The sequence below is a fragment of the Mesorhizobium maamorense genome, assembly GCF_044998965.1.
In the GTDB taxonomy this organism is placed as follows: domain Bacteria; phylum Pseudomonadota; class Alphaproteobacteria; order Rhizobiales; family Rhizobiaceae; genus Mesorhizobium.
In genome coordinates this window covers 5,894,174-5,949,400 of record NZ_CP173356.1, presented here as the reverse complement: position 1 = coordinate 5,949,400, position 55,227 = coordinate 5,894,174, and the positions used below count along the sequence as shown (strand labels likewise).

57 protein-coding genes and 1 pseudogene are annotated in these 55,227 nt (G+C 63.3%); 33 read left to right on the top strand and 25 right to left on the bottom strand.

Annotated features, from left to right (window positions below):
* Window positions 1-99 precede the first annotated feature (99 nt).
* From ahcY to ACIU1A_RS29765, 6 genes are all read right to left on the bottom strand, one after another.
* Window positions 100-1,500, bottom strand: coding sequence for an adenosylhomocysteinase (gene ahcY / locus ACIU1A_RS29790; RefSeq protein WP_140517752.1), 1,401 nt, complete (start codon window positions 1,498-1,500; stop codon window positions 100-102).
* Window positions 1,501-1,673: 173 nt separating this feature from the next.
* The gene (locus ACIU1A_RS29785; protein ID WP_140491179.1) at window positions 1,674-1,970 is read right to left on the bottom strand and encodes an HPr family phosphocarrier protein; all 297 of its coding nucleotides are present in this window, start codon (window positions 1,968-1,970) and stop codon (window positions 1,674-1,676) included.
* Window positions 1,967-2,368 (bottom strand): PTS sugar transporter subunit IIA, encoded by a 402-nt coding sequence (locus ACIU1A_RS29780; protein ID WP_027032585.1) that lies wholly within the window; start codon window positions 2,366-2,368, stop codon window positions 1,967-1,969. The genes ACIU1A_RS29785 and ACIU1A_RS29780 overlap by 4 nt, the downstream gene beginning before the upstream one ends.
* Window positions 2,369-2,532: 164 nt before the next feature.
* Window positions 2,533-2,979, bottom strand: coding sequence for an HPr kinase/phosphorylase (locus tag ACIU1A_RS29775; protein WP_140491183.1), 447 nt, complete (start codon window positions 2,977-2,979; stop codon window positions 2,533-2,535).
* 210 nt (window positions 2,980-3,189) lie between these two features.
* A complete protein-coding gene (locus ACIU1A_RS29770) occupies window positions 3,190-4,974 on the bottom strand; it encodes a sensor histidine kinase (RefSeq protein ID WP_140491185.1) in 1,785 nt (594 codons plus the stop codon).
* 143 nt (window positions 4,975-5,117) lie between these two features.
* Window positions 5,118-5,819 carry a response regulator transcription factor gene (locus ACIU1A_RS29765; protein WP_010912942.1) on the bottom strand — a complete coding sequence of 234 codons (702 nt, stop codon included), beginning with the start codon at window positions 5,817-5,819 and terminating at the stop codon, window positions 5,118-5,120.
* A gap of 343 nt (window positions 5,820-6,162) precedes the next feature.
* On the opposite strand from ACIU1A_RS29765, the gene ACIU1A_RS29760 reads away from it, so the two are divergent.
* The 4 genes from ACIU1A_RS29760 (at window position 6,163) to ACIU1A_RS29745 (ending at window position 9,579) form a co-directional block, all read left to right on the top strand.
* On the top strand, window positions 6,163-7,773 hold the full coding sequence (locus ACIU1A_RS29760) for a phosphoenolpyruvate carboxykinase (protein ID WP_404925956.1): 1,611 nt from the start codon (window positions 6,163-6,165) through the stop codon (window positions 7,771-7,773).
* Between the two features lie 84 nt (window positions 7,774-7,857).
* Entirely contained in the window at window positions 7,858-8,295 is a 438-nt protein-coding gene (gene arfB, locus ACIU1A_RS29755) for an alternative ribosome rescue aminoacyl-tRNA hydrolase ArfB (protein WP_140491189.1), read from the top strand.
* 89 nt (window positions 8,296-8,384) lie between these two features.
* The gene (gene lysM / locus ACIU1A_RS29750; protein WP_140491191.1) at window positions 8,385-8,858 is read left to right on the top strand and encodes a peptidoglycan-binding protein LysM; all 474 of its coding nucleotides are present in this window, start codon (window positions 8,385-8,387) and stop codon (window positions 8,856-8,858) included.
* A gap of 103 nt (window positions 8,859-8,961) precedes the next feature.
* Entirely contained in the window at window positions 8,962-9,579 is a 618-nt protein-coding gene (locus ACIU1A_RS29745; RefSeq protein ID WP_140524103.1) for an alpha-ketoglutarate-dependent dioxygenase AlkB, read from the top strand.
* Here ACIU1A_RS29745 and ACIU1A_RS29740 read toward each other — a convergent pair.
* The 10 genes from ACIU1A_RS29740 to hisB form a co-directional block, all read right to left on the bottom strand.
* A complete protein-coding gene (locus tag ACIU1A_RS29740; RefSeq protein ID WP_140582995.1) occupies window positions 9,573-11,165 on the bottom strand; it encodes a hypothetical protein in 1,593 nt (530 codons plus the stop codon). The two genes, ACIU1A_RS29745 and ACIU1A_RS29740, sit on opposite strands and share 7 nt — an antisense overlap.
* A 143-nt stretch (window positions 11,166-11,308) precedes the next feature.
* Window positions 11,309-12,268 carry a type I pantothenate kinase gene (coaA, locus tag ACIU1A_RS29735; protein ID WP_404925955.1) on the bottom strand — a complete coding sequence of 320 codons (960 nt, stop codon included), beginning with the start codon at window positions 12,266-12,268 and terminating at the stop codon, window positions 11,309-11,311.
* A 23-nt stretch (window positions 12,269-12,291) separates the two neighbouring features.
* Window positions 12,292-12,615 (bottom strand): phosphoribosyl-ATP diphosphatase, encoded by a 324-nt coding sequence (locus ACIU1A_RS29730; RefSeq protein ID WP_404925954.1) that lies wholly within the window; start codon window positions 12,613-12,615, stop codon window positions 12,292-12,294.
* Between the two features lie 32 nt (window positions 12,616-12,647).
* Window positions 12,648-13,442, bottom strand: a complete 795-nt coding sequence (gene hisF / locus ACIU1A_RS29725) for an imidazole glycerol phosphate synthase subunit HisF (RefSeq protein ID WP_181173428.1) — start codon at window positions 13,440-13,442, stop codon at window positions 12,648-12,650.
* Window positions 13,439-14,275, bottom strand: coding sequence for an arginase family protein (locus tag ACIU1A_RS29720; RefSeq protein WP_404925953.1), 837 nt, complete (start codon window positions 14,273-14,275; stop codon window positions 13,439-13,441). Before ACIU1A_RS29720 ends, hisF begins: the two co-directional genes overlap by 4 nt.
* Window positions 14,272-15,021 carry a 1-(5-phosphoribosyl)-5-[(5-phosphoribosylamino)methylideneamino]imidazole-4-carboxamide isomerase gene (gene hisA, locus ACIU1A_RS29715; protein WP_404928035.1) on the bottom strand — a complete coding sequence of 250 codons (750 nt, stop codon included), beginning with the start codon at window positions 15,019-15,021 and terminating at the stop codon, window positions 14,272-14,274. The genes ACIU1A_RS29720 and hisA overlap by 4 nt, the downstream gene beginning before the upstream one ends.
* A gap of 5 nt (window positions 15,022-15,026) precedes the next feature.
* Complete coding sequence (locus ACIU1A_RS29710; protein ID WP_140491206.1) at window positions 15,027-15,317, bottom strand: DUF1330 domain-containing protein; 291 nt, start codon at window positions 15,315-15,317, stop codon at window positions 15,027-15,029.
* Window positions 15,318-15,323: 6 nt separating this feature from the next.
* Complete coding sequence (hisH, locus tag ACIU1A_RS29705) at window positions 15,324-15,974, bottom strand: imidazole glycerol phosphate synthase subunit HisH (RefSeq protein ID WP_140517743.1); 651 nt, start codon at window positions 15,972-15,974, stop codon at window positions 15,324-15,326.
* A gap of 1 nt (window position 15,975) precedes the next feature.
* Complete coding sequence (locus ACIU1A_RS29700; RefSeq protein ID WP_404925952.1) at window positions 15,976-16,452, bottom strand: DUF2628 domain-containing protein; 477 nt, start codon at window positions 16,450-16,452, stop codon at window positions 15,976-15,978.
* Between the two features lie 3 nt (window positions 16,453-16,455).
* Window positions 16,456-17,055, bottom strand: a complete 600-nt coding sequence (hisB, locus tag ACIU1A_RS29695) for an imidazoleglycerol-phosphate dehydratase HisB (RefSeq protein ID WP_404925951.1) — start codon at window positions 17,053-17,055, stop codon at window positions 16,456-16,458.
* Window positions 17,056-17,268: 213 nt separating this feature from the next.
* Between hisB and hslV the strand changes: the two genes are divergently transcribed.
* From hslV to ACIU1A_RS29670, 5 genes are all read left to right on the top strand, one after another.
* Window positions 17,269-17,820: an ATP-dependent protease subunit HslV gene (gene hslV / locus ACIU1A_RS29690; RefSeq protein WP_140524119.1), complete on the top strand. Its 552-nt coding sequence runs from the start codon at window positions 17,269-17,271 to the stop codon at window positions 17,818-17,820.
* 74 nt (window positions 17,821-17,894) lie between these two features.
* Window positions 17,895-18,428: a GNAT family N-acetyltransferase gene (locus tag ACIU1A_RS29685; RefSeq protein WP_140685562.1), complete on the top strand. Its 534-nt coding sequence runs from the start codon at window positions 17,895-17,897 to the stop codon at window positions 18,426-18,428.
* 3 nt (window positions 18,429-18,431) lie between these two features.
* Window positions 18,432-19,031 (top strand): DUF2585 domain-containing protein, encoded by a 600-nt coding sequence (locus ACIU1A_RS29680; RefSeq protein ID WP_140517739.1) that lies wholly within the window; start codon window positions 18,432-18,434, stop codon window positions 19,029-19,031.
* A 4-nt stretch (window positions 19,032-19,035) separates the two neighbouring features.
* Window positions 19,036-20,346, top strand: coding sequence for an ATP-dependent protease ATPase subunit HslU (hslU, locus tag ACIU1A_RS29675; RefSeq protein WP_140550442.1), 1,311 nt, complete (start codon window positions 19,036-19,038; stop codon window positions 20,344-20,346).
* Window positions 20,347-20,509: 163 nt separating this feature from the next.
* Window positions 20,510-21,469 (top strand): DUF1402 family protein, encoded by a 960-nt coding sequence (locus tag ACIU1A_RS29670; RefSeq protein ID WP_404925950.1) that lies wholly within the window; start codon window positions 20,510-20,512, stop codon window positions 21,467-21,469.
* 69 nt (window positions 21,470-21,538) lie between these two features.
* On the opposite strand, the gene ACIU1A_RS29665 is transcribed toward ACIU1A_RS29670, so the two are convergent.
* From ACIU1A_RS29665 to ACIU1A_RS29655, 3 genes are read right to left on the bottom strand one after another with little or no spacing between them, the layout of a single operon-like run.
* Window positions 21,539-22,777 (bottom strand): NAD(P)/FAD-dependent oxidoreductase, encoded by a 1,239-nt coding sequence (locus ACIU1A_RS29665; RefSeq protein ID WP_404925949.1) that lies wholly within the window; start codon window positions 22,775-22,777, stop codon window positions 21,539-21,541.
* Window positions 22,774-23,088, bottom strand: a complete 315-nt coding sequence (locus tag ACIU1A_RS29660) for a MocE family 2Fe-2S type ferredoxin (RefSeq protein WP_140662341.1) — start codon at window positions 23,086-23,088, stop codon at window positions 22,774-22,776. Before ACIU1A_RS29660 ends, ACIU1A_RS29665 begins: the two co-directional genes overlap by 4 nt.
* Before the next feature lie 45 nt (window positions 23,089-23,133).
* Window positions 23,134-24,231: a fatty acid desaturase family protein gene (locus tag ACIU1A_RS29655; protein ID WP_404928034.1), complete on the bottom strand. Its 1,098-nt coding sequence runs from the start codon at window positions 24,229-24,231 to the stop codon at window positions 23,134-23,136.
* 165 nt (window positions 24,232-24,396) lie between these two features.
* Here ACIU1A_RS29655 and ACIU1A_RS29650 point away from each other — a divergent pair, with 165 nt between their 5' ends.
* The 10 genes from ACIU1A_RS29650 (at window position 24,397) to ACIU1A_RS29605 (ending at window position 33,160) form a co-directional block, all read left to right on the top strand.
* Entirely contained in the window at window positions 24,397-25,428 is a 1,032-nt protein-coding gene (locus ACIU1A_RS29650; RefSeq protein ID WP_404925948.1) for a LacI family DNA-binding transcriptional regulator, read from the top strand.
* 394 nt (window positions 25,429-25,822) lie between these two features.
* Entirely contained in the window at window positions 25,823-26,764 is a 942-nt protein-coding gene (locus tag ACIU1A_RS29645; RefSeq protein WP_140491233.1) for a sugar ABC transporter substrate-binding protein, read from the top strand.
* A gap of 108 nt (window positions 26,765-26,872) precedes the next feature.
* Window positions 26,873-27,949, top strand: coding sequence for an ABC transporter permease (locus tag ACIU1A_RS29640; protein WP_140491235.1), 1,077 nt, complete (start codon window positions 26,873-26,875; stop codon window positions 27,947-27,949).
* 2 nt (window positions 27,950-27,951) lie between these two features.
* Complete coding sequence (locus ACIU1A_RS29635; RefSeq protein ID WP_140554576.1) at window positions 27,952-28,719, top strand: ATP-binding cassette domain-containing protein; 768 nt, start codon at window positions 27,952-27,954, stop codon at window positions 28,717-28,719.
* Window positions 28,720-28,837: 118 nt separating this feature from the next.
* Complete coding sequence (gene iolG, locus ACIU1A_RS29630) at window positions 28,838-29,833, top strand: inositol 2-dehydrogenase (protein WP_404925947.1); 996 nt, start codon at window positions 28,838-28,840, stop codon at window positions 29,831-29,833.
* A gap of 25 nt (window positions 29,834-29,858) precedes the next feature.
* Entirely contained in the window at window positions 29,859-30,653 is a 795-nt protein-coding gene (locus ACIU1A_RS29625; RefSeq protein WP_140582962.1) for an SDR family oxidoreductase, read from the top strand.
* A 207-nt stretch (window positions 30,654-30,860) separates the two neighbouring features.
* Window positions 30,861-31,022 carry a hypothetical protein gene (locus ACIU1A_RS29620; protein ID WP_404925946.1) on the top strand — a complete coding sequence of 54 codons (162 nt, stop codon included), beginning with the start codon at window positions 30,861-30,863 and terminating at the stop codon, window positions 31,020-31,022.
* A gap of 87 nt (window positions 31,023-31,109) precedes the next feature.
* Window positions 31,110-32,201, top strand: coding sequence for a 3-deoxy-7-phosphoheptulonate synthase (locus ACIU1A_RS29615; protein WP_140676519.1), 1,092 nt, complete (start codon window positions 31,110-31,112; stop codon window positions 32,199-32,201).
* A gap of 118 nt (window positions 32,202-32,319) precedes the next feature.
* Complete coding sequence (locus ACIU1A_RS29610; protein WP_140563547.1) at window positions 32,320-32,685, top strand: helix-turn-helix transcriptional regulator; 366 nt, start codon at window positions 32,320-32,322, stop codon at window positions 32,683-32,685.
* Window positions 32,663-33,160: an SRPBCC family protein gene (locus tag ACIU1A_RS29605; RefSeq protein WP_140517729.1), complete on the top strand. Its 498-nt coding sequence runs from the start codon at window positions 32,663-32,665 to the stop codon at window positions 33,158-33,160. Before ACIU1A_RS29610 ends, ACIU1A_RS29605 begins: the two co-directional genes overlap by 23 nt.
* A gap of 43 nt (window positions 33,161-33,203) precedes the next feature.
* On the opposite strand, the gene ACIU1A_RS29600 is transcribed toward ACIU1A_RS29605, so the two are convergent.
* Window positions 33,204-33,839 carry a LysE family translocator gene (locus ACIU1A_RS29600; RefSeq protein ID WP_140561739.1) on the bottom strand — a complete coding sequence of 212 codons (636 nt, stop codon included), beginning with the start codon at window positions 33,837-33,839 and terminating at the stop codon, window positions 33,204-33,206.
* A gap of 130 nt (window positions 33,840-33,969) precedes the next feature.
* On the opposite strand from ACIU1A_RS29600, the gene ACIU1A_RS29595 reads away from it, so the two are divergent.
* A complete protein-coding gene (locus ACIU1A_RS29595) occupies window positions 33,970-34,668 on the top strand; it encodes a YafY family protein (RefSeq protein WP_140625516.1) in 699 nt (232 codons plus the stop codon).
* A 20-nt stretch (window positions 34,669-34,688) separates the two neighbouring features.
* Here the strand turns inward: ACIU1A_RS29595 and ACIU1A_RS29590 are convergent, their stop codons facing one another.
* On the bottom strand, window positions 34,689-35,798 hold the full coding sequence (locus ACIU1A_RS29590; protein WP_404925945.1) for a Gfo/Idh/MocA family protein: 1,110 nt from the start codon (window positions 35,796-35,798) through the stop codon (window positions 34,689-34,691).
* Between the two features lie 155 nt (window positions 35,799-35,953).
* Between ACIU1A_RS29590 and ACIU1A_RS29585 the strand changes: the two genes are divergently transcribed.
* The 9 genes and pseudogenes from ACIU1A_RS29585 to phnN all read left to right on the top strand — a co-directional run bounded on the left by ACIU1A_RS29585 (window position 35,954) and on the right by phnN (window position 45,904).
* Window positions 35,954-36,799, top strand: a complete 846-nt coding sequence (locus ACIU1A_RS29585) for a MurR/RpiR family transcriptional regulator (protein WP_181165350.1) — start codon at window positions 35,954-35,956, stop codon at window positions 36,797-36,799.
* A 141-nt stretch (window positions 36,800-36,940) separates the two neighbouring features.
* On the top strand, window positions 36,941-38,875 hold the full coding sequence (iolC, locus tag ACIU1A_RS29580) for a 5-dehydro-2-deoxygluconokinase (RefSeq protein ID WP_404925944.1): 1,935 nt from the start codon (window positions 36,941-36,943) through the stop codon (window positions 38,873-38,875).
* 34 nt (window positions 38,876-38,909) lie between these two features.
* Entirely contained in the window at window positions 38,910-40,760 is a 1,851-nt protein-coding gene (iolD, locus tag ACIU1A_RS29575) for a 3D-(3,5/4)-trihydroxycyclohexane-1,2-dione acylhydrolase (decyclizing) (RefSeq protein ID WP_404925943.1), read from the top strand.
* A gap of 142 nt (window positions 40,761-40,902) precedes the next feature.
* A pseudogene (iolE, locus tag ACIU1A_RS29570) lies at window positions 40,903-41,822 on the top strand (myo-inosose-2 dehydratase).
* 40 nt (window positions 41,823-41,862) lie between these two features.
* The gene (locus ACIU1A_RS29565) at window positions 41,863-42,075 is read left to right on the top strand and encodes a DUF3329 domain-containing protein (protein ID WP_140563559.1); all 213 of its coding nucleotides are present in this window, start codon (window positions 41,863-41,865) and stop codon (window positions 42,073-42,075) included.
* A 346-nt stretch (window positions 42,076-42,421) separates the two neighbouring features.
* The gene (iolB, locus tag ACIU1A_RS29560; RefSeq protein WP_140524146.1) at window positions 42,422-43,234 is read left to right on the top strand and encodes a 5-deoxy-glucuronate isomerase; all 813 of its coding nucleotides are present in this window, start codon (window positions 42,422-42,424) and stop codon (window positions 43,232-43,234) included.
* 151 nt (window positions 43,235-43,385) lie between these two features.
* Window positions 43,386-44,093, top strand: coding sequence for a DUF1045 domain-containing protein (locus ACIU1A_RS29555; protein ID WP_404925942.1), 708 nt, complete (start codon window positions 43,386-43,388; stop codon window positions 44,091-44,093).
* Between the two features lie 42 nt (window positions 44,094-44,135).
* Window positions 44,136-45,275 (top strand): alpha-D-ribose 1-methylphosphonate 5-triphosphate diphosphatase, encoded by a 1,140-nt coding sequence (locus ACIU1A_RS29550; protein ID WP_404925941.1) that lies wholly within the window; start codon window positions 44,136-44,138, stop codon window positions 45,273-45,275.
* Window positions 45,272-45,904: a phosphonate metabolism protein/1,5-bisphosphokinase (PRPP-forming) PhnN gene (phnN, locus tag ACIU1A_RS29545; protein WP_181167588.1), complete on the top strand. Its 633-nt coding sequence runs from the start codon at window positions 45,272-45,274 to the stop codon at window positions 45,902-45,904. The genes ACIU1A_RS29550 and phnN overlap by 4 nt, the downstream gene beginning before the upstream one ends.
* Before the next feature lie 56 nt (window positions 45,905-45,960).
* On the opposite strand, the gene ACIU1A_RS29540 is transcribed toward phnN, so the two are convergent.
* The 4 genes from ACIU1A_RS29540 to ACIU1A_RS29525 form a co-directional block, all read right to left on the bottom strand.
* Window positions 45,961-46,479: a DUF2231 domain-containing protein gene (locus ACIU1A_RS29540; RefSeq protein WP_404925940.1), complete on the bottom strand. Its 519-nt coding sequence runs from the start codon at window positions 46,477-46,479 to the stop codon at window positions 45,961-45,963.
* Window positions 46,480-46,708: 229 nt separating this feature from the next.
* The gene (locus ACIU1A_RS29535) at window positions 46,709-47,704 is read right to left on the bottom strand and encodes an ABC transporter permease (protein WP_404928033.1); all 996 of its coding nucleotides are present in this window, start codon (window positions 47,702-47,704) and stop codon (window positions 46,709-46,711) included.
* Window positions 47,705-47,754: 50 nt separating this feature from the next.
* Window positions 47,755-49,293, bottom strand: coding sequence for a sugar ABC transporter ATP-binding protein (locus ACIU1A_RS29530; RefSeq protein ID WP_140517789.1), 1,539 nt, complete (start codon window positions 49,291-49,293; stop codon window positions 47,755-47,757).
* Window positions 49,294-49,409: 116 nt separating this feature from the next.
* Entirely contained in the window at window positions 49,410-50,372 is a 963-nt protein-coding gene (locus tag ACIU1A_RS29525) for a sugar-binding protein (protein ID WP_140491278.1), read from the bottom strand.
* Window positions 50,373-50,921: 549 nt separating this feature from the next.
* Between ACIU1A_RS29525 and ACIU1A_RS29520 the strand changes: the two genes are divergently transcribed.
* The 4 genes from ACIU1A_RS29520 (at window position 50,922) to ACIU1A_RS29505 (ending at window position 55,030) form a co-directional block, all read left to right on the top strand.
* Window positions 50,922-52,016: a LacI family DNA-binding transcriptional regulator gene (locus ACIU1A_RS29520; RefSeq protein ID WP_404925939.1), complete on the top strand. Its 1,095-nt coding sequence runs from the start codon at window positions 50,922-50,924 to the stop codon at window positions 52,014-52,016.
* Between the two features lie 374 nt (window positions 52,017-52,390).
* Entirely contained in the window at window positions 52,391-53,965 is a 1,575-nt protein-coding gene (locus ACIU1A_RS29515) for a flavin monoamine oxidase family protein (protein WP_140517787.1), read from the top strand.
* 49 nt (window positions 53,966-54,014) lie between these two features.
* Window positions 54,015-54,428, top strand: a complete 414-nt coding sequence (locus tag ACIU1A_RS29510; RefSeq protein ID WP_140561729.1) for a cytochrome c — start codon at window positions 54,015-54,017, stop codon at window positions 54,426-54,428.
* A gap of 89 nt (window positions 54,429-54,517) precedes the next feature.
* A complete protein-coding gene (locus ACIU1A_RS29505) occupies window positions 54,518-55,030 on the top strand; it encodes a RidA family protein (protein WP_404925938.1) in 513 nt (170 codons plus the stop codon).
* The last annotated feature ends 197 nt before the right edge of the window (window positions 55,031-55,227 follow it).

The following is a 55,227-nucleotide window of genomic DNA, read 5'->3' as shown; positions in this document are numbered from 1 at the left end:
CCTGCTGGAATCGGCGTGAAGAATCATTCGGCGCAAAAATAAAGCCGGGCGAAAAGTCAATCGCCCGGCGTCAATATCTGGTAGTAAATTCAGCTTTGGTTAATAGCGGTAGTGTTCCGGCTTGAACGGACCCTGCGGGGTCACGCCGATATAGGCTGCCTGTTCGCCCGACAGTTCGGTCAGGCGAGCGCCGAGCTTGTCGAGATGCAGGCGCGCGACCTTCTCGTCGAGATGCTTGGGCAGCACGTAGACCTGGTTCTGGTACTGCTCGCCCTTGGTGAACAGCTCGATCTGCGCCAGCACCTGGTTGGTGAAGGACGCCGACATGACGAAGCTCGGATGGCCGGTGGCGTTGCCGAGGTTGAGCAGGCGGCCTTCCGACAGCAAGATCATGCGCTTGCCATCGGGGAAGGTGATCATGTCGACCTGAGGCTTGACGTTGGTCCATTTCAGGTTGCGCAGCGATGCCACCTGGATCTCGTTGTCGAAGTGACCGATGTTGCCGACGATCACCATGTCCTTCATCGAACGCATGTGGTCGAGGGTGACGACATCCTTGTTGCCGGTGGTGGTGATGACGATGTCGGCGGTGGGTGCGGCATCTTCGAGCGTGACGACCTCGAAGCCGTCCATCGCCGCCTGCAGGGCGCAGATCGGATCGACCTCGGTGACCTTGACGCGGGCGCCGGCGCCCTTCAGCGAGGCGGACGAGCCCTTGCCGACGTCGCCATAGCCGCAGACGACGGCGACCTTGCCGGCCATCATGGTGTCGGTGCCGCGGCGGATGCCGTCGACCAGCGATTCCTTGCAGCCATATTTATTGTCGAATTTCGACTTGGTGACGGAGTCGTTGACATTGATGGCCGGGAAAGGCAGCAAGCCCTTCTTCTGCAGCTGGTAGAGCCTGTTGACGCCGGTGGTCGTCTCTTCGGTGACGCCCCGGATCGCTTCCTTCTGCTTGGTGAAGAAGCCGGGCGAAGCCTTCATGCGCTTCTTGACCTGGGCATAGAAATATTCCTCCTCCTCGCTGTGCGGATTGGACAGTACGTCCTCGCCGGCCTCAGCGCGCGCGCCGATCAGGATGTACATGGTGGCGTCGCCGCCATCATCGAGGATCATGTTGGAGGTGCCGCCGTCGGCCCACTGGAAAATCCTGTCGGTATAATCCCAGTACTGCTCAAGCGTCTCGCCCTTGACGGCGAAGACCGGGATGCCGGCCTCGGCGATGGCCGCGGCCGCATGGTCCTGGGTCGAGAAGATGTTGCAGGAAGCCCAGCGTATATCGGCACCGAGCGCCTTCAGCGTCTCGATCAACACCGCGGTCTGGATGGTCATATGCAGCGAGCCGGTGATGCGCGCGCCCTTGAGCGGCTTCTTGGAGCCGAATTCCTCGCGGCAGGCCATCAGGCCCGGCATTTCGGTTTCGGCGATCTCGATTTCCTTGCGGCCCCAGCCGGCAAGCGAGATGTCGGCGACCACATAATCCTTGCTACCCGTCATGGCAGTGCTCCGATGCGAATTGTTACGCTATTGAATTGTTTGCGGATGCGCCCGCGCCGGCAGGCGCGTCGAAGGGCGCGAATTGCCCGCCTGACTAGCAGATCGGCGTCAAGACGACAATGGGATATAAGGAAATCTTTATCCCTGCATGTCTTTCGTATGGAGGTAAAGGATCAGCATTCCTCGCCGAAGCGGGACGCCACCAGCTGCTCCAGCGCATTCATGACCTCAAGCGCTTCGGGACCGCTGGCGGTGACGCGAATCGAATAGCCCGGACTTGCCGCCAGCATCATCAGGCCCATGATCGAGGTGCCGCCGACCTTGACGCCGTCCTTCTCGACGTGGACCGACGCGTTGTAGCCGCTGGCGAGCTGCACAAACTTGGCCGAGGCGCGCGCGTGCAGGCCGCGTTGATTGACGATCGGAAATTCGCGGACGATCTGGTCCTTTTCCGACGACATCGTGCTCATTTGCTGCTCAGGAGCTGGCTGGCGACATTGATGTATTTGCGCCCCGCCGCCTGCGCCTCGTCGAGGGCCGCCGCCATGTTGTCGCCCTTGCGGATCGAGGATAGCTTGATCAGCATCGGCAAATTCATGCCGGCGATGACTTCGGTGCGGCCGGACTCCATCACGGAAATGGCAAGGTTCGAAGGCGTGCCGCCGAACATGTCGGTCAACACGATCACGCCCGTCCCGGTGTCGACACGGGCAACGGCATCGACGATGTCGCGCCGGCGCTGCTCCATATCGTCGTCAGCCCCGATCGCCACGGTTTCGAAATTGTCTTGTGGCCCGACGACATGTTCCACGGCATGTCGGAACTCGGTGGCCAGTTGACCGTGCGTTACAAGCACGAGTCCGATCATTCTTTGGTGGCTCCCGTCATCGCCGCTTCACAGGCGCATTTTATGCTCGCCAGCCATTCCAGGCGGCGGGAGCGCTATCTTGTCGACGCGCGGCTCGTTGACAAGCCCAAAATTGCGCCGGCCCATGCCATTTTGACGCATTGCAGCAAAAAACCCCGGTCGCATCATAGAAAAGGCGCGATCGACAGATGCGCCATCACGGCGGGCAAGGCAGCGGCAATATTGCGTTCCGCCACGTCAATCCGCGGCACCAGGCAGCCGGCGATGTTGTCGTCGGCATCCTCCTGAAAGCGTGCCACTTCGCCGGCCGGCAAAAGCCTGACATGCAGATCGATGACGGCGCCCGCCTCAAACGGCACGGGTCGCGGACCACGCCCGGGCACCTCGACCAGGCCCTCGATCGCGGCGGGCGCGCGGCACACCAGCCGTCCCGCATGTGCCATGACGAAAAGCTGGTCGTCGCCGACGAGCCGTGAAAACAAGCCTCGCGGGTGGCAATGGTCAATGAGCGCCAGCGCCAGTGTCGTCTTGCCCGAACCGGATGCGCCGCTGACGAGAACGCCGCGCTCGCCGATCAGGATGGCCGTTGCGTGGATGTTTTCAGGCTGCATGAGCGTGCCCGCTTATGTATTTCGGAAATCCTGATCCAACCCCGTCATCCCGAGAATCTGCAGGCCTTTCAATAGTGTTCGCACCATAGTCCCGCTGTGCGGCGGATCCACGGGACAAGCCCGAGGATGACGGCCGTAAGGCCGCGATATCCGGGATCATTTTTGCATGAGGCATGATCTGATCCGAAAACCGGTTCCCACTTTTCGGGATCATGCTTCGGCCGGCAGCGTAACCACGAAGCGGGCGCCCTTGATCTCGCCTGGCTTGGTGCCGGGGATGTTCTCGGCGGTCAGCGTGCCGCCATGGGCCTCGACGATCTGCCTGGATATCGACAGGCCAAGGCCTGAATTCTGGCCGAACGCCTCGCCGGCGGGCCGGTCGGTGTAGAAACGTTCGAAGATGCGGTCGATGTTGTCGGCACGGATGCCGGGACCATTGTCATCGACGGTGAGGATGTTGAACTTGCCGGTGCGCGCCAGCGACAGGATGATGTGGCCGCGCTCCTCTGGCACGAAGGAGCGGGCGTTCTCGATCAGGTTGGTGATGACCTGGCCGATGCGCAGGTCGTGGCCGACGACGAAATAGCCTTTGACGCCCTGCGGCAGCTTGGCGACCCTGAGCTCGATCTCGACCGCCTTCTTGTTGCGCGTCGTTTCACGCGAGACGGCGACGAGGTCGGTGATGAATTTCTTCAGGTCCACGGTCCCCGCGTCATCCCGCGCCAGCTCGGCGTCGAGACGGGAGGCATCCGAAATGTCGGTGATGAGGCGGTCCAGCCGCCTGACGTCGTGCTGGATGATCTCCATCAGCCGGCTGCGCGAATTGTCGTTCTTGGCCAGCGGCAAGGTCTCCACCGCGCTGCGCAGCGAGGTCAGCGGGTTCTTCAATTCATGGGAAACATCGGCGGCGAAGCTCTCGATCGCCTCGATGCGCGCATAGAGCGCGTTCGTCATGTCGCGCACGGCAATCGACAGATTGCCGATCTCGTCCTGACGGTCGGAGAAATCAGGGATTTCCTCGCGGCTCTTGACGCCGCGCCGTACCCGCACGGCCGCCGCAGACAGCCGGCGCAGCGGATTGGCGATGGTGGAGGCCAGAAGCATCGACAGGATGGCGGTGACGAGCGCCGCGATGCCAAAGACGCGCAGGATCGCTTTGCGTTCGGCGGCGACGATCTTGTCGATGTCGCCGCCTTCGGTCGACAGCATCAACACGCCGAGAACGGCGCGGAAGCGCTGGATCGGCACCGCGACGGAAACGATCTGCTCGCCCTGTTCGCTGATCCGGACGATGGTCGACGGGCTGCCGGTCAGCGCCTTGACCACTTCCGGGAAGGCGGCGCCATTGCCGCCGGGCTGCTCGTGATAGACCGGCAGATCGGTGTTGCGGAAGAAGTCGAAGATGAACTTCTGGATGCGTTCGACAAGGTCGGGCTCTTCCTCGTCGACCGGGGGCAGATCGTACCGAAGGATCTGGCCGCGCGAATAGAGATGGCGCGAATCGAGCAGCAAATTGGCGTCGCGGTCGTAGATGCGGGCGCGGGTGCGGGTCGGCGAGATCAGCCGGCGCAGCACCGGGGCGACGCGCTCGGGATTGATCGGGAAATCCAGATTGTCGAGCTGGTCGGAGCCCGGTCCCAGGCTTTCGCCGGCCTGCAGCTCAAGCAGCTTTTCCGGATCGATGCTGATCGAATCGGTCTCGACCGTCGCCGAGGCGGCGATCGCGCCGGCGATGATCTCGCCCTGGGTCATCAGGCTTTCGACGCGGGCGTCGATCAGCCCGTCGCGGAAGGTGTTGAGATAGAGAATGCCGGTGACCAGGACTGCGAGGCCGGCGAGATTGAGGAAGAGGATACGCCGCGTCAGGCTGGAAAAGATGTGATGGCCGAGGAAGCGGCGCATGGGCACGGTGAGCTTCGACAGGAACGCGGGCATGATGCGCGCCGGCCGCCTTGCAACGCCCGCCGATCTGCTCCGCTGTGCTTCCACTGCCATCGAACAGCAGTTCCCTGCTTAGTATTAGTGAGTAGCGGGTAGCGAATAGAGAAATGGTTGGCTGAGATCGCGGCGATGCACGGGTGGCCGCTCGCACCATTCAAAACTGACTACCGACTATTCTCTATTGCCTACCCGCCTATTCACGCCTCGCGGAACCGGTATCCGACTCCGTAAAGGGTTTCGATCATCTCGAAGTCGTCGTCGACGGCCTTGAACTTCTTGCGCAGCCGCTTGATGTGGCTGTCGATGGTACGGTCGTCAACATAGACCTGCTCATCATAAGCCGAATCCATCAACGCATCACGACTTTTTACGACGCCGGGGCGCTGTGCCAGCGAATGCAGGATCAGGAATTCGGTGACGGTGAGCGTCACCGGTTCGCCTTTCCAGGTGCAGGTGTGGCGTTCCTGGTCCATGACGAGCTGGCCGCGCTCGAGCGAGCGCGCCTGCTGGCTGGGCGCTTTTGCCGCGGCCTCACGGGCGCTGGCACGACGCAACACCGCGCGCACCCGCTCGACCAGCAAACGCTGCGAGAAGGGTTTGCGGATGAAGTCGTCGGCGCCCATCTTGAGGCCGAACAGCTCGTCGATCTCGTCGTCCTTGGAGGTCAGGAAGATGACCGGCAGGTCGGATTTCTGGCGCATCCGGCGCAAGAGTTCCATGCCGTCCATGCGCGGCATCTTGATGTCGAGGATGGCGAGATTCGGCGGGCGCGCCGCCAGGCCTTCCAGCGCGGACGCACCATCCGTGTAGGTTTCGACGCGATAGCCTTCGGATTCGAGGGCGATCGACACCGAGGTCAGAATGTTGCGGTCGTCATCGACAAGCGCGATTGTTGCCATTTCAAGCGGCTCCCTCATGAGCTGTCCCTTCTTTGGTAGAGAAGGGGCTTTTGCAGGACAAATTAGGTACAAAATGTGGCATAGGCCTTCGCCGCTGTCACGGGCGGCATGCCGGCGGCCACGATCGCACCTCGATATGGATTGGACGAACCAGCGCCGCCAATCCTTTGGGCAACCACGAAACTTTTTGCACATATAAACGATTTAAACAACTTTCAAAATATTTAAATCGATTAATGATTTGATATCATTCGGCTTTTCTGGTTCTGACCATCTAAGCTCGCGTAGTGGGCGTGCCGGAAAGGCGCCGGCAAAGATGCGGCAAATCGGAGAAGGGTCACCCATGTCGGAAGTCGGCAAACGCAATCCTGCCTGCGCGATCGATCGTATCGGTCTCAGAACCTCTGGCCTGGTGCGCTACAATTTCGGGGCGGCCGCCCTCTACGAGGAATCGATCAGGCGCGGCGAAGCGCGGCTGACCGCGCACGGCGCGCTGGTCGCCGAAACAGGTCAGCACACCGGCCGTTCGCCCAAGGACAAGTTCGTCGTCCGCGACGGCGCCACCGAGCATGACATCTGGTGGGACAACAACAAGGCGATCTCGCCGGACCAGTTCGAGACGCTGTTCGAAGAGTTCCGGGCGCACGCCGCGGACAAGGATCTCTACGTGCAGGACCTGGTGGGCGGCGCAGACCATGAGCTGAAGCTGCCCACCAGAGTCATCACCGAGTTTGCCTGGCATTCGCTGTTCATCCGTAACCTGCTGATCCGTCCGGAAGCCGCGGAGCTCGACCATTTCGTGCCCGAGATGACGATCATCGACCTGCCCTCCTTCCGCGCCGACCCCGCCCGCCACGGCACCCGCACCGAAACCGTGATCGCCGTCGACCTCACCCGCAAGATTGTCCTGATCGGCGGCACTTCCTATGCCGGCGAGATGAAGAAATCGGTGTTCACAATGCTGAACTACCTGCTGCCGGCCAAGGGCGTGATGCCGATGCACTGCTCGGCCAATGAGGGCCCTGGCGGCGACGCCGCGATTTTCTTCGGCCTGTCGGGCACCGGCAAGACGACGCTGTCGGCCGATCCGTCGCGCACGCTGATCGGCGACGACGAGCACGGCTGGGGGCCGCACGGCATCTTCAATTTCGAAGGCGGCTGCTATGCCAAGACCATCAAGCTGTCGGCGGAAGCGGAGCCTGAGATTTTCGCCACCACGCAGCGCTTCGGCACGGTGCTGGAGAACGTCGTTCTCGACGCCCATGGCGTGCCGGATTTCGACGACGGCCGGCTCACCGAGAACACGCGCTGCGCCTATCCGCTCGACTTCATACCCAATGCCAGCAAGACGGGGCGCGCCGGCCATCCCCGGAACATCATCATGCTGACCGCCGACGCTTTCGGCGTGATGCCGCCGATCGCACGACTGACCCCGGCGCAGGCGATGTATCATTTCCTGTCCGGCTACACGGCCAAGGTGGCCGGAACGGAGAAGGGCGTGACCGAGCCCGAAGCGACGTTCTCGACCTGTTTCGGCGCGCCGTTCATGCCGCGCCATCCCTCGGAATATGGCAATCTGCTGCGCGAGCTGATCGCGCAGCACGGTGCCGATTGCTGGCTGGTCAACACCGGCTGGACTGGCGGCGCCTACGGCACAGGCAGGCGGATGCCGATCAAGGCGACGCGCGCGCTGCTTGCCGCGGCACTCGACGGCTCTCTGAAGACGACCGGTTTCCGTACCGACGCCAATTTCGGTTTCGAGGTGCCGGTGGCGGTGCCGGGCGTCGACGCCGCCATCCTCGACCCGCGATCAACCTGGGCCGACAAATCCGCTTATGACCGGCAAGCGGCAAGGCTGGTCGGCATGTTCGCCGTCAATTTCGAGAAGTTCGAAAGCCATGTCGACGCCTCCGTCCTCGGCGCGGCGCCGCACATGCGGGAAGCGGCGGAATAATCGCCCGCCAGGCTCAGCCATCCTCGCAAGGCCCGGTCCCGATCGGGCCTTTTCTTTTTTCGTGCGCCGCGCCATGACTGCGGCATGACGAGCGACGACACAATCATCATTGCCGACGATGCCGTGATCCATCCGGGTGATCTGCACGAGGATTTCATCCGCTCCTCCGGCCCCGGCGGGCAGAACGTCAACAAGGTGGCGACGGCGGTGCAGCTGCGCTTCGATGCACGCAACGCACCCGGCCTGTCGGAGCGCGTGCGCGAACGCACGATCAGGCTTGCCGGCCAGCGCGCCACCAAGGACGGCGTCATCGTCATCGAAGCCGGACGCTTCCGCACGCAGGAGCAGAACCGGGCGGATGCACGGGCGCGGCTGACGGCGCTGGTCGCCAAGGCGGCCGAGCCGCCACCGCCGCCGCGCAAGAAGACGAGACCGTCGAAAGGCGCGGTCGAACGGCGGCTGAAGAGCAAGGCCGGACGCGGCACCATCAAGAAACTGCGCGGCCGGGTAGAGAACGATTAAGCAACACACCAATCGCGCGCGTGAACCCGCTTTCAATTTCGCTTTGCAGATGCAAGGTTTACTCATTGCCACAGCAAGGAGACCTGGAGATGGGTATGTTCGATTTCGTCAAGAGCGTCGGCAAAAAGCTCGGCATAGGCGGTGACGAGGAAGCGGCACCCAGCGCCGATACGCTCAAGAAAGAACTCGATTCGCACAAGCTCGGTACCGACGGCGTGCAGGTCGTCGTCCAGGGCGACACGGCGGTGCTGAAGGGCGTGGTCAAGGACCAGTCGGTTTTCGAAAAGGCGGTCATCGCCGTCGGCAACACGCTAGGCGTCTCCAAGGTGCAGGCGGACGAGTTGCAGGTCGCGCCGGCCTCCGGTTCGGCGGCGGCCGCGGCCAAGGAACCGACCTTCTACACCGTCCAGAAGGGCGACAATCTCTGGAAGATCGCCGAGAAAAGCTATGGCAAGGGCAAGGGCGCCAAGAACACGGTCATCTTCGAGGCCAACAAGCCGATGCTGACCCATCCCGACAAGATCTATCCGGGGCAGGTCCTGCGCATTCCAGACCTCACCTGATCAAGGGAGACGCGAATTTTTCGGGAACGGCGGCTTTCGGGTCGCCGTTTTCATTTTCAGATGGCATGCTCGAACCGACGAAACGGAGCTAGCGACCGACCTCATGCTCGTTCTGCCCAAGGGCGTCCGCCACATGCCGGCCTATCTGTCCCGCGACGTGCAGGAGGCGCTGGTGGAGGATGTGAGAGGCATCGTCCAGCAGGCGCCGCTATTCGTGCCGGCCATGCCGCGCACCGGCAAGGAAATGAGCGTGCGCATGACCAATTGCGGCCCGCTCGGCTGGGTCACCGACAAGGAACGCGGCTATCGCTACCAGCCGACGCACCCCGTGACAGGGACGCCGTGGCCGCCGATCCCGGATGTGCTGATGCGGTTGTGGCGAGAGGTCTCGGCCTACCCGCATCCGCCGCAGGCATGCCTGGTCAATTTCTACGCGCCGGATGCGAAGATGGGTCTGCATCAGGACCGCGACGAGGAGGATTTCTCAGCACCCGTCGTCTCGGTCTCGCTGGGCGACGACTGCCTGTTCAGGGTCGGCCAGACGACGCGCGAGGGGGCGACCCGGTCGTTCCGGCTGAAGAGCGGCGACGTCGTCGTGCTCGGCGGCGAAGGACGCCTCTGCTTTCACGGCGTCGACCGCATCTACCCCTCGACCTCGGCGCTGCTGAAAAATGGCGGCAGGATCAATCTGACGCTGCGGCGGGTGACGAGGGGTCAGTGAGCACTGCTGCGCCGCGCATAGACCTCGATGTAGTCTCCTAGCGCGATCTCTTCGTAATTGCTCATCAAGGCCTGGAAGTCAGCGTTCTGACGCATCCAGGTAGTCCATATTGGAGGATAATTCGCCGCCAACGACAACACGGATTTCTTCTTGTCCAAGCGATCGACAAGGATGATGTCCGGCTTGTTGTCGCGGATCAAGGAGTTGACATAAAGCGTATAGTTGTCGAGGTCGTGCCGCGCTATTCGTTCGTCTTCGCCGTGATAGTTGCCTTTCATCAAACCCCAAAGCGCATGGGCGCCAACCCAATCATGAGCGTAGGCTGAAAGCCAGCGGCCATTGACCATCCTCGCCAGCGGATTCCCGACGGAAAGATCCGAACTGACCTGAACAATGGACGGCGAGGAGTATCGGGCCTTGATTGCATCGACCAGGCTCTTTTCCGGCATCTGGTAAAACTGGTGGTGCGTTACCGTGAGAGCGACAACCACGGCAAAGGCGGCGCTAGAATGAAGTCTTGCATTGGCGCGCTCCGAGGCCGCTTCTTCTCCTGAAAGCGCGAGCACTTTTTGCCGTCGCGATGCAACAGCCAACAGCATCGCGACCAGCAACGCAAGCTGATACGGATACTGGTGATTGGGCCAATATTTGCCAAGATATGCCATTGAGACAAAGAAGCCTGCGCCACTTGTTACCGCAATTGCCACATCACTTCGCCAAGCAGATTTCCGCATCTGGAAGGCTATAAAAACGACGAACACCGCAAAGGTCGGCAGCGCCAACAGAATATTTATGTTGGCCCGCAGACTGACATAGTAGCGCATCAGCAAAGGCAAGAATGTATCAAGAAATTCTGGGAACCATATTCGCACGCTGGCGAGATACCCCGTGCAGATCGCGCCTATGACGATATTCTCAACAGTCAGGCAGGCCAGAAGCGACCGCCTTCGCCAGGCGATGACAAGATAAGGCAGTGCGATGCCAAGTGCCCAGTGGGGCTTAACGAGCAGCAACACGCTTGCCGCCAGCCCAACGGTGAATGCAAGTGCAAATGGTATATGCTGGCCTGGACTATCGTTGGAACGCCACATCATCAGGAACAGCATCGGCATGAACAGCATCATACCGATATGCTCGCGTTGTCCGAAAATATTCCCTGGCATGATCAGAAGCAGAACCGCGAGCATGGGATAGACCCACTGGGTTCTGAGATCGACAAAGATCCTGCCTTTCTCGATCACAAGGGCCGACAACAAAATCGAAACGACGAAGATAAGATAGATGAAATATTCGATCGCCAATTCCGGCGAAATTCCCAACCTATGGGACAACCACACTGGTCCGATATACAGAGCGACCGAAAAAGGCGGGTTGGTTTCTAAAATGTCGACATAGAGTTTCTGACCAGAAAAAATCTTCTCGCAGATAATGATTATCCAACTCACATCGGTGTTGTCACCCGCTGTCCAAGGCATGAAAAAGGAGATCACGACGACCAGTCCAACGAGCGAGAATTGCCGCAGACTGCCGATACGGTACTGGGATGCGACCATCGCATCGAACGTTCTTGCGCCCGACAAGCTCATATGATTGCCTCTAAAAGGACGAGCCTCCGCAAAAGATTAAAGGTCATGATCGAAACTGGGACAGAGGCATAGCTGCTTGCGATCCCATTAAGATTGCATCGGAAACTAGCTCGGATAGCCTAAAGTGCCGTTAATCGCGCCAGCTAAAGCTTGCGCAGCGCCACTTCCTCGACGAGGTGGTCGGCGCCTTTGCGTAGGATCAAGTCGGCGCGGGCGCGTGTCGGCAGGATGTTTTCGCGCAGGTTCTTCAGGTTGATGTTGGTCCACAGGCCTTCGGCAATCGCCCGTGCCGAATCCTCCGACAGTTGCGAATAGCGATGGAAGAACGATTCCGGATTGCGGAAAGCGGTCTCGCGCAGCCGCATGAAGCGGGAAATGTACCATTCGTGGATCAGCTTCTCGTCGGCATCGATGTAGATGGCGAAGTCGAAGAAGTCGGACAGGAAAGGCACGATCTTGCCGTCCTGCGGCAGCTTGCCCGGCTGCAGCACATTGATGCCCTCGAAGATCAGGATGTCGGGCCGGTCGATGGTGACGAACTCGCCGGGGATGACGTCATAGGTGAGGTGCGAATAGACCGGCGCGCGGATATCTGGCAGCGCCGACTTGATGCCCGAGAGGAAGCGCAGCAGCGCGCCGACGTCGTAGCTGTCGGGAAAGCCCTTGCGCTCCATCAGGTTTTCGCGGCGCAGCACCTCGTTGGGCAACAGGAAACCGTCGGTGGTGATGAGATCGACCTTGGGGCTGGACGGCCAGCGCGCGAGCAGATCCTTCAGCACGCGCGCCGTGGTCGATTTGCCGACCGCGACCGAACCGGCGATGCCGATGATGAAGGGCGTCTTGACCACGTCCGAGGCGTTGAAGAAAGCCTGGCGCTGCCGGAACAGCAGCTGGCTGGCCTCGACATGCGCCGACAGAAGCCGCGACAGCGACAGATAGATGCGCTTGACCTCTTCGAGATCGATTGGATCGTTCAGCGACCGCAGGCGGCGGAATTCATCCTCGCTCAGCGTCAGCGGCGTGTCGGCGCGGAATTGCGACCATTGCTCGGCCGAGAAGAAACGAAAAGGGGAATATTTCTCGGTCGGTGCGAGCTGATCCATCGAGATTCCTGCCCTCCTCGCGGTCAGCGCTTGGACCGTGACGCCTTCTCGGCGATACCCGAACGCCCGGTGCGGCTTTCGAGCTCCCTAAGCACGTCGTCCAGCGGCACACCCGAAATGCCGAGAACGACGAGCCAATGATATATAAGATCGGCACTTTCCGAAACGAGCGCCTGTTTGTCACTCTTGATGGCGGCAATCACCGTCTCGACCGCCTCTTCGCCGAGCTTCTGCGCCGCCTTCTCGATGCCGCGCGCGTAAAGCTTGGCGGTCCACGAGTCCGGATCGCCGGAATGGGCGCGTTCGCTGATGATTGTCTCCAGATCGGAGAGTGAAAACCCGGTCATGGCGCCTTGGCCCTATTTCTTGCCGCAAGCCTCTAGGGCCGATCGCCCGAGGAGTCCAGCCGCATCGGCAGGCCGGCTTGCGCCATATGGGCCTTGGCCTCGGCGATCGTATAGGTACCGAAATGGAAGATGGAGGCCGCCAGCACGGCACCTGCATGACCGTCGCGAATGCCTTCGACCATATGGTCGAGCGTGCCGACGCCGCCCGAAGCGATCACCGGCGCGCGCACCGCGTCCGATACCGCGCGGGTCAGCGCGATGTCATAACCGGCCTTGGTGCCGTCGCGATCCATTGAGGTCAACAGGATCTCGCCGGCACCGCGATCGACCATTTTGTGGGCGAATTCGACCGCATCCATGCCGGTTTTTTCCCGCCCGCCATGGGTGAATATCTCCCAGCGGTCGGCCTCGCCGGCGCCTGACACTTTCTTGGCGTCGATGGCGACGACGATACACTGGTTGCCGAACTTGTCGGCGGCCTCGGCGACGAAATCCGGGTTCTTCACCGCCGCCGTGTTGATCGACACCTTGTCGGCGCCGGCCAGGAGCAATTTCCTGATATCGGCAACCTGGCGCACCCCGCCGCCGACGGTGAGCGGCATGAAGCATTGCTCGGCCGTGCGGGCGACGACATCGAAGATGGTCTCGCGATTGTCCGATGACGCGGTGATGTCGAGGAAGCAAAGCTCGTCGGCGCCAGCCGCGTCATAGGCCTTGGCGGCCTCGACCGGGTCGCCGGCATCGACGAGATCGACGAAGTTGACGCCCTTGACGACGCGGCCGCCCTTGACGTCGAGACAGGGGATGACGCGGGCTTTCAGCATCAGCGGCCTTCTATCGTGGCTATGAGATCGTTGAGCAGCTGCCCGACCAGCGGCGGCACATCGGCCTGCGCATCGAAAGCCGGATCGTAGGCGGAAACGGTGATGCCGACGATCGGCACCGCAAGCGCCATAGCGCAGGTCGCGTCGCGCAATTGTTCCGGGTTCGGCCCGCCCGGCGCTACATAGCGGTTGGCCTGCAGCGCCTCAGGGTCGTGCACGTCGAGATCGAGATGCAAGTGCACGCGTTTAGCGCCGGCGACCTTGAGTTTTTCGGTTGCCGCTGCCGCTCCCGGACATTCCGTGCGGATCACCGGCAATGCCTCCAGAAGCTGTTTCTCGTCCGGGTCGAGATCGCGAGCGTTGACGAGCACGCAGCGCGACGGATCGATCGGCTGGAAGCCGGGAATGGCCGCCGCCATCGGGCGCCAGCACAGGCCAAGCACGGTGGCCAGCGCCATGCCGTCGAGAAACCCGTATATGGATGTGTCGGGCGTGTTGAGGTCGCCGTGCTGGTCGGCCCAGATGATCGCGTCGGCGCCTTCGCCGGCGACCGCGCCGGCTGATGTCAGGCAGTTTCCGGCCAGCACGATGGGAAAGCGTCCCCTGTCGCGGGCAATGCGGACCTCGCCCGAAACGGCATTGCAGACAGCGAAACCGGTGGCGATCTCACGCTCCTGGGCACCGCCGACCTTGCCGATGTCCTCGACCGCGACATCGTGGCCGGCCATGGTCAAGGCTTCGACCAGTCCGCCCGCAATCAGCGCGTCCGGCCCCTGCCCCATGCCGCCATGATAATGGCCGCTGTCATAGGAGGCCAGGATGATCGAGACTTTCAAGATCGCATCTCCACCGGGGGCGCGCCTTTCAGGATCGCCAATGCTTCGGCCGGGTCGATACGGCCGTCGTAAAGCGCACGGCCGGAGATCGCCCCTTCGAGCTTTTGCGCGTCGGGCATGGTCATGCGCACGATGTCGGCGATCGAGGCGAGGCCGCCCGACGCGATGACGGGGATCGACACGGCATCGGCGAGGCTGATCGTGGAATCCCAGTTGATGCCGGTCAGCACGCCATCGCGGTCGATGTCGGTGTAGATGATGGCGGCGACGCCGGCGCCTTCGAATTTCCTGGCTAGCTCAACGACGCCGAGGCTCGACGCTTCGGCCCAGCCCTCGACCGCCACCTTGCCGCCCTTGGCGTCGATGCCGACGGCGACCTTGCCCGGAAAGGCCTTGCAAGCCTGCCTGACCAGGTCCGGATCGCGCACGGCCACGGTGCCGAGAATGACACGGGCAAGCCCGCGGTCGAGCCAATCCTCGATCTGCTCGAGCGTGCGGATGCCGCCGCCGAGCTGCACCGGGTTCTTGGTCGCCTTGAGGATGGCGCCGACCGCGGCGCTGTTGACGCTCTGACCCTGGAAGGCGCCGTTGAGGTCGACGACATGCAGCCATTCGAAGCCCTGTTCTTCAAATGCCTTTGCCTGGGCGGCCGGGTCGTCGTTGTAGATGGTCGCGGTCGCCATGTCGCCGTGCTTGAGGCGCACGCACTGGCCATCCTTGAGGTCGATTGCCGGAAACAGGATCATTTTTCTCAAGCGCCTTCGACAATGACAAAATGGCCGGTCGAGGCTGCAAGCCGAAACTTCGAGGCCTGCTGATATTCCGGCGAATGATAGCATTCGACGGCCTTGGCGTAGGATTCGAACTCGACCAGGACGTGGCGGTTGCCGGTTGGCCCTTCCGGGCTCTCGTGGCGTCCCGCCCGCACGACGAATTTCGCGCCATACTTGGCGAAGGCAACGGCATTCGCCTCGATATACCGCTTGTACAGATCGGGATCGCGAACATCGATCATCGCCATCCAATAGCCCTTCTTGCTCATGGCTCCTCAAGGCCTCCAGCGCAGGAAATTGGTGATCAGGGCGAGGCCCAGCGCCTGGCTCTTCTCTGGGTGGAACTGCGTGCCGACGAGGTTGTCGCGGGCGACGGTCGCCGTTACCGGGCCGCCATAGTCGGCGACCGCGAGCACCTCGTCGGGCTTGCGCGCATCGAGATGATAGGAATGGACGAAATAGGCGTGCAGGCCGGTTGGCCCGGTTGGAACGCCGGAGAACAGCGGATGCTTGCGCATCAGCTCGATCGTGTTCCAGCCGATCTGCGGGATCTTCAGTGCCGGATCGGCCGGCGTGATCTCCTTCACGTCACCTGATATCCAGCCAAAGCCATCGGTGATCGTCTTTTCGAGGCCGCGCTGCGACATCAGCTGCATGCCGACGCAGATGCCGAGGAAAGGACGCCCCTTGGCGATGGCGACTTCCTCGACAGCTTCCCACATGCCGGGGACGGCACGCAGGCCGGCCGCGCAATCGGCATAGGCGCCGACGCCAGGCAGCACGATGCGGTCGGCCGTGCGCACCCGCTCGGCGTCGGCGGTCAGGTCGATGCCGGCGGCGATGCCCGCCTCGCGCGCCGCGCGCTCGAAGGCCTTGGTGGCCGAGCGCAAATTGCCCGAGCCGTAATCGATGATCGCAACGCGCATGTCAGCGCCTTCCCGGAATGTGGGTCAGCCCAAGCGCCATGCCCGGCTGCGCCGGGCGCGCCAGGGCGGCGTCCGGCACCATGCGCGGCGCAGGCTCGGCTTCATCCGCATGCCGCTCGGCCTCCAGGGCAAAGCGCGCATCGGCATCGTCGAGCCAACCGGCTTCGACCACCCCGCATTCGCGCCAGCCGCGGCGGCGGAGCGCCGCGATGCGCAGCGCCTGCCCTTCCAAGCCGACATAGAGCGAGACAAGCAGGGACAGCAGCGAACCGGCCAACCCGAGACCGAGCCTTTCGCCAAGCATCGAAAGCACCGCCATGACAATGAAGGTGAGTGCCGCTTCGATCCACAGCCGATGCCAGGCGAACCACAGCGGCGGCACCAGCAGGCCGAGCCAGGTGAAGCCGTCGCGGACAAGGGCCGTCGCATCGGCTTTTTCGCCAAGGCCTGGCGGTTCCATCACGACATAGCTGGCCATGACCTATCCCTTCAACGATCCCTTGGTGGAGGGAACCGCGTCCGGCTGGCGCGGGTCGCGCTCCAGCGCTGCCCGCAGCGCACGCGCCACCGCCTTGAAGCAGGTTTCGGCGATGTGGTGGTTGTTGGCGCCATAGTGATTGGTGACATGCAACGTGATGCCAGCGTTCTGTGCCAGCGCCTGGAAGAATTCGCGCACCAGCTCGGTGTCGAAGGTGCCGATCTTGGGCGAGGAAAACGAAACGTTCCACACCAGGAAGGGACGGCCAGAGACATCGATCGCCGCGCGCGTCAGCGTCTCGTCCATGGCAAGATCGATCGAGGCATAGCGCATGATGCCGCGCCGCTCGCCCAGCGCCTTGGCCAGCGCCTGGCCGAGCGCGATGCCGGTGTCCTCGACCGTGTGGTGGTCGTCTATGTGCAGGTCGCCCTTGGCCCGAACGGTCATGTCGATCAGCGAATGGCGCGAAAGCTGGTCGAGCATATGATCGAAGAAGCCGACGCCGGTCACGATGTCCGATTTGCCGGAGCCGTCGACATGGACCGACACGGCAATGTCGGTTTCCCTGGTCTTGCGGCTGATTTCGGCGGAACGGGGCGACATGGCCTTGTCCTTGTCCGTGAGTTTAAGCGCTTCAGGCGTTCGCCTGCTTGAAAACGAAAGCCTTCTAGCAGCATGATCCGGCGATTGCCAGTTGCGATCCAGGCCGGTATCGAGCGTTTGCAATCACCGCCCCCATGCATACATATGGGCCGATCAAAGTCACTCGTACCGCGCCAATCGCCTTTTGAGGGATGGCGCGAATCGGAGCAGCAAATGTCCAATGAACTGACCATGCACGCCACGACCATCGTGACGGTGCGCAAGGGCAACAAGGTGGTGATCGCCGGCGACGGCCAGGTCAGCCTTGGCCAGACCATCATGAAGGGCAATGCCAGAAAGGTGCGCCGCATCGGCAAGGGCGGAAACGTGATCGCCGGTTTCGCCGGCGCCACGGCGGACGCCTTCACGCTTCTGGAGCGGCTCGAAGCCAAGCTCGAACAATATCCCGACCAGTTGACGCGCGCCTGCGTCGAACTCGCCAAGGACTGGCGCACCGACCGCTATCTGCGCCGGCTGGAAGCGATGATGCTGGTGGCCGACAAGTCGGTCTCGCTGGCGCTGACCGGCACCGGCGACGTGCTCGAGCCCGAGCATGGCGTCATGGCCATCGGTTCAGGCGGCAACTATGCGCTGGCTGCGGCCCGCGCCTTGATGGACAGCGACAAGGATGCCGAGGAGATCGCGCGCAAGGCGATGCAGATCGCCTCCGACATCTGCGTCTACACCAATAACAATTTCGTCGTCGAAACACTCGATGCCGCCTGAAACAGGCCGGCGTCCATGATCCCGATCCGAAAGACCGCGCAAGCGAAAAATGGAGGCCGGCTTCGGAGAAGATCATGGAAAGACACGACCATAGCTACGATTTTCGGCCGGTGACCCAGAAGGACCTGCCGATGATCGCCGGCTGGCTCGCCGAACCGCATGTCGCTCAGTGGTGGGACGATCCCGAGACGGAAATCGCCGAGATTCGCGATCATATCGATTCGATTTCCGTCGAGCCGCTGATCGTGGAACTCGACGGCACGCCGATCGCTTACCTGCAAAGCTACGATCCACACCTGGAAGAAGACCACCCTTATGCCGACCAGCCGTTCGGGACGCTCGGCATCGACCTGTCGATCGGCCGGCCGGAACTGGTCGGCATCGGCCATGGTTCGGCGATCGTGCGGCAGTTCGTCGAGCAGTTGTTCGAGGAAGGCGTGCCGCGCGTCATCATCGATCCCGATCCATCCAATGGCCGCGCCATCCGCGCCTATGAAAAGGCGGGATTCCAGGCAATTGGTCGCCGGCAATCCAGATATGGCGACGTCTTGCTGATGGCTATCGATGCGCACGACACGCAAGCGGACAACGGGGAAGCGGGGAATTAGCGGATGAACGCAGTTGGCGAGGACAGCACGCTCTCGGCCTATGAAGACAGCTGGCGGATGGGGCTTCTGCTCGTGCTCGCCCTAGTCATTTTCCAGGCCGGAGCCCTCTATGGCATGGGGCATCCGCCGATCTGCACCTGCGGTTATGTCAAACTATGGCACGGCGTGGTGAACAGTTCCGAGAATTCCCAGCATATATCGGACTGGTACACGTTCTCGCACATCATCCACGGCTTCCTGTTCTATGCGCTGGCCAGGTTCCTGTTTCCGCGTTCGCCGGTCGGCTTGCGGCTGGCTTTCGCCGTCTTCATAGAAGGCGGCTGGGAGCTGATCGAGAACAGCCCGTTCATCATAGAGCGCTACCGCGCCGGCACCATCTCGCTCGACTATTACGGCGACAGCATCATCAATTCGGTGTCGGACACGCTGGCCATGGTGCTGGGATTTGTGATGGCGCGAAGGCTACCTATATGGGTGATCGTCAGCCTCGCCATCCTTTTCGAACTGGGTACGGGCTACCTTATCCGGGACAATCTGACACTCAACGTGATCATGCTGCTGCATCCGTTCGAGGCCATCAAGCAGTGGCAAAGTGGAATTTAGTGATATGAGCACATTTTCTCCCCGCGAAATCGTTTCGGAACTCGACCGCTTCATCATCGGCCAGAAGGACGCCAAGCGTGCCGTGGCTATCGCCTTGCGCAACCGCTGGCGCCGCCAGCAGCTGGAAGGCCAGATGCGCGAAGAGGTGATGCCGAAGAACATCCTCATGATTGGGCCGACCGGCGTCGGCAAGACCGAAATCTCGCGCCGCCTGGCGCGGCTGGCCGGTGCGCCCTTCGTCAAGGTCGAGGCGACCAAATTCACCGAGGTCGGCTATGTCGGCCGCGATGTCGAGCAGATCGTGCGCGACCTCGTTGAGGTCGCCATCGGCCTGGTGCGCGAGAAGATGCGTGAGGACGTCAAGGCGCGCGCCCATGTCAACGCCGAGGAACGCGTGCTGGAGGCGCTGGTCGGCAAGACTGCCAGCCCTGCCACGCGCGATTCCTTCCGCAAGAAGCTGCGCGAGGGCGAACTCGACGACAAGGAGATCGAGATCGAAGTGGCCGACACCGGCAATGGCGGCATGCCCGGTTTCGAGATTCCCGGCATGCCGGGCGCCAATATCGGCGTGCTCAACATCAACGACATGCTGTCGAAGGCGATGGGCGGCAAGAAGACCAAATTGCGCAAGACGACGGTGAAGGAATCCTACGACCTGCTGGTCAACGACGAGTCCGACAAGCTGCTCGACCAGGACGAGGTGGTGCGCCGGGCGCTGGACGCCGCGGAAAATGACGGCATCGTCTTCCTCGACGAGATCGACAAGATCGCGGCCCGGTCGGATATTTCGGGCGGGCCTTCGCGTGAGGGCGTGCAACGCGACCTGCTGCCGCTGGTCGAAGGTACGACGGTGGCGACCAAATATGGACCGCTGAAGACCGACCACATCCTGTTCATCGCGTCGGGTGCGTTCCACGTCTCGAAGCCGTCCGACCTCTTGCCGGAGCTGCAGGGCCGCCTGCCGATCCGCGTCGAATTGCGCGCCCTGGAGAAGGAGGACTTCGTCCGTATCCTGACCGAGACGGAAGCGAGCCTGATCAAGCAGTATATCGCGCTGATGAAGACCGAAGGCGTCGACCTGACCTTCACCGACGACGCCATCGATTCGCTGGCCGGCATCGCCGTCGACCTCAACGCCAGCGTCGAGAATATCGGCGCAAGGCGTTTGCAGACGGTGATGGAGCGCGTGCTGGACGATATCTCCTACGACGCGCCGGACCGCAACGGCACTGCGGTGACCATCGACGCCGCCTATGTGGAAAAGCATGTCGGCGACTTGTCGAGGAACACCGATCTGTCGCGCTTCATTCTTTGAGCAGGCGCGCGCCGGATCGTTCCGGCGCCTGTCGGGCGAATGGATCATGTGTGGCCGGATGGTATCATTCGGCCACCTTTCGTTCTGCCGAGCGCAGGGCCGCTCTCGACTCGACCAGGAGCTTTACCTAGTTTGCGCGGCAATTCTCTAGGCGGCGGGGCGCATGAAAAAACTCATCCCAGTCATTCTCGGCTTGACGCTGGCGGCAACGCTGTTCGGCGCCGACGCGGCAACCCTGGTGCCGCCGGGAAACCGCAATGCCGAGCAGCCCAGCATTCCGGGAGCCTCGAGCCGGCGCACGCAGGCCACCAACACCACTTTCCAGGCGAAGTACCGCAAGGTCTACGCGCTGCTGCAGAACGACGCCGACCTGCGCGGCAAGATCAAGAAGGCGGCAAGCGTCTACGGCATCGATCCAATGCACATTGTCGGCGCCATCGTCGGCGAGCACACCTACAATGTCGACGCCTACGACCGGCTGCAGACCTACTACGTCAAGGCGATCTCCTATCTCTCCAGCAAGCTGTCCTTCGCCTATGACGGCGAGGACATCACGGATTTCGTGCAGCGGCCGGAATTCAGGAAATGCGCCGGAATGTCCGACAGTTACGATTTGTGGGAATGCCGCGAGCAGGTGTGGAACCGTTCGTTCCGCGGCAAGACCGTCGGCGGCGAGGATTTCCCCAACGACCGTTTCGGCGCCACTTTCTTCCAACCCTACTATGCCGGCCAGACCTTTGGTCTCGGCCAACTCAATCCGCTGACCGCGCTCCAGATGAGCGATCTCGTGCACAAGGTTTCCGGCCTGCCCAAGCTCGACGTCGGCGATCCCAATGCGGTCTACAAGACCATCATGGATCCCGACCTGACGCTGCCCTACGTTGCCGCGACGATCCGGAAATCGATCGACGCCTATAAGAGCATCGCCGGCTTCGACATTTCGGGCAATCCGGGCCTGACCGCCACGCTCTACAATGTCGGCAATCCCGAGCAACGCGCCTATGCGCTGAAGGCGGAGAACGACAAGCGCAGCGCCGCCGGCGGGCCGCTGAAGCTACCGGAAGAGAATTATTACGGCTGGCTGGTCAATGACAAACTACCGGAGCTGAAGGCGCTGTTTTAGGGAGTTCAGGCGCGCTGACGTTAATTTGCCAACGCCTGCGCCGCAGACCCTGACAATTGGCGCTGCATCCTACGCCGCCAGCAGCGACTTCAATTTCACCGCCTGCGAACCGAGCGCTTCCGGCGCCGGCCTCGCCCGTTTGCCGATCAGCATCTCCGCCAGCCTGATATCGCGGGCGACCGCATTGCCCGGCCCGATGCCGCTGGCGGCCACCAGCCTGCCGTCCTCGGCAAGATGAAAGAGGATGAAGGCGTCCTCACCGAGATCGCGGCGCACCGTGCTGCGGCCTTCGTCGGAAAGCCCCGCGATCTGCAGGGACAGGCCGTATTGATCCGACCAGAACCACGGCACCGCCGCATGTGCTTCGCCGGCGCCGAGCATGTTTTTTGCCGCCAGCGCGCCTTGTTCCTGGGCGTTGCGCCAGGCCTCCAGCCGCACGCGACGGCCGCCATAGACGGCAAGCGGGAACGAACAGCAGTCGCCGGCAGCGAAGATGTCGAGGTCGCTGCTGCGCAGTTCGGCGTCGACTGATATGCCGTTGTCGATGGCCAGTCCCGCTTCGGCGGCAAGAGCCGTCACCGGCACGGCGCCGATGCCGATGATGGCGAGATCGGCGAGGATTTCGCGGCCGCCGGCAAGCGCGATGCGCACCTGCCTGTCGTCGTCGGCGATCAAGGCAATGCCTTCGCCGCACGCTATGTCGACGCCTTCGGCGACGTGGGTGTCATGGACGACCTTGGCGATCTCGGCCGGTACGCCGCGCATCAGGATGCGCGGCTGCGCCTCGATGACGGTGACCGCGGCACCGAGCTTGCGGGCCACCGCGGCGAGCTCGAGCCCGATGAAGCCGCCGCCGATGACGGCAATGCGGTTGCCCGCCTTGAGATGGGCGCGGATAGCCAGCGCATCGACGAAGGTGCGGAGGTAGACGCAGCGCCCGTCAAGGCCAGGCATCGACAGTTTGCGGGGCGTCGAGCCGGTCGCCAGCAGCAGCTTGTCGTAGGGCAGCATCGAGCCGTCCGACAGGCGCACAGTATGCGCGGCGCGATCGATCGCTGCAGCCTGAATGGAATGGATATGCCGGATCGACTTTTCGGCGAGGATCTCGTCGCTGGCGATCGCCTTGATCTCGGGCGCGCCGCCGGCCATGGCGTCCTTGGACAGAGGCGGCCGTTCATAGGGCAGATGCGGCTCGTCGCCGACCAGCGTCACTGGTCCCTCATAGCCGAGGTCACGCAATGCAAGCGCTGCCCGGCCGCCACATTCCCCGGCGCCGATGATGACCATTCCGCGCGTCATACCGGTCATCCGATCTGGACGAGGACGCTGCCGGCGTCGACCTTGACCGGATAGGTCCTGAGATTGACGCAGGCCGGCGCGCCCTTAGCCTGGCCTGTCTTGTAGTTGAAGCGGCCATTGTGCTTGGGACATTCGATGATCTCGTCCATGACAAGCCCGTCGGCGAGATGCACCTTTTCGTGCGTGCACAGGCCGTCGGTGGCGAAATACTCGTCATCGGGGCTGCGATAGATGGCGTAGCTGCGGCCGCCGTGATCGAACCGCATCACATCTTCTTCGTCGATGTCTCCCACGGCACAGGCCTCGACCCAGTCGCTCATACATTTCTCCCGCGAAATTTCCCGATCGCGCCTCACGGGCGGATATCACTCCGCCGCGGCGTTGAAGGCAGCATTGTCGTTGTGCAGATCCTCGCGATACGGCCTCGCCGTTGGCGGCAGCTCGCGCTTGAGGAAATAATCCTCGTTGCGCAACTGGCGCCAGAAGACAGGCAGCATCTCGCGATAGCCGGCCAGGATCGAGGGCGTCGGCGCCGGCAAATCATGCTTGATCAGTTCATGCAGCTTCGGCAGCGCATGGTAGGGCACCATCGGGAACATATGATGCTCGACGTGGTAGTTCATGTTCCAGTAGATGAAACGGCTGATCGGGTTCATGTAGACGGTGCGGCTGTTCAGCCGATGGTCGGTGACGTTGTCGGCAAGACCGCCATGCTGCAGCAGGCCGACCATGACGTGGTGCCAGGCGCCATAGAGCCTGGGCAGGCCGACCAGCATCAAGGGCAGGAACGAGCCGGTATAGAGCGCCAGCGCGATGGTTGCGGCATAGATCGCGGTCCAGATGCGGGCGATGCGGATCGCTTTCGGCTGTTCCTGCTCGGGAATAAAGGTCTTTTCGGCCGCGCTGATGTTGCCGGCGGCGTTGCGCAGCATGTCTGACATCGCATGCCAGGCGTCGAGCACGCCGACAAAGCCGAGGATGGCGCGCACCAGGTCCGGCGGCCGCATGACCGAGATTTCCGGATCGCGGCCGACGATGATGGTGTCGGTGTGATGGCGCGTGTGGCTCCAGCGCCAGGTCACCGGGTTGCGCATGATCATGAAGCAGGCGACCTGATAGACCCAATCATTCATCCACTGCGTGCGGAAGGCCGTGCCATGGCCGCATTCGTGCCAGCGGGAATCGGTGGACGAGCCGTAGAGCACGCCATAGACGAAGAAGAACGGCACGCACCACCAGGTGCCCCAGAACCAGGCACCGCCGGCGCCGCTGACGATGAGCGCGGCGATCCAGATCGCCGTGTCCCGGAGCGCGGGCGTATCGGAGCGCTGCATCAGCTCCTTCATCTGCTTGCGGGGAATGTCGGTGTGATACCATTCGGCCGCCGACAGGCCGGTCTCGACGGCCAGCTTGGCGTCGCGGCCGATCAGGCTGTAGTCACGCCGGGACGGCGTAGCATGCATGGTTGCCTCCTCGGCAAGGGCATCCGCCACGCGAATGCCCGACATTTCCTAGCTTCGAGGCTGAAAATAACGCCAGCTCATGATAGACTCAACATCATAAAGATAGTTTCTATCATTTCCTATCATAATAATGTAGGAAAGATGCGCAGTCGAACGAGGGCATACATGGCGAAACGGCCGACCATATCAGATCTGGCGCGCATCTCCGGCGTAAGCGTCGCCACGGTGGACCGCGTGCTCAACAGCCGCCTGCCGGTGCGCGAGGAAACGGCGCGCCGCGTCTATGACGCCGCGACCGAGATCGGCTATCACGCCGCAGGCCTGATCAAGCAGCGCATGCGCCAGGAGATGCCCGAGTATCGGCTGGGTTTCCTGCTGCTTCGGGGCAATGACGTTTTCTATGGCGATTTCGCGCGGGAACTCGAACTCGCGGTCGCACAATCGCAGCGCTTCCGTGGCGTCGCAACCATCGATTTCGCCAGCTCCCTGGCCCCGGATGAGATCGCCGCCCAGATGCGCAGGCTGGCGGCGAAATCGCGGGCGATCGCCGTGGTCGGCCCTGACCATCCGACGCTGACGGCGGTCGTGGAGGCGCTAAAGGCCAGGGGGCAGCCGGTCTTCTCCCTGCTGTCCGACTTCGCCGCCGGCATCCGCGAAGGCTATGTCGGGCTCGACAACCGCAAGGTCGGCCGCACCGCCGCCTGGATGATCTCGAAGGCTGCGAGGAAGCCCGGCAAGGTCGCCCTTTTTGTCGGCAGCCATCGCTTCCACGGCCATGAGCTGCGTGAGATCGGCTTCCGCTCCTTCTTTCGCGAGCATGCGCCGGACTTCAACGTGCTGGAGACGCTGGTCAATCTGGAGGCCAACCAGGTGACCCATGATGCGACGATCGATCTTCTGACGCGATATCCGGATCTTGTCGGCTGCTACGTCGCCGGCGGCGGCATGGAGGGCGCCGTCTCGGCGCTGCGGACAGCGAAGCCCGCAAGCATGCCGGTGGTTGTCTGCAACGAGATCAACGCCGAATCGCGCGCCGCGCTTGCCGACAACATCCTGACGATGGTGATCTCGACGCCGCTTGCCGCGCTCTGTCGCGAGCTCGTCGATCGGATGGCGCATGCCATCGAAACTGGCGCGGCCAATGCGCCGGGCCAGACATTCCTCCCCTTCGAGATTTATTTGCCGGAAAACATCTGAAGCCATTTCAGGAAAGCGCGGGAGCGGTTTTCCGTCCAGGTCGCGTCGGGACGGGAGGTAGAGCGTTTCCATGAAACGATAAAGCGCCCGGGCAGCCCGGTCTGCCGCAAACCGGCCGCCTAAAATGATAGAATCCATCAGAGGCAGCCGAAAATCGCACGCCCAGATTCGGAATCTCCCTTGACGCCCCGATCCGAAATGGAATAAATATTTCACTGGCTGTACATTTTGGTTCTTTCGTTCCGACAACATCTGGTTCGAGCAGGCAGTTCGGCGTTCCAGCCAGTGGTGAACCGCGTTGGAACGAAATGATATCAGGGAGAGATTCCCCGAGGAGATCGGGGATTCCGGATAGATCGGTGCGACCGGACACCCAAAGTGGAGGAGAGATACAATGAAGAAAATGATTTTGGGCGTCGCTTTCGCGGCGCTGATGAGTTCGTCCGCCATGGCCGCCAAGATCGGCGTGTCGATGGCCAAGTTCGACGACAATTTCCTGACCGTGCTGCGCAACGGCATGATCGAGCAGGCCAAGGGCATGAGCGGCGTGGAGCTGCAGGTCGAGGACGCGCAGAACGACGTCGCCAAACAGCTCGACCAGATCAAGAACTTCGCCGCATCAGGGGTCGACGCCATCATCGTCAATCCGGTCGACACCTCGGCCACGCAGGCGATGTCGGATGCCGCGGCCGCCGCCAAGATCCCGCTGGTGTATGTCAACCGTGAACCGGTGAATGTCGACACGCTGCCTGACAACCAGGCCTTCGTCGCTTCGAACGAGGCCGACTCCGGCACGCTCGAAACCAAGGAGGTCTGCCGCCTGTTCAAGGAAGCCGGCAAGAAGGAAGCCAATGTCTATGTGATCATGGGCGAGCTTTCCAACCAGGCAGCCGTGCAGCGCACCAAGGACATCGAGGAGGTGATCGCAACGCCGGATTGCAGCTTCATCAAGATCATCGACAAGCAGACGTCGAACTGGAACCGCGATGAGGCCCAGAACCTGATGACCAACTGGCTGTCGACCGGCAAGCCGTTCGACGGCGTCATCGCCAACAATGACGAAAGCGCCATCGGCGCCATCCAGGCAATGAAGGCCGCCAATGTCGACATGAAGACGGTTGTCGTCGGCGGCGTCGACGCCACGCAGGACGCGCTCGCCGCCATGCAGGCAGGCGACCTCGACGCCACCGTGTTCCAGGACGCGGCCGGCCAGGGCGCCGGCGCGCTCGACGCGGCATTGAAACTGTCCAAGGGCGAGAAGGTCGAACACAAGGTCTACGTGCCCTTCCAACTGGTGACGCCGGCCAACATCGACAAGTTCCTGAAGAAGAACTGAGCGGCGGAACGGTTCACCTCGGGGCGGCGCTCAAAGGACCGGGCGCCGCTCCTCCTCTCGGCGCTTTGATAGCGCCAGGGGCGACCGCGGCTGACGGAGGATAGACGAGTGGCACAGACATCTCATGGCGTCGGCGGGGTCAGCTATGATGCGAAGAAGCGCATATGGCCGGCGGAATTCAACGTCTTCCTGGCGCTCGTCATTCTTGTCGTCATCTTCGAATTGATCGGCCGCGTCTTTCTCGGCGACAGCTTCCTGTTCAACACCCGCAGCAATGTCGGCGGCCTCTTCAACGAGGCGCGGCTACAGATCATCATTCTGCAAGTATCGATCGTCGGCATCATCGCCATCGGCGTGACGCAGGTTATCATATCGGGCGGCATCGACCTGTCGTCGGGCTCGATCGTCGGCGCCACCGCCATGATCGCCATGAGCTTCGCCCAGGTGGCGACGGTCAACGGCAACCCCAATCCCAAGGCGATGTTCCTGGCTCAGGGCTGGACCGACCTGCCGGTCATCGTGCCGGTGCTGGTCGCCATCGGCTGCGGGCTGCTGGCAGGCCTGGTCAACGGCGCCCTGATCGCCTACACGCGCATTCCGCCCTTCATCGCCACGCTAGGCATGATGGTGACCGCGCGCGGCATCGCCAAATGGTGGTCCAAGGGGCAGCCCATCTCGTTCCCGACCGAGAGCTTCGCCGCCATCGGCAAGGGCCTGATGCCCGTCATCATCTTCCTGTCGCTGGCCGTGCTGTTCCAGCTGATCATGACCTACACACGATACGGCAAGCATTGCTACGCGATCGGCTCCAACGAGGATGCCGCGCGCATGTCCGGCATCAAGATCGCCAACCACAAGATCCTGGTCTACGTCATCGCCGGCATACTTGCGTCGCTCGCCGCGGTGGTGCTGTCTTCCAAGAACCTCACCGCCCAGGCCGGCATGGGCGTGATGTACGAACTCGACGCCATCGCCATGGCGGTCATCGGCGGCGTATCGCTGTCGGGCGGCCGCGGCTCGATCATCGGCACGGTGATCGGCGCGCTGATCTTCGGCGTCATCATCTCCGGCTTCACCTTCCTGCGCCTCGACGCCTACTACCAGGAGATGGTCAAGGGCGTGATCATCGTCGGCGCCGTCGTTCTCGACCAGTGGCGTCAACGCCTGCGGGCATTGAGGGCTTGACCATGTCAAACATCGTCCTGAAGACCGAAAACCTGACCAAGCGCTATGGCGGCGTGCAGGCGCTGGAAGGCGCGAATTTCGAGCTGCGCAAGGGCGAACACGTCGCCATCATGGGCGACAATGGCGCCGGCAAGTCGACTTTCGTGCGCCAGATCACCGCCGTCGAGCAACCGACCAGCGGCCAGATCTGGTTCGACGGCAAGCAAGTCAATTTTTCGGGCCCTATCGAGGCGCGCGAGGCCGGCATCGAGACCGTGTTCCAGAACCTGGCGCTGGCCGACGACCTCGACGTGCCGTCGAACCTGTTCCTTGGCCGAGAAAAAGTGCTGTTCAATCTGGGACCGTTTTCGATCCTGGACCGCCGGGGGATGCGCAAGGCGACCGAAGCGGCGCTGGTGCGCACGGCGGTGAAAATCCCCAACCTGTCGAACACCATCCGCCATATGTCGGGCGGCCAGCGGCAATGCGTGGCGATCGCCCGGACCGCGACCTTCGCCTCCAAGCTGATCATCATGGACGAGCCGACGGCGGCACTCGGCGTGCAGGAGACCGCGCAGGTCGAGAACATCATCCGCACGCTGAAGGATAATGGCGAGCCGCTGATCCTGATCAGCCACAATATGCGCCAGGTGTTCGACCTTTGCGACCGCATCGTCGTCTTCCGGCGTGGCCGCATCGTCGCCAATTTGCGCAAGGAGAACACCGACGGAAACGATATCGTTTCCTACATCACCGGCGCCAAGACCGGAGAGGCCGAACTCGCGGCCTAGGCCGGGCGCGGAGGCGGCGGTCATCGCCTCCCTGTCGATCTTGTCTTGACCGGAAAAACACCTGCGCGCATGACCGGCGCCCCGCCAACCTTCGAACCATTCCCCAGAGGAAATTTCCATGACTCTCCGCTTCGCCCTCCTCGGTGCCGGCCGCATCGGCAAGGTCCACGCCCGCGCCGTCGGCTCCAATCCGCAGGCCAAACTGGTCGCCGTTGCCGACGCTTTCGAGAAGGCGGCGAGCGAACTCGCCACGGCCTACGGCGCCGAGGTGCGCACCATTGATGCCATCGAGAAATCCGGGGACATCGACGCGGTCGTGATCTGCACGCCGACCGACACCCATGCCGACCTGATCGAGCGCTTCGCCAAGGCCGGCAAGGCGATCTTCTGCGAGAAACCGATCGACCTCGACGTCAAGCGGGTCGAGCAGTGCCTGGCCGTGGTCGAGAAGGCCAAGGCGACGCTGATGGTCGGCTTCAACAGGCGCTTCGACCCGCACTTCGCTGCGGTGCGCAAGGCAATCGATGACGGCGCCATCGGCACGGTCGAGATGGTGACCATCACGTCGCGCGATCCGGGCGCACCGCCGATCGACTACATCGCGCGCTCCGGCGGAATGTTTCGCGACATGACCATCCATGATTTCGACATGGCGCGCTTCCTGCTCGGCGAAGAGCCGGTGGCGGTCAGTGCGCATGCCTCGGTGCTGGTCGACAAGAAGATCGGCGAGGCCGGCGATTTCGACTCGGTCAGCGTCATCCTCGAAACCGCGTCGGGCAAGCAGGCCGTCATCTCCAATTCCCGCCGCGCCACTTATGGCTACGACCAGCGCATCGAGGTGCATGGCTCGAAAGGCATGGTCGCGGCCGAAAACCAGCGGCCGGTGTCGATCGAACTGGCCAATGAAAAGGGCTATACCCGCCCGCCGCTGCACGATTTCTTCATGACCCGCTACCTCGACGCCTATGCCATCGAGATTGCGTCCTTCATCGCCGCCGCGACGTCGGGCAAGAAGGCGGCACCGAGCGGGACGGACGGACTCATCGCACTTCGGCTGGCGGATGCGGCGCTGAAATCGGCGACATCAGGCCAGACCGTCCGCCTCGACAAGTAACGACTTAAAGCACAGGAGCAGAGCGATGAGCGCATCAGCCGATCGCAATTCACAAACGCGCGCCATCGTCACCGGCGGCGCACAAGGCATAGGCTTCGCGGTCGCCGAGGCATTGGCGGACGAAGGCTGCCGGGCGCTGGCCCTGATCGGCCGCTCGCAGGAAAAGGGCGGCAAGGCAGTCGCCAGCCTCAAGAAGTCGGGCGTCGACGCGATCTTCATCAGCGCCGATGTCTCCAAGGTGGCCGACTGCAAGCGCGCCGTCGCCACCGCGCTTTCGCATTTCGGCACCATCAACGCCCTGGTCAACGCCGCCGCCACATCCGCGCGCGGCTCGCTGGTGGAGACCAGCGAGGAGCTGTTCGACACTATCTTCGACACCAATGTGCGAGGACCCTTCTTCCTGATGCAGGGCGTGGTGGCGCATCTGCTTGAGAAAAAGGCCCCCGGATCGATCGTCAACGTGCTGTCGATGTCGGCGCATACCGGCCAGTCGTTCCTGACACCCTATTCGACCAGCAAGGGCGCTCTGATGACGCTGACCAAGAATGTCGCCAACGCCTATCGCTTCAATCGCATCCGCTGCAACGCCGTGCTGCCCGGCTGGATGGACACCGAGGGCGAGGATATCGTGCAGAAGAAATGGCATGACGCACCCGACGACTGGCTCGAGAAGGCCGAGGCCGCGCAGCCGATGGGGCAGCTGGTGAAGCCGGACCAGCTTGCCCGGCTGATCAGCTACATGGTCAGCCCGCAATCCGGCGTGATGACCGGCTCGCTGGTCGACTACGACCAGAGCATCGCTGGGGCGTCGCCGGAATAGCGGCCGCGTAAGCGAAACCGTTAACCAGGTCGTCATCCACGGGCGGAGCAAGGAGCGCAGCGACGCGGCGCAGACCCGAGGATCCATGCCGCGACTTCCGGGCCGTCGCTACGGCGCAAGATTCTGCACCGCAGCACTCTCCCGTCTAGGTCGCGGCATGGATCCCAGGGTCTCCGCGACGGAGCTTCGCTCCTGCTTCGCTCTAGAATGACGAAATCGCAAAGGCTCGGCCCTCACCTGAAATTGCTTGCTACCAGGGTACGTGACAAAACCCGCCGCTTCGACTATATGAGCCGCATGATCCACCTGACCGCCACCTATTGGTACTTTAGCAGCTCGCTGGCGGCGGGAGGATTGCGCTCGATCTGAAGATTGCAGCAAACAGTCCGACAAGCCGCCAGACCTGGCGGCTTTTTTGTTTTCAGCCGGCAGGTCTCCCAACCAGGAGCAGAAGCCGTGTTGACCACCACAGACGACCTTCGGGTCAAGGAACTGAGACTGCTGAGCACGCCGGAAGAGGTGATGCGCGAGATACCGCGCTCACTCACGGCGACGCGCACCGTTGCCGCCTCGCGCAACGCCATCCACTCCATCCTGACCGGGGCCGACGACCGACTTGTTGTCATCGTCGGCCCTTGTTCCATCCACGATCCGGTCGCGGCCGTTGACTATGCCAGCCGTCTGGCGGCGCTGCGCGAAGCTCTGTCCGACCGGCTCGAGATCGTGATGCGGGTCTATTTCGAAAAGCCGCGCACGACGGTCGGCTGGAAGGGCCTGATCAACGACCCCGACCTCGACGGCAGTTTCAACATCGACAAGGGGCTGCGGATGGCCCGCAATGTGCTGTCGGCCGTCAACAATCTGGGCCTGCCGGCGGCGACCGAATTCCTCGACATGACGACGCCGCAATACATCGCCGACCTCGTCGCCTGGGGCGCGATCGGCGCGCGCACGACCGAGAGCCAGATCCATCGCGAGCTGGCCTCGGGCCTGTCCTGTCCGGTCGGCTTCAAGAACGGCACCGACGGCAATCTCAGGATCGCCGCCGAGGCGGTGAAGTCGGCCGCGCAGCCGCATCATTTCATGGCGGTGACCAAGGGCGGACGCAGCGCCATCGCGGCAACGACCGGAAACGAGGATTGCCATGTCATCCTGCGTGGCGGCGTTCAGCCCAACTATGACGCGGCAAGCGTCGAGGCCGCCTCGGTCGAACTCGCCCGCATCGGTATCGCGCCCCGCCTGATGATCGATGTCAGCCATGCCAACTCAGCCAAGAAGCCGGAGATCCAGCCCAAGGTCGCGGCTGACGTGGCGGGACAGGTCGCGGCGGGGGACGAGCGCATTATCGGCGTCATGATCGAGAGCAATCTCGTCGCCGGCCGGCAGGATGTCGTGCCGGGCAAGCAGCTCGTCTACGGCCAGAGCATCACCGATGGCTGCATCGACTGGGCGGCCACGGAGACGGTGCTGCACGGCCTTGCCGGCGCCGTGGAATGGCGCCGGTCGGCGCGCCGCGCCTTGATGGAGAGCCGGCAGGGCGCCGCCTGATCCGGTTGGAGCATAAGGGCGGCGTTTCCGGTTTCAGCCCAGGACCACGCCGCCCTAGGGCCCGCAGCGCTCCACCTCACTTGCACGCCTCCGACCCGCGTGTTACATACTGAACCAAATGGTTCAGTATTCCGCGACCCGCCTGGATGCCTCGTTCGCCGCGCTTTCGGACGCCACCCGGCGCGGCGTTCTGGAGCAGCTCGGCCGTGCGGACGCTTCGATCACGGACTTGGCCCAGAAATTCCACATGACCCTCACGGGCATGAAGAAGCATGTCGGCGTCCTGGAGCAGGCGGGACTCGTCACGACGCGGAAGGTCGGGCGCGTGCGGACCTGCAAGCTGGGCTTACGCCGCCTGGAGGAGGAGACCGCATGGATCGAGAGATACCGCCAGCTCTGGGCCGCACGCTTCGACGAGTTGGATAAGGTTATCGAGGAATTGAAACGCAAGGAGGAAGTCGATGGACGCAGGAAGAGCGAGTGAGGCCAAACGCACGACGGTGGAACGGAGGTCCGACCGGGAGTTGGTCGTTACGCGAAGCTTCGACGCGCCTGCGCGCATCGTGTTCGAGGCGTGGACCAAGCCTGAGCTGTTCAAGCAGTGGTGGGTGCCGAAGTCGATGGGCATGTTCCTGCGTTCCTGCGAGATGGATGTTCGTGTGGGAGGCGGGTACCGTTTGGTGTTCGGGCATGACGGCTCGAACCCTGCCGAGTTCTTCGGCAGGTATCTCGAAGTGACACCGCACTCGCGCCTCGTCTGGACCAATGACGAAGGGGGTGAGGGTGGACCCGTCACCACGGTGACCTTCGAGGAAAAAGGCGGCAAGACGCTGCTAGTCATGCGCGAGCTCTATCCCTCGAAGGAAGCCCTCGACGCCGGCGCCGGGGCGGCGGATGCGATGTCCGAGCAATTCGAGCAGCTGGACGAGCTTCTCGCCACGCTGCAGGGCGCCGCCTGATCCGGCCGGCGCCAGAAGGGCGGCGGTCCGGTCTAGCCCGGCATTACGCCGCCCTCAGCCCTTCCCATGCGGTGAACACGGACACCGCGAAGAGCAGCAGCCCGGCCGCCCGGCCGGCAAGGATGGTCGCTCGCGGATTAGCGATCAGCAGCTTGCGGCTGCGGCCGGCCGATATTGCGAGCCCGCCATAGATCGCGGCCTGCGTCAGCACGGTCAGCAGGCCCATCACCGTCGCCTGCATCCAGATCGGGCCGTAGTCCGTTTTCAGGAACTGCGGATAGACGGCAAGGACGAACAGGTAGGCCTTCGGGTTGATCAGGCAGGTCACAAGGCCTTGGCGAAACGCCTTCCATGCCGAGCGGCTGCCGGCGGGCCCGTCGCGACCGACAGTGATGGAGCTGCGCATCAGCGTGATGCCGATGAAGGCCATGTAGGCGGCGCCTGCAATCAACAGCGGCTTGAACAGGATCGGCAAAAAATGCATCAGCAGGCCGACGCCGATCGCGCCGTTCAGCGTGTGCACCATGCCGCCGACCATGATGCCGCCGGTCGCGGCAAGGCCCCTGTCGCGCCCGCCCGTCAGCGCATTGGCCAGCACGAACAGCATGTCCATGCCCGGAACGGCGATGATGCCGAACAGCAGGATAAAGAACAGCCAGAGATTTTCAGCATAGCTCATGTCAGTAGCCTGTCGCCTCGCTCGGCCCAGCCGCAGCGGAACCTGTTGATTTTCAACCCGATACGCGGTTCTGATAGGCCGACGCAACTGACGATGATGTGTCAGTTGTGATCGGCACCGGGTGAGAAAAATGCGCAAGGCGTCGCGCCTGTTCGAGATCATCCAGATCCTGCGGCTGGCGCGGCAGCCGGTGACGGCGGCAATGATCGCCGCGCAGCTGGAGGTGACGATACGCTCGATCTATCGCGACATCGCAGCGCTTCAGGCCATGCGCGTGCCGATCGAGGGCGGGAGGGGCATCGGCTATATCCTGCGCCCCGGCTTCGACTTGCCGCCGCTGATGTTTTCGATCGAGGAGATGGAGGCGATCGTGCTGTCACTGGCGCTGCTGGAGCGCACGGGCGACGACGAGCTCAAGCAGGCAGCCAAGCGCGTCGGCGCCAAGATCGCCGGCGCCGTACCGCCGCCTTTGCGCCAGACGCTCGACGCCAATGCGCTGCATGCGTGGGGATTCGCCGCGCCCTCTGCAGGTGCGATCGACCTGGCGCTGGTGCGCCGCGCCATACGCGACGAGGAGAAGCTCGACCTCTCCTATCGCGACGAGCTTGGCCGCGCTTCCGAGCGCCTCATCCGCCCGATCGCGCTGATCTATTATGCCGAGACCGCCAACATCGTCGCCTGGTGCGAGCTGCGCCAGGCGATCCGCAATTTCCGCAGCGACCGCATCGAGGATTGCCGGCCGACCGGACTGCGCTTCAAGGGCGAAGGCGATCGGTTGCGGCAGATCTGGGTCAATGGGTGGGAAGTCAACGCAGCGGCCGCCGGCTAAACCGACCAGCAGAGCGAACCTTACCTTACATCCACCCAGCGCTTCTCCTCGAACGATCGCGCCATCGCATGCACGGTGCGCTCGATCTCCAGACCTTCGTCGAATTCGATGAGCCGCGCCGGTCTGCCGGCGAGCCGGGTCAGCAGTTCATGGCATTCGATGATCTTGAGATCATTGAAGCCAAGACTATGCCCGGGCGCGGGGACGAACAGGTCGTAGGGCTTGTGCTGTGGCGACACGAGGATGGTGCGATAGCCCTGTTCGGTCGGGCGATCCGATGTGAGGTAGAGCTGGAACTCATTCATCCGCTCCTGGTCGAACAGGATCGAGCCCTTGGAGCCGAAGATCTGGACGGCGATGCGGCCCTTGCGGCCCCAGGCCGAGCGGTTGACCAGAAGCGTGCCGGCGATGCCGTTCTCCAGATGCATCAGCACGGAGGCAATGTCGTAGGTCTCGACCGCGCGGCGGCCGCCGGCGGCCAGCTTGCGGTCGGCATAGGGCTTGGCCATGTCGCAGATGACGCTGGCGACGCGGCCGAACAGGGTCGACACCAGCGACAGCGGATGCACGGCGAAATCATCAAGCGCGCCATAGCCGGAAGATGCCTCGTGCTTCCAGAAGAACAGCGCCTCGGGATCGGCCATGAAATCCTCGTCCATCTCGATGCGCAGATGGTTGACCTCGCCGATGATCTTTTCGTCCAGCAGCGCGCCGATATGGCGGATGGCCGGGCTCTGGATGTAGTTGTAGCCGAGCGCCGCGACCTTGCCGGATTTCTTCGCCGCGGCCGCCATCGCCTCGGCTTCGGCGAAGCTCGGCGCCATCGGCTTTTCGCACCACAAATGCTTGCCGGCCTCGAGAACTGCGATGGCCATTTCCGGATGGAACTGGTTGGGCGTGGTGAGCGAGACGACGTCCACTTCGGGATCGTTGACGACGGCGCGCCAGTCGCCGGACGCCCTGGCGAAACCGAACTCGCCGGCCTTGCGCCTGGCGAGATCCTCATTGACCTCGCCGAGATGGACAAGCCGCGGTTTGGTTATGTCGGGAAAGACGGCGCCGACGGCACTCCACGCGATGGCGTGGCACTTGCCCATAAATCCCGTGCCGATAAGACCGACGCCGACCATTTTCCGTTCCTCCACCGTCATAGATGCTACGTGGATGAATTAGTCCATTTTTGTTCGGAATGGAATGTCTGCCTCATTTTTTATGGTGTTCTTGCGCAGCCTCGCTATGATGGGGCAGAGAGGACGCTTCACCGATGAGCTTGGACGGGCCGACGATGGACGAACGGGTACCTCGCGACTTCGAGACGCTGCGCGCCACGATCCTCGATCGGCGCGAAAGCCTGCCCAAGCGCATCGCCCAGATCGCCGCCTATGCGCTCGACAATCCCGACGATATCGCTTTCGGCACCGCCGCCAGCATCGCCGCCTCGGCCGGCGTGCAGCCCTCGACGCTGATCCGCTTTGCCCAGCAGCTCGGCTTTGACGGCTTCACCAGCCTGCAGCAGGTGTTTCGCGAACGGCTGCGCGAGCGCAACTCCTCCTATGACGAACGGCTGCAGGCGCTGCGCGCCAAGGCCGAGGGCGGCGCCGGCCACCGGGCGATCTTCGACGGCTTCGTCGCCGCCGCCAGCACCTCGCTCAACGACATTTCGCGCACGCTGGACGACGCGCATCTGGAAGAAGCGATTTCCCTGCTGGCCAAGGCACAGACCATCTATGTGCTGGCCAAGCGGCGCTCCTATCCGGTGGCGTCCTACATCGCCTATGCGCTTGGCAAGCTGAAGATCCGCAACCAGCTGATCGAATCAGCCGCCGGCCTCAACGCCGAGATGGTCAGCTTTGCGACGCCCGCGGATGCCGTCGTCGCCATTTCCTTCTCGCCCTATGCGCCGGCCACGATCGAGGAGGCGCGCACGATTTCGGAACAGGGCGTGCCGATCATTGCCATCACCGACAGCTCGTTTTCACCGCTTGCTCAGTTCGCCAGCGTCTGGTTCGAGGTTGCCGAGGCGGATTTTGCCGGCTTCCGCTCGCTATCGGCGACGATGGCGCTGGCCATGGCGCTGACCGTTGGCGTCGGCGAGAAGCGGCGCAACCCCGGCAAAGGGCGCAAGGCCTGAGCGGAAGGCAAAAGGCGATTTTAGATCGGGGAATGCTCATTCCATATTGACTATGGATTGGAATTATTATTTCATATTTTTCGGCGCCACGCTGCCGCTCGCGCGTGTACCCCAACATAACAGGCCCGACGGGAGGTTCCAATGAGCGAAGCCGTGGACGCGAAATACGCTGCGCTCGACGTCATCACCATCGGCCGGGCTTCCGTCGACCTCTATGGCCAGCAGATCGGCTCGCGGCTGGAGGACATCACCTCCTTCGCCAAGTCGGTCGGCGGCTGCCCCGCCAATATCTCGGTCGGCACGGCCAGGCTCGGCCTGCGTTCGGCGCTCCTGACGCGCGTCGGCGACGAGCAGATGGGGCGCTTCATCCGTGAACAATTGAAGCGCGAAGGCGTCAATACCGACGGGCTGAAGACCGACAAGGAGCGATTGACCGCGCTGGTGCTGCTTTCGGTCGAGAGCGAAGGCGTTTCGCCGATGATCTTCTACCGCTCCGACTGCGCCGACATGGCGCTGGCCGAGGAGGATATCGACGAGGCGTTTATTTCCTCGGCTCGCGCGGTCGTCGTCACCGGCACGCATTTTTCCCGGCCCAACAGCGATGCCGCCCAGCGCAAGGCGATCCGCATCATGAAGGCCAAGGGCGGCAAGGTCGTGTTCGACATAGACTACCGGCCGAACCTCTGGGGCCTGGCCGGCCACGCCGAAGGTTTTGAGCGCTACGTCAAGTCCGACCGCGTCTCGGCGCAGTTGAAGACGGTGCTGCCCGATTGCGACCTCGTCGTGGGTACCGAGGAAGAGATCATGATCGCCTCGGGCGCCGACGACTGCCTCAGCGCACTAAAGACGATCCGTTCGCTGTCCCCGGCCACCATCGTCTTGAAGCGCGGCGCCATGGGCTGCATCGTCTATGACGGGCCGATCAGCGACGATCTCGAGGACGGCGTGGTCGGCAAGGGTTTTCCGATCGAGATCTACAACGTGCTTGGCGCCGGCGATGCCTTCATGTCGGGCCTCCTGCGCGGCTGGCTCGGCGGCGAAAGCCTTGCCACGGCGGCGACCTGGGCCAATGGCTGCGGCGCCTTCGCCGTGTCGCGGCTGTTGTGTGCGCCGGAGTATCCGACTTTCGAGGAATTGCAGTTCTTCCTCAAGCACGGCAGCAGGCATCTGGCGTTGCGCAAGGACGAGGCGATCAATCACATCCACTGGGCAACGACGCGCCGGCACGACATTCCCTCGCTGATGGCGTTCGCCTGCGATCACCGGGTGCAGCTCGAGGACGTGGCGGCCAAGACCGGCGCCGATGCCTCGCGCATCGAGGACTTCAAGGTGCTGACGGTGAAGGCGGCGGCCAAGGTCGCCGCCGGGCGCGACGGATACGGCATGCTGCTCGACGAGAGGCATGGCCGCGAGGCGATGTTCGAATTCGCCAGGCATTCCTTTGCCTGGCTCGGGCGGCCGGTGGAGCTGCCGGGCTCGCGGCCGCTGCGCTTCGAATTCTCGCAGGACATCGGTTCGCAGCTCACCGAATGGCCGGTCGACCACTGCATCAAATGCCTGTGCTTCTATCATCCCGACGATCCGCCGGGCTTGAAGGAGGAACAGCAGCAGAAATTACGCGCTCTGTTCGAGGCCGCGCGGAAAGTGGGCAGGGAGCTTCTCATCGAGATCATCGCCGGCAAGCACGGCAAGCTCGACGACACGACCATCCCGCGTGCGCTTGAGGAACTCTATGCGCTCGGCATCAAGCCGGATTGGTGGAAGCTCGAACCGCAGGCATCCGCAGGCGCGTGGACGAAGATCGAGGCCGTGATCCTGAAGAACGACCCCTGGTGCCGCGGCGTCGTGCTGCTCGGCCTGGAGGCGCCGCAGGACGAGTTGGAGGCCGCCTTCGCAGCGACGGCCAAGGCGCCTATCGTGAAGGGTTTCGCGGTCGGCCGCACCATCTTCATCAACGCCGCCGAACAATGGCTTTCCGGCAGGATGTCGGACGACGAAGCGGTTGCCGACATGGCATCGCGCTTCGAGCAGCTGACCGAGGCATGGCTTGCCGCGCGCGGCCGTAAAGCAGCATAAGAAGGCACGGGCACAGGGACTGCGGAGGAAACCAATGAGCAAGACAATCCGCCTGACGATGGCGCAGGCGCTGACCCGTTTCCTGAGCAAACAGAAGACCGAGATCGACGGCGCAAAGGTACCGATCTTCGGCGGCGTCTGGGCCATCTTCGGCCACGGCAATGTTGCCGGCATCGGCGAGGCGCTCTACCAGGTGCGCGACGAACTGCCGACCTTCCGCGCCCACAACGAACAGGCGATGGCGCATGCGGCGATCGCCTATGGCAAGGCCAATTTCCGCCGCCGCTTCATGGCCGCCACCTCCTCGATCGGACCCGGCGCGCTCAACATGGTGACGGCGGCGGCACTTGCGCATGTAAACAGGTTGCCTGTCCTGTTTCTGCCGGGTGACGTCTTCGCCAACCGCGTTCCCGATCCGGTGCTTCAGCAGGCCGAGGATTTTTCCGACGGCACGGCGACGGTCAATGACTGTTTTCGTCCGGTGTCGCGCTATTTCGACCGCATCACGCGGCCGGAGCAGATCATCCCTGCGCTCAACCGCGCCATGGCCGTGCTGACCGACCCGGCCGAATGCGGGCCGGTGACCTTGTCGCTCTGCCAGGACGTGCAGGCCGAGGCCTATGACTATCCCGAGAGCTTCTTTGCCGAACGGGTCTGGCGCCAGCGCCGGCCGCGCCCGGATCGGGCTGAATTGGCGGCTGCGGTTGCAGCGCTGAAGAGCGCACGCAAGCCGCTGGTGATCGCCGGCGGCGGCGTGCTCTATTCTCAGGCCTCGAACGAACTGATGAAATTCGTCGAAGCCGCCGGCATTCCGGTCTGCGAAACGCAGGGCGGCAAATCCTCGCTGCCGGACGATCATCCGCTCAACATGGCGGCGGTCGGCGTCACCGGCACGTCGGCCGCCAACCGGCTGGCGGAAGAGGCCGATGTCGTGCTCGCCATCGGCACGCGCCTGCAGGATTTCACCACCGGCTCCTGGGCGCTGTTCAAGAATTCGGGCAAGACCATCATCGGCTTGAATGTGCAGCCTTTCGATGCCGGCAAGCATCGGGCATCGCCGCTGGTCGCCGACGCGGCCGAAGGCTTGGCCGAACTCGGTGCCGCGCTGAAGGGTTGGAAGGCGCCTTCCGCCTGGACCGACAATGCGGCAGCCGGCCAGAAGGAATGGCAGGCCGAAGCCGCCAAGGTGACGGCGTCGACCAATGCCGCCTACCCTTCCGACGCGCAGGTGATCGGCGCCGTGCAACGCGCCATGGGCTCCGGCGTGACGCTGCTCAACGCCGCCGGCGGGCTGCCGGGCGAATTGCACAAGCTTTGGCAGGCCGGCGCGCCCGGCTCGTATCATGCCGAATACGGCTTCTCGACCATGGGTTACGAGATTGCCGGCGGGCTCGGCACCAAGATGGCCAAGCCCGGGGAAGAGGTCGTCGTCATGATCGGCGACGGCTCCTACCTGATGCTCAATTCCGAGATCGCCACCTCGGTGATGCTCGGCCTGAAGCTGACCATCGTGCTGCTCGACAACAGGGGTTTTGGCTGCATCAACCGGCTGCAGATGGCGACCGGCGGCGCCAACTTCAACAATCTCCTGAAGGATGCGCGCCACGAGGTGTTGCCCGACGTCGACTTTGCCGCGCACGCTGCGAGCATGGGGGCGATCGCCGAGAAGGTTTCGTCGATCGCAGGGCTGGAGACGGCGCTGGCTCAGGCGAAAGGCAACGACCGCACCACGGTACTGGTCATCGACACCGATCCGCTGGTCTCCACCGATGCCGGCGGCCACTGGTGGGACGTGGCGGTGCCGGAAGTCTCCGAGCGCAGCCAAGTGAACGCGGCGCGCAAGGTCTATGACGAGAAGCGGCGGATGCAGAGCGTCGGCGATTGATCTCGGCGCTGCCCACCCCCTACCTCTCCTTGTGGGGAGGTCGGACCGAAGGTCCGGGTGGGGTCTGGCGCCGCACCCCCACCCGCTGCTTCGCAGCGACCCTCCCCACAAGGGGAGGGTGAACAAGAACCGGAGTGACGACTTGAAAGCCAAACTGGGCATGTCCCCCATCGCGTGGTGGAACGACGATCTTGCGGAACTCAGCGACGACGTGTCGTTGGAGGAGTGCCTACGCCAGTCGCGTTCGGCCGGCTTCACCGGCATGGAGATGGGACGGCGCTTTCCCAAGGACCCCAAGGTGATGCTGCCGATCCTGAAGGCGGCTGACGTCACACCGTGTGCGGCGGCTGGTTCTCGGGCACGCTGGTCGACGAGGAGATGAGCAAGAACAAGGATCGCATCCAGCCGATGATCGACCTGTTCAAGGCGGTCAACGCGCCTTGCATCGTCTATGGCGAGGTTGGCCGTTCGATCCAGGGCGACCGCTCGAAGCCGCTCGCCACCAAGCCGAAACTCTCGAGCGACGAGATGAAGGCCTATGCCAGGCGCCTGACCGAATTCGGCGAATGGTGCGCCGAGCAAGGCATGCCGCTTTCCTATCATCACCATATGGCGGCGGTGGTCGAGACCGAGGCGGAGCTCGATGCCTTCATGCGCCATTCCGGAGCGGGCATTCCGCTGCTGCTTGACGCTGGACATCTGGCCTTTGCCGGCGGCGATGTGCTGCGCGCCATCGACAATCACCACAAGCGCATCAGCCATGTGCATGTGAAGGATGTACGCATGGGTGTGATCGAGAAGCTCGACCGCACGAGGCAGTCCTTCCTCGATGCGGTGGCTCTCGGCGCCTTCACCGTGCCGGGCGACGGCTCGCTGGATTTCGGCGCCATCGTGCAGCGTTTCGCCGACCATGGCTATGAAGGCTGGTTCGTGGTCGAGGCCGAACAGGACCCGAAGAAGAACCCGCCGCTCAAGATGGCGCAGGTGGGCCACAAGGAGTTGATGCGGGTGATGACGGCGGCCGGCTACACGGTCGAGACCCAGGGCTTCCCCGATGTCTGATCGGGTTCTCGCCAGGCCGGGCTTGCTGTAGGTTGCCGCGATGAAAGATTCCGAGCACCCCTTCTTCCGGCCCCTATGGCGGCGTGTCGCCGTCGTCGCGGTCTGCGTCATTTGGTCGATCATCGAATTCGCGAGCGGCACGCCGTTCTGGGGCGTGATCGCCCTGGGCTTCGCCGGCTATGGCGTCTGGCAGTTTTTTTATCTCTATAAGCCGGCGGAAGAGGTTAAGCCTCCGGCCGAGCCCAAGGAATAAACGGTCCATGGTGCGCAGAAGGCTTACGGGTCGGGCACTGTATGCATGACAGATAGCGTGCCTGGGAGATCGGGCGAAACGCCTCTCGCTTCGTCATCCTGGGGCGGAGCAAGGAGCGAAGCGACGCGGCGCAGACCCCAGGATTCATGCCGGGCATCAAAACAGCCGCTGCGGTGCAGAATTCCGCTCCGCCGCGCCCTTCGGGTGAGGTCACGGCATGGATCCTAGGGTCTTCGCGACGGAGCTTCGCTCCTGCTACGCCCTAGGATGACGAAGTTGGAAGGCTTCGACCACACGGCTTGGCTTCGCAGGCTTTGTAGCAAGCCAAAGGAATAGGAGAGACAGAATGTCGAAGCTGCTGGTCAAAGCCGACAAGGGCCATGGCCGTGTCGCGCATGTCACCCCGCAAAGCGCCGGGTGGACCTATGTCGGGTTCGACCTGCACCGGCTGGAACCGGGCGAAACGGCTTCGGGAACAACGGACGATCGCGAAGTCTGCCTGGTGTTCGTCACCGGCAAGGGCACGGTCACGGCCGGCGGCAAGGATCTCGGCCTGCTTGGCCAGCGCATGTCGCCCTTCGAAGGCAAACCATGGTCGGTCTATGTGCCGCAGGGATCGGACTGGTCGGTGACGGCTGATAGCGGACTGGAACTGGCGGTCTGCTCGGCGCCGGGATTGAGCGGCGGCCTGCCGGTTCGCGTCATCGGGCCTGACGACCTCGGCCAGGAGGTGCGCGGCAAGGGCACCAATACGCGCTACGTCACCAACATCCTGCCCGAGGGCAAGCCGGCCGATTCGCTGCTGGTGGTCGAGGTCATCACGCCCGGCGGCCATACGTCGAGCTATCCGCCGCACAAGCACGACCAGGACAATCTGCCTAACGAATCCTATCTCGAGGAAACCTATTATCACCGCCTCAACCCGCCGCAGGGCTTTGCTTTCCAGCGGGTCTATACCGACGCCGACAAGGACGGCTCCCGCGCGCTGGACGAGGCGATGGCGATCGAGGACGGCGACGTCGTGCTGGTGCCCAAGGGCTATCACCCCTGCGCGGCTTGCCATGGCTACGACCTCTACTATCTCAACGTCATGGCCGGCCCGAAGCGGACGTGGAAATTCCACAATGCGCCCGAGCACGAATGGCTGATGAAGGCCTGACCGTTGCGCGTTCACGGCTGAACCTGTTGGTCCAGATCAGAAAAATCGTCGGCTAAGGACCGGCGGGGTCGATTTGCCTTCGAAAACCCTTCAAAGCTTCGTCAATCCGTCATGGAAATCACCTATGGCAACGGGCTGACGAGGATTTTCGATGCGCTACGCCATCTACTTCACCCCCCGGCAGGACGAAAAATTGGCACGGATCGCCGCCAACTGGCTGGGCCGTGACCCCTTCGGCGCCACGACGCGACCGGCGGAGGCGGTGGGCGAATTGTCGGCGGCGGAAGTCGCCTTCCACACCGCATCGGCACGGCGCTATGGTTTTCATGCGACGCTGAAAGCCCCTTTCCGGTTAGCGGCCAACGAAACCGAAGCCTCGTTGCGCACAGCGCTCGACGCCTTTGCCGAGGCGACGCCGGTTGTGATGATCCCGCGTCTCGTCGTCAGCCAGATCGACGGTTTCTTCGCACTGGTGCCGGAGGCGCCATTGCCTCCGCTCAGTCGCTTCGCCGATGACGTGGTGCGCGATTTCGACCGCTTTCGCGCGCCGTTGACGGAGGCCGAGATCGAGCGGCGCAGCCCGGACTCGCTGAAGCCGGGCGAATTCCGCAATCTCTGCCAATGGGGCTATCCTTACGTCTTCGAGAGCTTCCGCTTTCACATGACGCTGTCCGGCAGGGCCGGGCCACAGGATAGCCCTCGTCTTCGCCTGGCAATCGAGGGCCTGTTCGCCGAGGTGCTGCGCCAGCCGGTTCCGGTGGACGCACTGACGTTGTTCATCGAGCCCGAACCCGGCGCCCCGTTCATGGTGCTTTCCCAACACGCGCTCGGGCGCCGTCCGGCCAGAAAAACCGCCTGAAGCAACAAGCCGTAAAGGCCAAAAAACCAAGGACTGCCTGAAATGACCGCCGAGACCATTCTGAGCAACGCCCGCATCGTTCTTGCCGACGAGATCATCGACGGCTCGCTCGTGATGCGTGACGGTCTGATCGCCGACATATCCGCCGGCGCCGTCCGAGCCGGCGAGGACATGGCTGGCGATTTCATCATTCCGGGGCTGGTCGAGCTGCACACCGATCATCTCGAAGGCCATTATGCGCCGCGGCCGAAGGTGCGGTGGAACCCGATTGCCGCCGTGCTCGCCCATGACGCGCAAGTGGCGACGGCAGGCATTACCACCGTGCTCGATGCCTTGCGTGTCGGCATGGACGAGGATGCCGATCTCAACGCCGCCGACATCCGCAAGCTCGCCGATGCGATCGAGGACAGCGTGCGGATGGATCGGTTGCGGGCCGATCATTTCATCCATCTGCGCTGCGAGGTCTCGGCGCCGGATTGCCCCAGGGCCTTCGCCAATTTCGAGACGGACGAACGGGTGAAGCTCGCCTCGCTGATGGACCATGCGCCAGGCCAGCGCCAGTTCGTCAACCTCGAAACCTACGCCTACTACTATCAGCGCAAGCTGAAGCTGACCGATCACGATTTCCAGAAATTCTGCGAGAAGCGGATGGGCGAATCGGCCCGGAATTCGGCCCCGAACCGCGTCTTCATCGCCGCCGCCTGCCACGAGCGCGGCATCGTGCTTGCGAGCCATGACGATGCGACGACGGGCCATGTCGACGAAGCCATCGAGCAAGGCGTGCGCGTTGCCGAATTCCCGACCACCGAGGAGGCCGCCAGAGCTTCGAAGGATGCCGGGCTCGGCGTGCTGATGGGCGCGCCCAATGTCATGCGCGGCGCCTCGCATTCGGGCAATGTCTCGGCGCGCACGCTGGCCAGCGACGGCCTGCTCGACATATTGTCGTCCGACTACATCCCCTTCAGCCTGATCCAGTCCGCCTTCTTTCTCGGCGACGTCGTCGATAGCATTTCCCTGCCGCAGGCGGTGGCAATGGTATCCAAGAACCCGGCTGAGGCCGTCGGTCTTTCCGATCGCGGTGTCATCGAAGAGGGCCGCCGGGCCGACCTGGTGCGCGTGCGCCTCGACGACCACGTTCCGGTGGTGCGCACGGTCTGGCGGCAAGGGCGGCGGGTCGCATGATGGTGTCGGCGTTGATCGAGCGTGAACTGTCGGCCGAGGCGTTTCCGATACGCGACGGCGTCTTTGTTGCCGTGGTGGGCCCGAGCGGCGCCGGCAAGGATACGATCATCGGCCATGCCAAGGCGCTCTTCGCCGACGAGACGCGGCTGGAATTCGTGCGCCGCGTCATCACCAGACCGAGCGACACGGCAAGCGAGGATCACGACACGCTGGCCGATGCCGCCTTCATCGAGGCCGAAGCCGACGGCGCCTTCGCCGTTTCCTGGGAAGCGCACGGCCTGCGCTACGGCCTGCCGGCCGAGGTCGATTGGGCAGTGGCCAACGGCCATGTCGCTGTCGCCAATGTATCGCGCGCGATCATCCCTGCCTTGCGGGAGCGCTATGCCAACCTGGCCGTCGTCGAGATCACCGCTTCGCCCGATGTGCTGGCCGGGCGGCTGGCGATGCGTGGCCGCGAGTCGCGCGGGGAGGTTCTGGCACGCCTGGCGCGAAGCGCCCCTGTGACGCTCTCCGGACCCGGCGTCACCTCAATCGACAATAGCGGTTCGCGCGAAGCGGCAGGCGAGCGCTTTGCCGAGGTGCTGCGCAAGGCGATGGCATTCTCCGACATGTCGGGGCTGATCGACTAAAGGTGTTGATGGTCAGGTGGCGCCCGCCTGACCTGAATATCGAATGCGCCTTCGTTCTATGCCGCGTGCCGGTCGTGATCGGCACGACGCGTGCCGGCCGACGGCGTTGCCGAAGGTTGTGTCGGCGCGTCCAGAACCGCGACGTGATGGCGGTACACCATTTCCCAGCCTTTCCAGCCGGTAAACAGCAGGATGCAGACAACGATCAATGAAAGCAGCACTCCCCATAGGCGAACTGCCGCTTCGGCGCCTTGGCTGTAGCGAAGATAGAAATTGATCAGCGCCAGAACGACGGCGGTCAAATTGCCGACCATGTGGTACCAGGCGTCCGTCAGGGCGCGGATGCGCGGCTCGCTCAGGAAATCGATAAAGCCGGCAATCGCCGCCAGGAGAGCCATGACGATGGCTGCTCCAATCAGCCACATCGACGCGCGTGCCCAAAAGGCGTCGGCAGTCCCCCAGAACATCAGATCGGTGAGAAACGCGCCGACAAGGAACGCAACAGGAAAGGGAATGAGCATCGGATGGATGGGATGACCTCCCACCTTGGCGGTGCTTAGCGGATTGGCGGCCATGACAATGCCTCCGAATAGAAAAGCTTTGAACAACGCCCAGACAAGGGTTTCGTTCCAATCCGGATGGAAGCTCGCAAGATCGTTTTCGCGACGCCGTCCCCCTTTGCACTCAAGTCACTTGGGGCCGCACAGATACGGCTGACAATAGATCGAGCGGAATTGCGGGCCGGCGAGATAGAGCGGCGTTATCTTTCGACGGCCACGGCGGATGGCGGCTTTTTGCCCCTGACTATTCCGCCGCTGCGCCGGCGATGCTCTTGCGGCTGGCGTCGACCATGCGCCGCCGCGTGCGGAACACGCCCCATTGCTGGTCGATCAGCACGCCGATGAGGATGACACCGCCCATCACCGCGAAATTGAGCGAGGACGGGATGCCGAGCAGATTGACGAGGTTCTGCAGCTCCTGCAGCAGCACGGTGCCGAGGATGACGCCGATCAGCGAGCCCTCGCCGCCGCGCAGCGAGAAGCCGCCGAGCACGGCCGCGGCAATGGCGTAAAGCTCGTAGAACTGGCCGTGGCTGGCCGGCGAGATGGAGCGCGTGTACATGGCGAAATAGATCGCCGACAGCGCCGTCAGCACGCCGCAGATGACGTAGGCGGCCATGACGACACGCCCGGTACGGATGCCGGAATATTTCGCCGCCTCCTCGTTCTTGCCGATGGCGTAGAGATAGCGGCCGAACACCGAGCGGTGCAGCACCACCCACATGACGATGGCGATGACGATCAGGGCGAAGAAGGAGTTCGGCACGCCCCAGGAGCGGCCGGCGGTCAAGAATTCGAGCTCCGGGAAATTCTGGCCGAAGGCGAAGCCGGCGGTGCCGTCGGCGGTGTAGAAGCGGGCGACACCGCGATAGATCAAAAGGCCGCACAAGGTCACCACGAAGGGCTGCAATTTGAGCCGCGTGATCAGCCAGCCATGCGCCAGGCCGATGATGGCACCGAGCACCAGGATGAGTACGAAAGCCAGCGGCCATTCCATGCCGCGCACGGCGATGAAGTCGATGAACAGCGTTCCCAGCAGCGCCACCAGCGAGCCGACCGACAATTCGATGCCGCCGGTGATGATTACGAAGGCCTGGCCGATCGACAGGATGCCGAACAGCCCGATCAGGTTCGAGGTGTTGGCGAGGTTGATCGGCAGCAGGAAGCGCGGATTGATGATGGCGACGATGGCGCCGACCACCAGGATCAGGATCAGCAGGCCGAGATCTTTCTTGCTCATCATCTTCTCCCCAATGCCGGCCCGAGCGCTTCCGCGGCGCGGCGGCAGAATTATTTCGGCTGCTTGCCTACCGCCAGCAGCAGCACGTTTTCCTGGCTGAACTGGTCCTTGTCCAGAATGCCCGAGATCTGGCCCTCATGCATGACGGCGATGCGGTCGGACACGCCGATCACCTCCTCCATGTCGCTGGAGATCATCAGCACGGCGACGCCGGCGTCGGCCAGCGCACGCATCAGCCCGTAGATCTCCGCCTTGGCGCCGATGTCGATGCCGCGCGTCGGCTCGTCGAGGATCATCACCTTGGGGTTCATCGCCAGCCATTTGGCCAGCACGACCTTCTGCTGGTTGCCGCCCGACAGCGTGCCGGTGCGCGTCTGCACCGAGGGCGCCTTGATGCCGAGATCTTTTTTCTGCTTCTCGGCGGTTGCCGTTTCGGCGCTGGTCGACACCAAGGAGCGCTTGGCATGCGCCGGCAGGTTGGGCAGCGAAATGTTCTGGGCGATCGAAAGGTCGAGCAGGATACCGGTCAGCTTGCGGTCCTCCGGCACCAGGAAGATGCCGTGCGCGACGGCATCGGCCGCCGAGCCCAGGGAGAGCGGCTTGCCGGCGAGCTCGAGCGTGCCGCCGAGGCTGCTTTCAATGCCGAAGAACACCCGCGCCAGCTCGGTGCGGCCGGAACCGACAAGGCCGGCAAGGCCGAGGATTTCACCGCGCCTGACGTCGAGATCTACCGGGCGGCCGGGATAGGTCGGGGTGCGGATGGCCTTGGCCGACAGGGCGACGGCGCCGGGGGCGCGGGCCGCCTCGGAAGCCTTCTCGCGCTCCTTCAGCATGCGGCCGATCATCAGCTTGACCATCTGGTCGTGGTTGATGTCGCGCTTGGGCAAGGTGCCGGCCAGCATGCCGTCGCGCAGCACGATGACGCGGTCGGCGACGCGCTCGACCTCGTGCAGGCGATGCGAAATGAAGATGACGCTGATGCCGTCCGCCTTCAGCGCCTTGATGACGTCGAGCAATTTGTCGGTCTCGGCGATCGGCAGGCTCGATGTCGGTTCGTCGAGGATGACCAGCCTTGCCTTGATCGACAGCGCCTTGGCGATCTCGACCATCTGTTGCTGGGCGAGCGAAAGTTCGGCGACAGGCGTGTCGGCGGAGAAATTGGCGCCGACGCGCTTCAGGAGCGGCGCCACCATGGCGCGCAGCCTGGCGCGGTCGACGAGCCTGAGCGGCCCGGCGCGCAGCGGTTCGCGGCCGAAGAAGATGTTGGCTGCGACGTCGAGATTCTCGAAGAGGTTGAGTTCCTGGTGGACGAAGGCGATGCCGGAGCCAAGGCTGCCCTCGACGCTCAGGCCGTCATGGGCGGTGCCGTCGACGGTGACGGTGCCGCTGTCCGGCCGCGTCACGCCGCCGAGGATCTTCATCAAGGTGGATTTGCCGGCGCCGTTCTCGCCGACGAGACCGATGACCTCGCCCGGCCTGACCTCCATCGAGAAGCCGTCGAGCGCGACGACGCCCGGATAGGTCTTGCGCACGTTCTCGAGACTGAGGAACGGGGTGGTCGCGGCGATGGATGTGTCGGAATAATTCATCATGCCTGACAGCGTTGGCGGGCCGACCTCTTGGCAGACTGACTGGCCTCGAAGGGTTCGTCAATGCGAGAGCAGCCGGCCCAAGCGACGTTGAGCCGGCTGCTCTGCCTTCGGTCTTAGTTTCCAGCCATCGCCTTCAGATTGGCGGCGTAGGCGTCGACGTCATCCTTGCCGATAATCTTGGTCGGGATGATGATGAGGCCGTCGGCCGGGATGCCCGACTTGTCGCCCTTGAGATAGGATGCCATCAGCTTCATGCCCTGATAGGCCCACTCGAAGGGCTGCTGCACGACGGTGGCGGCAATGGTGCCTTCCTTGACGCCGCCCAGGGTGATCGGATCGTCGTCGAAGCCGACGACGGTGATCGAGCCGAGCTTGCCGGCATCGCGCAGCGCTTCATAGATGCGCGGCGTATTGTAGGAGTAGAAGCCGACCATGCAGGTGACGTCGGGGCTGGCGACGAGCGCGTCCTCGACGTTCTTCTTGGCGCGGGCCTGGTCGATGTCGTCGCCGCGCACGTCGACGAGCTCGATCTTGGTGCCGGCCAGGCCATCCTTCATGCCCTGGATGCGCTCCTTGGCATTGTCGGCGCCGAGCAGGCCGACGAAGCCGAGGCACTTGCCGCCGTCCGGCATCGCCTTCTTGGCGATTTCGGCCGCCTGCTTGCCGGCGTCGACATTGGACGAGCCGATATAGGCGACGCGCTTGGTCTGCGGAGCGTCGCTGTCGGTGGTGAACAGCGCCGTTTCCGAGGCGATCTTGTTCAGCCCGTCGGTAGAGGTCTTGGGATCGACGGCCGAAACCATGATGCCCTTGACGCCGGCGGTGACCAGATCGTCCATCAGCCGCTGCTGGATGGCGACCGAGGACTGCTCGGGATATTTCAGCTCGAGATTGTAGTCGGGCAGTTCGCCCTGCGCCTTCTTGACGCCGGCTTCGGCCGCCTTCCAGAAGTCGGAAGCGCCGTTGACGACGAAGGCCAGCGTCGGCTTGTCGTCGGCGCGCGCGATCGTGCTCGCCGTCAGGCCGAGCAGCAGCGCCGCGGTGGCCACGGATGCATTGCGTATCAAGGATTTCATGTTCAACCTCCCGTTTTGGCCGGTCGTCGGACCGGCCGATCCTGCACTTGTCTGATTTGCCGTTCGCGGCTTGGACGCCCTCCTCCTCAAGGGTTCCCGGCACTGAAGAGGGCGTCGTTCCAGCCACGGCGACGGACTCTAGAGACTCATCCCCCGTTCGTAAATAGTCCGATTTGTCTGACATATCACATGTCCGCGACAAGGCTCGCGGGGTACTATCCGCTTGCCATCGGGCCATTCGCATGCACCGCGCCCCAGGGAAAACGGACGCGACGGACCGACGTTACAGCGCATTTTCGTATTAGTAAACGATATTAGTTGCGTTCGATGGCGACCGCGCCGGCGGTAACGCCGTTGGCTTTGCCGAGAACGCAAGGGTTTGGCGCAAAAGGGATAATCGGCTCATATGCTGTGATTTTAAGCTGCCCGAGCCCCTTAGCCAGTAGACCGGTCGCCGGCTAATAGATATAAGTCAGCCGATATTTCTATAAACCGGCGCGGCCTTGATGGTCGCCGGGCAGGCCGGACAGGCCGGGGAACACGAACAGCATGAGCGAGACCACCGATATCGCGACGGCAAGGCGCCGCAAGGCGCCGGTGAAGCCCAAGGGCCGGGTCACCATGACCGACATTGCGCGCGCCGCCGGCTGCTCGCAGGCGACTGTTTCCTTCGTGCTCAACAATTCGCCTGGCATAAAACTGTCGCGACAGACGCGCGAGCGGGTGATCGAGGCGGCGCGCGCGCTGGGCTACAGTGCGCCGGCCTTTTCGGCGCTGAAGGCGCCGGCCACCGCCTTCGACGGGCTGGACGGGGTGATCGGCTTCGCCGTCGACCAGCTCGCCACCAGCCCGGAAGCCGTCGTCGCCATCGAGGGCGCGCGCCAGGCCTCGTGGAACGCCGGCAACGTGCTTCTGGTGGCGCAGACCATGGGCGACGCCGTGATGGAGCCGCGCGCCATAGAGGCGCTGACCAGGCGGGGCATTTCGGCGCTGATCTACATGACCATCTTCACCCGCGAGATCACGGCGCCCGACTTCCTCTACAGCCTCGACATCCCGGTGATCCTGCTCAACTGCTACACGTCGGATTATGCCTTCCCCGCCGTGGTGCCCTCCGAGATCGCCGGCGGCCAGAACTCCACCCGGCACCTGATCAGCCATGGCCACCGCCGCATCGCCACCATCACCGGCGAGCTCTGGATGCAGGCGGCACAGGACCGCCTGAAGGGCTACCGCCGCGCGCTTGCCACCGCCGACATCCCCTTCGATCCCGAACTGGTGGTCGAGGGCGACTGGTCGGCAAGTGCCGGCTATGCCGCGACCGTCAAGCTCCTGGCGCTGAAGGACCGCCCGACCGCCATCTTCTGCCAGAACGACCGCACTGCGATCGGCTGCTACGAAGCGCTGAAGGAAGCCGGCCTGCACATCCCGCAAGACATCTCAGTGGTCGGCTACGACGACGAGGAAATCGCCAGGCATCTGTTCCCGCCGCTGACCACCTCGATCCTGCCGCATATGGCGATGGGCCAATGGGCGATCGAACAGCTCGAGGCGCCGGCGATGGTGGGACGGGCGCGCTATCCCATCACCAAGCTGGAATGTCCGCTGGTGGAGAGGGAGAGCGTGCGGGCCGTGGCAGGCTGACCGACCCGGCCGACAAGGCAAGCATTTGGGCGATGAAAACCGGCGCCGCGAGCGCCGGCCGGCCACGGACTTTCCCGCTGCCGGGGCAGCCAGGCGTGCCCTTTCAATTGGCACAGCAAGCGGTCTGGCCGCCGGCCCCGAGGCCGCGAAGGCGTGAAAAATGCCGGCCAGCGACGCCGCGAGAGCCCTATTGCGCCAAGATTCGAGGACATTTGTTCCAAGCGCGGCGTGTTGGTTGAACAGATTGGGTTGCAGGCATAGCCTTGCGTCGTCCACCGGGGCTCGCCTCGAGCTTGCGGGGGCAACAGGCGGCGGATCGCGGCGTGCCGCTGATCGAGGAGACGAACATGCAGCTCGAACAATCCCTTGCCGGCATGCGCCGGCGCGACCTTCTCAAAATGATCGGCATTACGGCGGGCAGCGCCGCAATGTACCAGGCCATGACCAGCATGGGGCTGGCGGCAGAGTCCGATTACAAGGGACCGATCAAGCTCGAAGGCGACCCGAAAGGCGCTTCGGTGCTCGTCCTGGGCGCCGGCCTTGCCGGCATGCTGGCGGCGCTGGAACTGCGCCAGGCCGGCTACAAGGTGAAGATCCTCGAATACAATGCCCGCGCCGGCGGCCGCAACTGGACGATACGCGGCGGCGACACCGTCACCGAACTCGGCGGCTACACGCAGAAATGCGAGTTCGACGAGGGGCTCTACCTCAATCCCGGCCCCTGGCGCATCCCTTACCATCACAACGGGCTGTTGGCCTATTGCCGGAGGCTCGGGGTGACGCTGGAGCCGTTCCAGCAGACCAACCACAACGCCCTGCTGCACTCGACGGAGGCCTTCGGCGGCAAGCCCAAGCGGGTGCGCGAGATCGAGACCGACTTCAAGGGCCACACTTCGGAGCTGCTGGCCAAGGTGGCCAAGAAGGGCCAGTTGGAAGGGCTCGTCTCCAAGGAGGACCAGGAGGTGCTGCTCGAGGCGCTGCAGTCCTGGGGCGCGCTGGACAAGGACTACAGCTACAAATCCAGCCTCGCGACCGCCGAATTCCGCGGCTACGAGAAGGAGCCGGGCGGCGGCATCGGCGCCGAGCCGGTGGCGGGTCAGATCATCGGCGCGTCCGACGTGCTGAATTCGCGCCTGTGGGGCAGCCTCGCCAACTTCTCGCTCTACGAATTCCAGACCACCATGTTCCAGCCGGTCGGCGGCATGGGCAGGATCGGCGAAGCCTTCGCCAAGCAGGTCGGCGACCTCATCACCTACAATGCCAAGGTCACCAAGATCGCCCAGAACGACAAGGGCGTGACGGTGACCTATGAGGACGCGAAAAACCCCGGAACCGCCCAGGAAGCCAGCGCCGACTGGTGCGTGTGCACCATTCCGCTCACCATCCTCAGCCAGATCGAAATCCAGGTCGGCGGCGCCATGCAGGCGGCGATCGGGGCGGTGCCCTATGCGTCCTCGGTCAAGGTCGGCCTGCAGATGAAGCGCCGTTTCTGGGAGGAGGACGAATCGATCTTCGGCGGCGTCAGCTACACCAACTTGCCCATTTCGCAGATCTCCTACCCCAGCACCGGCTTCAACGCCGGCGGCAAGGGCGTGCTGCTCGGCTGCTACACATGGAACGGACCGAACTCCTACGAATTCACCGCCATGACCCCGCAGGAGCGCGTGCAGAAGGCGGTGGAATACGGCGCGCAGCTCCACCCGCAATACAAACAGGAGTTCGAGACCGGCGTTTCCTGGGCATGGCACCGCTCGCCCTTCACCCTTGGCTGCGCGGGCGACTGGACCGAAGAGGCGCGCAAGGAGCATTACGACAATCTGTGCCAGATCGACGGCCGCATCGTGCTGGCCGGCGAGCATGCCTCCTACATTCCCGCCTGGCAGGAGGGCGCGATCCTGTCCTCGCTCAACGCCATCACCCGCCTGCATCAGCGCGTCATGCAGGGATGAGGCCATGCCGATTCCTTCGTTCACCCCGTATCCCGCGAGGCATCCCATCATGAGCAGCTCCTTCAAAAGACCCTGCGGTCTCATCGCCGCCATGGCCGTCGCCATGGCGTTCACGGCCCCCGGCGCGTTCGCCGATTCGGCCGGCGTCACGTTCAGCCAGGGCGATAATTTCACCGAAAAGGACGGCGCGGCGCTCTATGCCAATGTCTGCGCCGCCTGCCACCTGGACAAGGGGCAAGGCGCGGTCGGCGCCGGCCACTATCCGGCGCTGGCCAAGAACAAGAACCTGGAGACCGGCGGCTATCCGGTAAGCCTCGTCCTGCACGGGCAAAACGGCATGCCGCCGGTGGGGCAGATGATGAGCGACGACCAGGTCGCTGCCGTGGTCAACTATGTCAGGACGCATTTCGGCAACGACTACAAGGATGCCGTGACGGCGCAAGACGTGAAGGATGTCCGCTGATTGCGGATGTCGCCCGCACATGCGGCAACGCAAACCGCGCGGCGGGCATTTTGGCGCTCGCCGCCCTCTCGAATGGAAGGAAACGGGTCATGAAACCATCGATCGGGAAATCATGGATTGGGGCCGCCGTGCTGGCAGCGGGAATGCTGGCGGCCGGCGCGGCCGTGGCCGACGACGTCGTTCGCCACAAGATTCCGAATTCGGATTTTCCGATCCTGCGCGCCGTCGAGGTGCCGGCCGGTAAGACCACGGTCTATCTCAGCGGCGCCGTGCCGTCGGTCATCGACGAGAAGGCCGACAAGGCGACGATCGCCGCCTATGGCGACACCGAGGCCCAGACCGGCTCGGTGCTGAAGTCGATCGACAAGACGCTGGCCGATCTCGGCCTGAAGATGGGCGACGTCGTCAAGATGCAGGTCTTCCTGGTCGGCGATTCCGCCAAGGGCGGCAAGATGGATTTCGCCGGTTTCATGAAAGGCTACACGAAGTTTTTCGGCACCAAGGACCAGCCGAACCTGCCGACGCGTTCGGTGGTGCAGGTCGCGGGCCTTGCCGGTCCCGGCTTCCTGGTCGAAATCGAGGTGACCGCCGTGCGGCCCTGAAGCCGGGCGTTCGGCCAGCCCGTTGCGCCAGGATGCCGAACGGGCTGGCGAGGCGCGGATCCGGCGGGCCGGGAATCGTACGGTTGAAGTGACCTTCAGGCACCCACCGAAAGGCGGAGCTGGGCGATGTTGACCCGCCAGTGAGGGCTAAACCGCGCGGAGCCCACGCCCAGGCACTAGCCATTCGTCGAATGCAG

Excerpts from the sequence above, each read along its gene's own strand:
- ACIU1A_RS29740 (WP_140582995.1), bottom strand. The coding sequence starts at position 11,165 with ATGAGCTTGTCGGGCGCAAGAACGTTCGATGCGATGGTCGCATCCCAG.
- ACIU1A_RS29710 (WP_140491206.1), bottom strand. The coding sequence starts at position 15,317 with ATGAGCAAGAAGGGCTATTGGATGGCGATGATCGATGTTCGCGATCCC.
- lysM (WP_140491191.1), top strand. The coding sequence starts at position 8,385 with ATGGGTATGTTCGATTTCGTCAAGAGCGTCGGCAAAAAGCTCGGCATA.
- ACIU1A_RS29525 (WP_140491278.1), bottom strand. The coding sequence starts at position 50,372 with ATGAAATCCTTGATACGCAATGCATCCGTGGCCACCGCGGCGCTGCTG.
- ACIU1A_RS29785 (WP_140491179.1), bottom strand. The coding sequence starts at position 1,970 with ATGAGCACGATGTCGTCGGAAAAGGACCAGATCGTCCGCGAATTTCCG.
- ACIU1A_RS29605 (WP_140517729.1), top strand. The coding sequence starts at position 32,663 with ATGGACGCAGGAAGAGCGAGTGAGGCCAAACGCACGACGGTGGAACGG.
- ACIU1A_RS29760 (WP_404925956.1), top strand. The coding sequence starts at position 6,163 with ATGTCGGAAGTCGGCAAACGCAATCCTGCCTGCGCGATCGATCGTATC.
- ACIU1A_RS29530 (WP_140517789.1), bottom strand. The coding sequence starts at position 49,293 with ATGAATTATTCCGACACATCCATCGCCGCGACCACCCCGTTCCTCAGT.
- ACIU1A_RS29620 (WP_404925946.1), top strand. The coding sequence starts at position 30,861 with ATGACGAAATCGCAAAGGCTCGGCCCTCACCTGAAATTGCTTGCTACC.
- ACIU1A_RS29670 (WP_404925950.1), top strand. The coding sequence starts at position 20,510 with ATGAAAAAACTCATCCCAGTCATTCTCGGCTTGACGCTGGCGGCAACG.
- iolB (WP_140524146.1), top strand. The coding sequence starts at position 42,422 with ATGTCGAAGCTGCTGGTCAAAGCCGACAAGGGCCATGGCCGTGTCGCG.
- ACIU1A_RS29730 (WP_404925954.1), bottom strand. The coding sequence starts at position 12,615 with ATGACCGGGTTTTCACTCTCCGATCTGGAGACAATCATCAGCGAACGC.
- ACIU1A_RS29660 (WP_140662341.1), bottom strand. The coding sequence starts at position 23,088 with ATGAGCGACTGGGTCGAGGCCTGTGCCGTGGGAGACATCGACGAAGAA.
- ACIU1A_RS29765 (WP_010912942.1), bottom strand. The coding sequence starts at position 5,819 with ATGGCAACAATCGCGCTTGTCGATGACGACCGCAACATTCTGACCTCG.
- hslU (WP_140550442.1), top strand. The coding sequence starts at position 19,036 with ATGAGCACATTTTCTCCCCGCGAAATCGTTTCGGAACTCGACCGCTTC.
- ACIU1A_RS29510 (WP_140561729.1), top strand. The coding sequence starts at position 54,015 with ATGAGCAGCTCCTTCAAAAGACCCTGCGGTCTCATCGCCGCCATGGCC.
- ACIU1A_RS29565 (WP_140563559.1), top strand. The coding sequence starts at position 41,863 with ATGAAAGATTCCGAGCACCCCTTCTTCCGGCCCCTATGGCGGCGTGTC.
- ACIU1A_RS29550 (WP_404925941.1), top strand. The coding sequence starts at position 44,136 with ATGACCGCCGAGACCATTCTGAGCAACGCCCGCATCGTTCTTGCCGAC.
- ACIU1A_RS29635 (WP_140554576.1), top strand. The coding sequence starts at position 27,952 with ATGTCAAACATCGTCCTGAAGACCGAAAACCTGACCAAGCGCTATGGC.
- ACIU1A_RS29780 (WP_027032585.1), bottom strand. The coding sequence starts at position 2,368 with ATGATCGGACTCGTGCTTGTAACGCACGGTCAACTGGCCACCGAGTTC.
- ACIU1A_RS29775 (WP_140491183.1), bottom strand. The coding sequence starts at position 2,979 with ATGCAGCCTGAAAACATCCACGCAACGGCCATCCTGATCGGCGAGCGC.
- iolD (WP_404925943.1), top strand. The coding sequence starts at position 38,910 with ATGAGCAAGACAATCCGCCTGACGATGGCGCAGGCGCTGACCCGTTTC.
- ACIU1A_RS29650 (WP_404925948.1), top strand. The coding sequence starts at position 24,397 with ATGGCGAAACGGCCGACCATATCAGATCTGGCGCGCATCTCCGGCGTA.
- ACIU1A_RS29590 (WP_404925945.1), bottom strand. The coding sequence starts at position 35,798 with ATGGTCGGCGTCGGTCTTATCGGCACGGGATTTATGGGCAAGTGCCAC.
- phnN (WP_181167588.1), top strand. The coding sequence starts at position 45,272 with ATGATGGTGTCGGCGTTGATCGAGCGTGAACTGTCGGCCGAGGCGTTT.
- ACIU1A_RS29685 (WP_140685562.1), top strand. The coding sequence starts at position 17,895 with ATGGAAAGACACGACCATAGCTACGATTTTCGGCCGGTGACCCAGAAG.
- arfB (WP_140491189.1), top strand. The coding sequence starts at position 7,858 with ATGACGAGCGACGACACAATCATCATTGCCGACGATGCCGTGATCCAT.
- ACIU1A_RS29680 (WP_140517739.1), top strand. The coding sequence starts at position 18,432 with ATGAACGCAGTTGGCGAGGACAGCACGCTCTCGGCCTATGAAGACAGC.
- hslV (WP_140524119.1), top strand. The coding sequence starts at position 17,269 with ATGTCCAATGAACTGACCATGCACGCCACGACCATCGTGACGGTGCGC.
- ACIU1A_RS29520 (WP_404925939.1), top strand. The coding sequence starts at position 50,922 with ATGAGCGAGACCACCGATATCGCGACGGCAAGGCGCCGCAAGGCGCCG.
- hisB (WP_404925951.1), bottom strand. The coding sequence starts at position 17,055 with ATGTCGCCCCGTTCCGCCGAAATCAGCCGCAAGACCAGGGAAACCGAC.
- ACIU1A_RS29625 (WP_140582962.1), top strand. The coding sequence starts at position 29,859 with ATGAGCGCATCAGCCGATCGCAATTCACAAACGCGCGCCATCGTCACC.
- ACIU1A_RS29770 (WP_140491185.1), bottom strand. The coding sequence starts at position 4,974 with ATGGCAGTGGAAGCACAGCGGAGCAGATCGGCGGGCGTTGCAAGGCGG.
- ACIU1A_RS29600 (WP_140561739.1), bottom strand. The coding sequence starts at position 33,839 with ATGAGCTATGCTGAAAATCTCTGGCTGTTCTTTATCCTGCTGTTCGGC.
- ACIU1A_RS29595 (WP_140625516.1), top strand. The coding sequence starts at position 33,970 with ATGCGCAAGGCGTCGCGCCTGTTCGAGATCATCCAGATCCTGCGGCTG.
- ACIU1A_RS29610 (WP_140563547.1), top strand. The coding sequence starts at position 32,320 with ATGGTTCAGTATTCCGCGACCCGCCTGGATGCCTCGTTCGCCGCGCTT.
- ACIU1A_RS29655 (WP_404928034.1), bottom strand. The coding sequence starts at position 24,231 with ATGCATGCTACGCCGTCCCGGCGTGACTACAGCCTGATCGGCCGCGAC.
- ACIU1A_RS29665 (WP_404925949.1), bottom strand. The coding sequence starts at position 22,777 with ATGACCGGTATGACGCGCGGAATGGTCATCATCGGCGCCGGGGAATGT.
- ACIU1A_RS29515 (WP_140517787.1), top strand. The coding sequence starts at position 52,391 with ATGCGCCGGCGCGACCTTCTCAAAATGATCGGCATTACGGCGGGCAGC.
- hisH (WP_140517743.1), bottom strand. The coding sequence starts at position 15,974 with ATGCGCGTTGCGATCATCGATTACGGCTCGGGCAATTTGCGCTCGGCC.
- iolG (WP_404925947.1), top strand. The coding sequence starts at position 28,838 with ATGACTCTCCGCTTCGCCCTCCTCGGTGCCGGCCGCATCGGCAAGGTC.
- ACIU1A_RS29645 (WP_140491233.1), top strand. The coding sequence starts at position 25,823 with ATGAAGAAAATGATTTTGGGCGTCGCTTTCGCGGCGCTGATGAGTTCG.
- ahcY (WP_140517752.1), bottom strand. The coding sequence starts at position 1,500 with ATGACGGGTAGCAAGGATTATGTGGTCGCCGACATCTCGCTTGCCGGC.
- ACIU1A_RS29555 (WP_404925942.1), top strand. The coding sequence starts at position 43,386 with ATGCGCTACGCCATCTACTTCACCCCCCGGCAGGACGAAAAATTGGCA.
- ACIU1A_RS29540 (WP_404925940.1), bottom strand. The coding sequence starts at position 46,479 with ATGGCCGCCAATCCGCTAAGCACCGCCAAGGTGGGAGGTCATCCCATC.
- ACIU1A_RS29745 (WP_140524103.1), top strand. The coding sequence starts at position 8,962 with ATGCTCGTTCTGCCCAAGGGCGTCCGCCACATGCCGGCCTATCTGTCC.
- ACIU1A_RS29700 (WP_404925952.1), bottom strand. The coding sequence starts at position 16,452 with ATGGCCAGCTATGTCGTGATGGAACCGCCAGGCCTTGGCGAAAAAGCC.
- ACIU1A_RS29585 (WP_181165350.1), top strand. The coding sequence starts at position 35,954 with ATGGACGAACGGGTACCTCGCGACTTCGAGACGCTGCGCGCCACGATC.
- ACIU1A_RS29505 (WP_404925938.1), top strand. The coding sequence starts at position 54,518 with ATGAAACCATCGATCGGGAAATCATGGATTGGGGCCGCCGTGCTGGCA.
- iolC (WP_404925944.1), top strand. The coding sequence starts at position 36,941 with ATGAGCGAAGCCGTGGACGCGAAATACGCTGCGCTCGACGTCATCACC.
- hisA (WP_404928035.1), bottom strand. The coding sequence starts at position 15,021 with ATGATCCTGTTTCCGGCAATCGACCTCAAGGATGGCCAGTGCGTGCGC.
- ACIU1A_RS29535 (WP_404928033.1), bottom strand. The coding sequence starts at position 47,704 with ATGAGCAAGAAAGATCTCGGCCTGCTGATCCTGATCCTGGTGGTCGGC.
- coaA (WP_404925955.1), bottom strand. The coding sequence starts at position 12,268 with ATGGATCAGCTCGCACCGACCGAGAAATATTCCCCTTTTCGTTTCTTC.